Source organism: Pseudoalteromonas sp. MMG013 (assembly GCF_018100885.1).
Taxonomy (GTDB): Bacteria; Pseudomonadota; Gammaproteobacteria; order Enterobacterales; family Alteromonadaceae; genus Pseudoalteromonas; species Pseudoalteromonas aurantia.
Genome location: NZ_JAGJEE010000019.1, coordinates 1 through 57,671 on the forward strand (window position 1 = coordinate 1; position 57,671 = coordinate 57,671).

The window sequence follows — 57,671 nt, forward strand, 5'->3', positions numbered from 1 at the left end:
TAACAGGGGTTCGAATCCCCTTGGGGACGCCATATCTTCTTTCTTCATAAAATCCATAAACCTCATTAGATTTAATCATTTAAATTACTTTTCGGTAATTTTATTTATTTCTGCTAGCTTTAATCATGCGTCTGCTTTTTGCTTGTTTAAATATTAATCTAAGTGTTGCTGTTTTTGATCCGCAACAAAGTTTTCTTAGTTTTTGTCACATTCAGGCTAAAGTAATGATTTATTATTGTTTTTTAATCGTTTGAGTGAAGACTATGGCAACAGGAAGATCCGACTATACCAATCGAGAATATGATTACCCAAATACCTATAACTTACTCTCTACTACCAATGTAAATGGTCAAATCAAATACGCCAATAAACAATTTTGTGAAGTAGCAGGGTTTGAACTAAAAGATTTGGAAGGGAAACCACATAATATTGTACGACATCCCACTATGCCCAAAGTTGCGTTTAAGAACTTATGGGATTTTATTGGCTCAGGAAAGCCTTGGATGGGGATGGTAAAAAATCGTTGTAAAAACGGCGACCATTATTGGGTGAATGCTTATGTAACACCAATTGCAGATAAAAACGGGAAAATAGTAGAGTATCAGTCAGTTAGGACCAAACCTGACAGAAATGTAGTGAATAGAGCTGAAAAAGTCTATGCACAACTAAATAATGGCACACCACCTGAATCAATTGCTAGGCAATCATGGTCACTATCTAGTCAAATGATAGCAATTATTATCGCGTTTTATGTACTCACATTATTTTTAACATCGTTAGCTTCTCCTTGGTCTTATATATTGGAGACGGTTCTTGTGATAGGTATTATTGCGTTAACGTATTCTCGTTTAGCGCCAATTAGAGTGTTGAGTGAAAAAGCAAAAAAAGTATATGACAACCCGCTTATGCAAAAAATTTATCTAGATCGCGTTAATGATATTAGTGCCATTGAACTGGCGCTGTTAGCCAGAGAATCCGAGTTAAGGGCTGTGTTAGGTCGAGTAAAAGATTCAAGTAGTACAGTAACAGAGCATGCTGATGAAACGGTGGCTGAATGTAATCGCAGTGCCGACTTATTAAACTCTCAGCAAGCTCAAACTGGGTCGTTAGCAACAGCCATTAATGAGATGACGGCCACCATTGCCGAAATTGCCAGTAATACAACCAATGCGGCGTCTCAATCAGAGTCCGCATTAGAATCGGTTAAGGCTGGAAGCATGGCTGTTAACGAAAATATGGAGAACAACTATGCACTTTCGGAAGAACTATCAAAAACCCAAAAAGATATAGAAGATTTAAACGCGCAAACCGTTAACATTGGCGGGGTTGTTGACGTTATCCGTGGGATATCAGAACAAACTAACTTACTCGCGTTAAATGCAGCGATTGAAGCGGCAAGAGCAGGTGAGCAGGGAAGAGGATTTGCGGTTGTGGCAGATGAAGTAAGGGCCCTTGCACAAAGAACGCAAGAATCCACGAAAGAAATTGACAGTATCATAGCGGATCTTCGCCAACGCGCTGAGCGTGCCGTGGGTGCAATTCAAAATGGTGTAGATAAGTCAGGGGAATGTGTTAGCAAAGCTGAAGGGACTAAACACAGCTTGGAGAGTATTAATGCACTCGTAAATGATATTTCAAGTTTGAACTACCAAATAGCGACGTCTACTGAAGAAATGTCGGGCGTGTCGAATGAACTCAATAACAATGCTGTGACCATTTCACAGTTAGCGAATGACTCGCTTGAAAGCTCCGATAGAACACTAAAAACCATGTCAGATACGCAAACTTCTTTGGTTGACCAAGAAAGTTTAGTGGATCAGTTTATGGCAAAATTTATTCGATAGAGTTTTTGCATACCAGTAGGGCCTGCATGATTTCAGGCTCTTCTTAATTTACTGTATATTTTTATCGTTGCTGGCCGACGCGAGTTGGGTAAAGATTAGTGCTGTTTTTCAGTCAGATAAAGTTTCACATTTGTACTGATGTATTTATAGTGGGGACTTTTCCTTGTCTGAAGTATTGTCTCTTTTGTTCAATAATTCATTTTTTACTTCCTTTAGCATAACGGTTATCAGCCTAAGGTAACTTAATAGCGGTGCTCTGTACTTTTATAAATCAAATATACCGGTAATTTTTAATCTGGTTAATGAATCATTTAGCCCGTTAAAAGAACAATATTTTTGTTAATTTGGTAAAATAAAAGCGCTGAATTTTAGCACCTGACTTAGGGCTGCAGAGCTTAATTTCAATCTATAGATCATAAAAAACTCTTTTTGGCTAGCGAACATTCAATATCATTGCTTTTTGACAACGATAAAGTAACTCGAAGCACCTTTATATATTTGGTCACTTTCAACTAGTTGGAAGCTTTCCGTGGTAATGAGTTCATCGATGTGAGCACTTTTGTATCTACGTATTGCAATTGGAATTACCCCTATTTTGGATAATATTGTGACCAGATACATTTGCAGGGAAACGAGTAATGATTTCTTGTCAGCTAGGCAAGGGGTTGAAGAAATAAAGAGACCATCATGTTTGAGCAGTTCATGTATTCTTTTGATAACTTTGAGTGGGTTGTCCACGGTATGTAGCATATTAAACGCGAGGACGACATCAAAGGATCCTTCTTGATATCTCTCATCAAAGAGTGTTGTTTGCTGAAAATTTACATTGTTAATATTTTTAGAGGTAGCTTTGCTTTTTGCAATATCAATCATTTCTGAAGATATATCGATAGCATGAATTTCTTCTACTCGATTTGCAAGTTCACAAGACTTGGTGCCGGTTCCACAGCCAAAGTCCAAAACGATATCTGTATTTTTCAGGTGATTTTCAGCTTTTCGTCCTGTTTTATTATGAATATATTCAAACCGCTCCTCAGATTTATCATAATTTGCGGAAGTCTTATTCCAAAATTCTTCTGCTTTACTCATATTGAATACCTACTTGAATTTATTGACGTCTAACAGAGAGCATTATGATAAAGCGCTTTGATAGCTAAGTTTGTATTGTCAGTATTGTATCAATGCTAATATGAATAGATACGGTCAAAAATGCATTTTAGGTATTCATATGGGAATAGATTGGAAAACCATAGATTTTGATTGGAATCGTGCTAGAGCCTTTCTTGCCACAGCTGAATTAGGATCTTTATCTGCAGCAGCCAAGGCGCTGGGCTGCTCTCAACCGACATTGAGCAGGCAGGTAAGCGCATTAGAGAAAGAACTCCAAGTTGTTTTATTCGAGCGCGTAGGAAAAGGACTCGCTTTGACACCGAGTGGTCTTGAACTACTCACATGTGTCAGAGATATGGGAAATGCAGCCTCTTTTTTATCACTTGTTGCCTCAGGCAAAGCTGAATCATTGGAAGGCATCGTTTGCGTCAGTGCTTCAGATATTATGGCAGTTTATGAGTTACCTCGCATAATTGCTAGATTGAGAAAAGAGGAACCTAAAATTACCATTGAAGTTATTGCATCGAACTCCAGTAGTGATTTAAAAAGAAGAGAAGCTGATATTGCATTAAGGTCTTATCGACCAACGCAGCCCGATTTAATTGCAAAGAAAGTCAGAGACGATAATTTTTACCTTTATGCGACAACTCGTTATCTTGAATCGATAGGGAGTCCAAAGACGATAAGTGATTTTAATCGTGCGGATTATGTGGGAACACCTGATCCAAAAAACATTATTTCTATGTTAAATCACCGGGGTATGTCTGTTTCGTTAGCTAATTTTACGACTATGACAAGTAACCACGCGGTGTATTGGGAATTGGTTAAACAAGGGGCTGGTATTGGGTTTATTCAAGAACAGTTAGGAGAAACAGAAGCGGCGGTTGAGAAAGTTTTGCCTGCACTAGGTGCATTCTCAACCGAGTTATGGCTTGTAACTCACCGAGAGCTCAGAACTAATAGGCGAATTCGACGCGTTTTTGATTTTATAAACAAAGAATTAGCAACTACATAAATCAATTTCTTTAATTAAATGCTTTGTTAGTTGCTCTGATTGAATTAATGGGACTTAATATGCGTATCCACTGACTTACTCACTTATCACTGCTATGGCTGTTACTTGCTACCCCTATATCGGTTTTAATTTGTAAACGCTTAACGATCACCTTATATGTCAAAGACAGATCATTGAATGCGTATAGCACACGCAAATTAAATGGGTTACGAACGAAGAAAAATCAGGGTTAACCGTCAATATATTAAGGTTAACACCTTGACCTTGAGCCATTTCAGATTATTTTAATCGCGTTTGTCGTGTGAATTATCGTTTGAATTGGTTATAGGCAGTGGCCGTTTATTTACGCATATAACGCGTAAGCCAATAGTCGATACTCGCATAACTTCCAGCACCATTAAAAAACAATACCAATAGCATAATAAAGTACGTGGCAGCAAACTCAATGCCATTTTTTAACACAGTCAGGTGTCCCGCTTCTGATAACCACGCATAATTTCCGTGTTCTTGTAAAATTTCAATAGCCCTATTTTTACGAATACCGGCTTCAGTAATGAGATCACTTCGCCATTCCCAGGGCACGGTTAATTCTGCTTCTGGTAAAACATGCCAACCAAACTGCCAGTGAGCGCTAATTGCAGCTACGACCATTATAACCATGAGCGGGATTGAGATTAAGCGTACAGCGAAACCAAACAATAATATAATACCGCCGCCAAACTCTGTTAGCGCAGCCAGCCAGGCCATTAATTCTGGCGCGGGAATACTTAAGCTATCGAACCAATAGATTACATTATCAATGTTATTTAACTTGTTGTATCCTGCGAGTATAAAGATAGGCGCTAAATAAACACGCAGTAATAGCGGACCAATAAAGTCGACTCTACCTAATTGTTTGATGACATGTTGATAAGTCATATAGATTTGATTCATGACCACTCCTTAAGCTATCTCTAACTGGTTGAACGGAAATTTTTTACTCGAGAAGCGAGATTGTAAATCGTCAAAGCCACCGATATGCGTGTTACCAATAAAAATTTGCGGCACCGTTCTACGGTCACTTTTTTTAACCATTGCGGCGAAGGCTACGGGGTCATTCGTTACGTCAATGGCGTTATATTCAAACCCTTGCTGCGTTAATAGTTGCTTAGCTGCTTTGCAATAAGGACAGTAATCTTTATGGTAGATAGTTACTTTATTCATACGAAGTTTTCTTACTCTGTTTAACGTAAATTAAGTATACTGTTTGGTAATTCAATCCTTTGTATTCCTAAAGCCTGAAACTATGTCAGAAAGTCCTAATATTTATTTGAGCGATCCTGATCCGCTGAGTGTTTTGCTTACACGCTTAGATTTAAAAGCAGAGGTGTACGTCAATGGTGATTTTTGCGGCGCTTGGGCGATTGATACAGGTGGCAGTAAGCGTATTCCATTTCATTTAGTTGGTTCAGGTAGCGCTTGGCTGCATTTTGATGGAAAAGACGCTCAGCAGTTAAACGCACATGATTTAGTGGTATTTCCTAATGATGCCCACCACATTATATCAAATTCAAAAGCAAAGCCTGCCCTCGAACTCGTTAATACACCAATGAGCAATGATGGCGATATTACTAATATGGTGTGTGGATTTTTTGAATTTCGAAACCCACTGTTGTTTCCAATATTAGCTGCTTTACCTCAAGTAGTTGTTATAAAAACTGGAGAAAAGCAGGATGAGAATAGAATTGCGTTTTTAATAAAGCAGATGTTAAATGAGTTAAAATATGAACGGCCCGGTTTCTATACAGCGATTGATCAAATGGCTTTTTTGATTTTTATCGAAGTGGTGCGCCAGCAAGTCGAAGTTGGGGATTTAAGCAAAGGTGTATTGAGCGCCTTATTTGATCCAAGGTTAGGTAAAGCGTTAAATGCGATCCATCAGCGGCCTGAGTCAGCTTGGACATTGGAGGGGTTAGCACAAGAAGCATTTATGAGTCGTTCGACCTTTGCGGATGTGTTCAGTAAAACAGTAGGCTTAACACCCATGAAATATTTAACACAGTGGCGGATGAGCCAGGCGAGACACCTTTTAAAAACGACACAATTATCAGTTGCGCACATTGCTCAGAAAAGTGGTTATGATTCTGAAGCGGCCTTTCGAAAAGCTTACCGGAATACGTTAGGAGAACCTCCAGGCGTTGTTCGAGCACATTAACTTTAGTAACAATGTTAACCGTGGCGCGCATTGCCGATAAAACCAAAGAGCAAAACGCCGTCGGATAGACGGCGCGCTATTGAAGTTGGTTATAGTTTGTTTGCTGGCACTTTTTCAACAGTTGGCCATTGTTGGTTCGCTTGTGATATGTGCTTGGGAACATCTTTTTTCCATGCTTTGTAAACACTCAGGTTTTTGTTTACAAATAACTTACCGTCAACGATTTCAAACGCTTTGCCATCGATTTCAAACTTTTTACCAAAAGTCATACCATAAGCACAAAACCCGCCATACTGTGGTGCGTATTTTGATGGGTTGGCTTTAAAAATATCACGGTTTTTTGCACTACTAAAACGATAAATTGCATCATTGTGAACGGCAGTAAACTTAGCAGAGCCTTCGACTGGCTTATTATCGGTAAAGTAGGCAACAGCATCATGTCCGGCAAGGATGACACCATTGGCATCTGTATCGGTATCAGAACCTGCACTCGCAAAAGCGCTGACACTCAGAGCCAGAATAGCAATAAGGTTTTTGAAAGGGGTTTTAAAAAATGTTGAGAATGACATGGTGTCTTCCTTTTGGGTTATTGTTAAGTACAGGGCTAGTTTAGAGAAAATGGTGTTTAGGGGATATGTTCAAAAGTCAGGTTGTTGTGTCTAAAAGTCCGTAGATCCATTAAGAAATGAGTGAGACCCAGCATGTATAGTTATGTGGATATAACCGATGTTAAATACGTGATATGCAGTGGAGCAATGAAGTCGTAAATAGGCTGTCAGTCAGAGTGGGCATTAGCTCGCAAGTTACCATTGGCATAGTTTGTGAGCTTCTTTGTTGTATTACTGGCGTACCATCAATTTTAACTCTATGCGTATCAATAATTAGTGCGAGTGAGTTGAAAGCGTAATAATGAACTGCTCATTATGCTCTGTCAGGTGAAAGCCGATATTAAAGCGTTGCGCTAGCTTTGTGACTAAAGTTAACCCAATACCAAAATGTTCATTGGCTTGAACGACATTTTCTTTGGGTATTGCGTTTAAAAATTGTATCTTCGTTTGGTCAATTAATATTGACCAGTGTCGTTGTTCTAGTTCCGCAGATGCGTGGTGAACGACATTATTGAATAAATTAAATACGAGTAATTCAAGCACTTCTTCTGGCATGGCGATTGGGCAAGGGTGTTTCACTTCTATGTTTGTTTTTACTTGATGGACAGCCATCAAATCTTGCATGCTGTTGATTGTCTTTCGTATGATGGCAGCTGCATCAATGTGACAATCATAGGTGTGCTGTGACGTGAGCCATAAAAGGGCGTTGCTTAGTCTTTGCATTCGTTGAACTGATTTTCCTAATCGTTTAAAAGCGGGTACTGAGACTATTTCATTCTGAGTATGTGCTAATAACTCTATAGAGTTTTGCATAACTTGCAGGGGGGTGCGTAATTCGTGTGCCATACCTTGATTGAAGCTTTCTTGCTGTGCTAGAAGTGCCGCTTTTTGATGTAATGCACGATGCAATTCTTCGGCTATCTCCCTCACATCTACTTCTTGAATATTGTTAAACGTTTTGCGCTCCAATGGATAAGTGCTGGATTTTTTTAAAAACATCTCACGCAGTTGATGAAATGGTTTCAATGCATGCTTAGCTGTCAGGTGCGCTACCCAGTAGGTGAGTAATGCACTGGGAATTAAAAGCACGCATAATATTAGGAAAATATCATCTAAGGCACGTTGTATTATGGCCGCTTCTGTTGTGTCGTATAGTAAAGTACCTTGCTCGGTTACCAAATAGTGATAGTGGTGGTTACCGACATTAAACTCTCCGCGTTCTTGGTTACTATCTAATTCAAGGTAACGTAGCTTTTGCAGCAAATCAGGCTCTAGAGTTTTATGGGTTTGTATTAAGGTCATGTTGTTAGGTGTTGGGCCGCCATTTTTTATTTGCTCGTGTGCTTGCTTTAGCCTGTCATTTAATAATATATCTTCAAAGGCATACGAGATCAGCAAGATGGCGCCAGTAAAAAGCATCACGATTGAAAAGCTAAGCAGTGATAAAACTCTGACGAGTCTACTTGATAAACTTGGCGCTTCAGTCAGTTTTAGATTAAGTATCATAATAGATAAAGCCTACTTTTCTTGGTCGTCGAGTTGAAACTTATAACCGACACCGCGAATGGTGGTAATAAACTCTTGGCCAAATGTGGTCTTCAGTTGTTTTCTTAACTTGTATACATGTGCCCTGAGCGGATCACTGTCTGGTGTATCCTCATTCCATAAAAATCTATGAATATGCTCGGTTTTCACGGTATTGGGTGCCTTTTGCAATAAGAGTTTTAGTAACTCAAAACCAACCCGATGCAATTGCGTGGAGGTATTGTTAAACGACATAGTCATATCATCGCAGTTCAAGGTAACATCATTTAAGTTAATTTCATTCTTTGAGCTACTATTATTAGATACCTTTGCTAAACATACGGTAATTCTTGCTGACAGCTCGGCAAGGGAAAATGGTTTCGCTAAATAATCCCAAGCACCGCTATCAAATCCAGCTAAGATATCTTTTTCAGTATTTCTAGCTGACATAATGACCACAGGAATTGACGTGAGTTGCGTGGTTAGCAGTGTACGACATACATCTAACCCATCGACAAATGGCAGATTTAGATCGAGCAAAATCAAATCGTAACTATTGGTGGCAATAAAGGTTAATGCTTGTTTGCCGTTATAAGCAAAATCAAGTACGTGTTGGTGTTCAAGGAACTCAGCTATGCCACGTGAAATATCAATGTCGTCTTCTACACACAGTATGTTAGCCATCGTTTTCCCTTTTAAATGCGTTATTCTCAATAAACAGGAGTGTGTTAGTAGGCGAGTAGGTTTCACCTAACTCACCTTGTTTAGCGGCTAATTATTAATTAGTTGGTATACCTGTGGGATCAACCACTTTTCAAGACCAACCCAACCATCTTCAACTTGCATCATAGCAACGACTTCTAGCTCAGATTGCGGATCGCCCCAAAATATGGTGCCACCCATCCCGCCCCAGAAAAAAGTGCCTTGTTTTCGGGTATCTCCAGTCACTTCTTTAATGCCAATACCATAGCCAAAGCCTGTGCCGTTATATACGCGTGGCATAAAGTGAGTATCTAAGCCTTTGGTGTGCGAGCTCAGCATTTTGTCGATTAATTCTTCTGACAATAATTGTGCGTTATTGTGCTTACCTCGATTAAGTAACATACTAACAAACTGACTATAGTCTGTCGCAGTAGAAATTAGGCCTCCACCGCCTGATAACAGGGTTGGTTTCTCTAGAAATTTACTGTCACTGCCTTTTTCAACAAACAAGATTTTTTCTTTGTTAAAGATATAAGCTTGTTCAAATGTCCCAGCGTCATATTCATACATATCAACTAATCGCTCAGCTTGTTCTGTTGGCACGCTGAAATGTGTGTCTTTCATATTGAGCGGTGTGAATATATTACGAGATAAGTAAGTGTCTAATGGCATGGCAGCGACTTTCTCAATGATGGCACCTTGAATGTCACTGGCTATGCTATATTCAAATTTTTCACCCGGAGCGAACTTTAAATCGATACCAGATAAGTCATTAACAAGGTCCTCTAAGGTATTATTTCGACTGAGTGGGTTCGCAAGTAAATATCTTATATCGACCCAGTTTTTAATGCCCCCGCCATAGCCAAACCCCGCGGTGTGTGAGAGCAACTGATGAATGGTCACCACCTGTTTTACACCATCAACTTCAAATGGTTGGAATTTAGGCAAATATGTTCGAATGTCGTCTTCTAGCGATATTTTTCCGCTATCAACAAGTTGTAATAACGCAAATGCAGTAATCGGTTTACTCATTGAATAAATTCTAAATAATGCATCTTTGGTAATAGGCTTGTCGTTATCCACATTTACTTTTCCATGTGCGGAGTAGTGAATAATTTCACCTCGATGTTTTATTTTTAATACTAAACCCGGCAAATCATATTTATTGAGTAATGCGTCTATATTTTGATTGAGAGCTTGGGTCTTGGTTGCAACAATCAACGCTTGTTCTACAGGTTCACTGTAGGCAGCGACGACAGCAGGTTGAATTAACAGATTCATACCAATCGAGCATAAAGCGAATATAACTTTTCGTTTTATATTGTTCATTTTGATCCCTTAGTTATTAGGTCTACGTTGTTTCGATGAAAGTAATATAAGCGAGTCAATGTAAAACCAATGTAAACTCAGAGGAATGTTGGATGAATATTGCTGTTTAATGATGCCTTCACCTTAGCGCTCAGTGTGCTTATCTCTATTTAAACGCCGTTTTTATTTATGACAAATTGCGTGTCGCACAGTAAGGTGGCCAAATTCAATGTATCACTACAATACGATGATAGTGAATCAACCGAATACTAAGTGCGTATTAACAGCAATAGGTAAGTTGTGAGGTATTACACAATCAATTGATTTGTCACGTTGGTTGAGTTAGTTGTTGGGCCCACTTTCCCTGTGTGTACTTGAAATGGCAAGGCTGTAATTAGATGAATACGAGTTACCCGTGCTCCACGATGGGGAGTGTGACAGTGAACTCGCTGCCTTTCCCTATTTCACTGCTGACACTTAAATCACCCCCATGGACCAAAGCAATGCGCTTGCATAAAAACAGCCCTAACCCAACACCCTGGCTGTTTCGGTTATCGACCCCTGTCGCTTGTGAAAAAGGGTCAAATATTTTCGGAAGAAACTCAGCTTCTATGCCGGAACCAAAGTCTCGAACGCGAATAAATAACTCCGTGCTTTCTTTCGAACAGGTTAGGATCACTGGACTCGAACTGTGCGAATGCGTGAGGGCATTCTCGATGAGATTACGAATCAAGAATTTAAAGCGCCCGAAATCAATATCTATGGCTATTTCTGGAATTGTACCTTCAACCCTTAATGCGGGATTGTTATCGAAACTATCGAGTATGCCAGTGAGGACATTTGGGAGAAAGTAAGTTTCAAGATTCACTAGTTTGTGAGAGTCTTTCAGGCGTTCACTTTCTAATAACTGTTCGACAATCTCATCCATCTTGTTAATTTCACTATTTAACTTCGATACGGTTTCGTTATGAGTGAGTAGGGCTAGTAGCACTTTCATTCTGGCCATAGGAGATCTCAACTCATGACTGACGGAAAGCAGTAGCTCATTTTTGGAGGAAAATAACTGTTCTAAACTTTCCGCCATGGCGTTTAGGCCTTGGGTTAAATTACTTAGGTCATTTTTTGGGTGCTTTTCAATTCGAAACTTAAAGTTGCCTTGGCTTATTTGTATTGCGCTATTGATAGCGGTGTTTATGGGCTTTAACTGACTATTAAGCACTTTATAGCTGATCAGTAGCACACATAATGCTGCGAACCAGGGCCACAGCGTTAACCCGTTGGAATAGACAATCAAATTTGCTATTTGAGACGTAACGACAATCGTGGTGTTATTCGATATGGTATACACGAAATATTTAGCGCCGACTTTGGTAAAATAGATCTTTCCAAGTGGTGTAGCGTTTTCTTGTAATACGGTTATGGTTGGCAGCTTGCCCCCCGTGTTCCAGTGTTGTGTGCCGCGCGTTATATGTATTTCAACACGGTTTTTTTTAGCTTCTACTTTGAGCTTTTTAATATCAATGGGTCCTGTGACAAGTTTGGCCATTATTTCGTATAGCGCCTCATGCCGATCATAGACTATTTTCTTAGCTTCTTTTTCTGACAGAGAAAAGCTCCCTATCAGAATGAATACCACCAATAGAATTGTTGTCACTGTGAATAGCAAAAAAAATCGGCCATACAAGTTTAAATGAGGTAGCTTCATAGCGGTGTGCCAATAAATGTGTAGCCAATACCTCTTATCGTCTTCACAAACCTAGGCGTTGATGGAGAGTCGTGTAACTTTTGTCTTAATCTACTTAATAATATATCGACTGAGCGTCCAAATAGGTCGATTTCAACCCCTTTTAAAGCGCCTATAATTTGCTCTCTATTGAACACTTTGCCAGGATGGGTGGCTAGCGTGTAGAGTAAATGATACTCCATACCCGACAGTTTTACTTCGCTGCCGTCGACTTTGACGAGTTGTTGTTTAGGGACGATTTCTAATCCAATAAATGTTATTAGTTCAGTGGGCTCAAACTGCTTGGTATTATTATCTACACTTCTGCGCAGTAACGCGTGTACTCGAACCAATAACTCTAATGGTTCGAATGGTTTAGGCAAATAATCGTCGACACCAATTTCGAAACCTTGGATCTTATCTTCTAACCGACCTCGCGCTGTGAGCATAATTATAGGCAAGCTATGGGTTGCTCTAATCTTTTTACACAAAGTGAAACCATCAATTTTGGGCATCATCACGTCTAATAACAATAACGCGGGAGATTCAGTTTCTAACAAGTCTAATCCATGCGATGGATCATTGGCATAAATTAACTCAATTTGGTGCTGATGGAAAAAAATAGATAAGCTTTCAGTTAAGCACGCGTCGTCATCAATCATTAGTAACTTTTTCATAGCAAATAACTTGGTAATTTGTTGAGTACCATACTCCCTGATTGGCTGCCTAAAAACAATTCTACAGATGTCATTGTTACACTATGTTACCCAATGCTGATATAGAAACGGGTAAGATTTCTCTAAGTTAATTTTACGGAGTGAATCTATGTCATCAATCTATTACCCCAATCACAAGGTTGCGGCAAAAACGATTGCGGGGTTGATGCTGTTGCAAATGGCGTTGGGGTTACTGCTAAATTTTTACTTTTTAACGCCCATTCTTACTTTCGATGATTCGGCCTCTATAGAGGAGATCACAGTCATTTTGGGATGTGCCACGCTCGTTGCTTTGCTGATCAGCGCAATGAATTTAGTGTTCGGGCTGCTCTTACCAAAAAGTCGTATCAAGGAATATGAAGGAACATTTATCTCCCTTATCGTATTAGCTGCGGTAGGAATAGCCTTATGCGCATATGAATATGCAAAACTAGCCGAGTATGTCTCCTTTTTATCCTCTTTTTCTGTCCACGAGTCTAATACGAGTTTCATGAAAAAAATGTTAGCCGTGGGGAGAAACGAAGCCCATTTTTTTTCTATTTTTATGTCAAGTTGTAGTCTAGCTGCGTTCTATATTTTACTGATCCGTGCTGAGCTAATCGCGAAATGGATTGCTTACCTCGCGCTCGCATCGTGTGTATTACAACTGATTGCGGTTGGACATACTTTTTTTCAAGCACCGATCCCAAGCTTAGCTCAGCTACCGCTGGCACTGTCACAATTATTGGTCCCCATTTATCTGTTAGCCGCTGGATTTTTAACATCACTCGGCGCACGTACAGATAACCTTCAATCAAATAGCTAGGAGAAAACTTATGTTTTTATCAGTAATGACGTTACACATTTTGTCAGGCGCGATGGCTTTACTTGCCGGTTACGCCGTCATTCTTTTCCCTAAAGGAGAAAGCAGTCACAAGTACTTGGGAAGAGCATATGTCGGCGCAATACTAACACTTGGTATAACAGGTACTTACATTGCTATATTACGAGATGTTCCGATATCTATCATGAATGGCTTGGTGCTATGTTACTTTGTATTGTCGGCGTTAAATACAATCTGGCAGCCTGTAAATCGCATCAATGTATTCGATAAAGCACTTTTTGTTTTCGCCTTATTGTTAACGGTGGGTTTTATTTGGTATTCATATCAAACAACCCAAGTTGACGATGGAAAATTGGGGGGCTTTGGTATTGAAGCATACTTGGCTTTTGGTAGCGTCGTGGCATTTTGCACTGTGGCTGATTATCATTATATCAAGTTGGGAGGATTAAGAGGCCGCCGCAAGCTGGTTAGGCACTTATGGCGTATGTTCTTTCCTCTTTTTATGTCAACTGCCGCTTTCTTCCTTGGACAAGCTAGGCATTTACCTGAAGCGTTGCAAAGCATAGAGTTTATTTTACTCCCTGTTGTATTCGTTATATTGTCAGCGATTTACTGGGTAATAAAAGTAATGGCTAGGAAGCGCAGCCAAGCCATTTCATGGTCTCAGTTTGATAAGGAGTAAATGAATTTGCCTTTAGAAGCAGCTTTAGAGGCCGCTTTTTCTCAAGGCTACTTGCCACTTATTCATCTTTAAGCGCATATAAACATACAGGGAAGTAAGAACGATGTATACGTTTGCTGGTGGGGCTGGCATCACGAAAATGTAAAATTAATCTTTGGCGTACAGCGACGTTGAGCAGGCGGGTCCATGGCAAGTTTAGTGCGGATAAAGCGTGGGTTAATATCCTGATTTACTCGGGGTACGTGAACCATAGTCGCTAAAAATGGGTTTGATTTCCTTCAAATATTTACGGCCTACGGGGACATGAACTTGATTGAATACCAAATCGTAATCAGCAGAAGTTCTTCGGTGAAGATGAAAGCCAGTGTTCAAGCTGATAAGGTAAGATTTATGACAACGGGCCAGCTTTGTTATGGCAATTGAATTTTCGATGGCCTGAATATTGGTATCAACTAACATTTCTTGTATACCATCCGCGTTTTGATAAAAAACGGTCGAATAGTTACCAGCGGCTTTTATGTATAAAGTGTGCTCTAGCACAGATACGACTTTGGCAATGTGAGGGCATAGAGAGTTATTCGATTCAGTGATACTTAGCTGCTTTTCTTTGTCTGCTAATTGCTGCTCTGTTGCTGCTAATTTGTATTGTAGGTTTTTCCTGTGTGTTTGTTCATCCGAAATATGACTCAATGATTGTCTATACCAATACATTAACGCTGTGGTTAATAAGGTCATATCAAGCACTGAGCCTATTTTTATCAGTGTCCATTTTACTTGATAGTCTATTAAAGAGGTCATAGATAAACCTGAGATAATACTGCAGAGAAAAAGTACACACAGTGCAGAGATATAAAATAGACTGTGCTTATGCTCGCTCTTATAAGATAAAACAGCAGCGGTGAGTGACGTGGTGAGAATAATAAAACAAACGAGCAGTGCACAGCCATAGATAATTTGGTAAAGCGTTGGTTCGGCGCTATTAAATGACAAGCAGTAAGAAAGCCAGATAATTGAAAGTATTAACTGACAGCGTTTAAGTATGCAGCCAAGCTGGGGTTGTTGCTTGTTAAGTTTCAGGTAGTCATAACTAAAAAGGGCAAACGAAATAAAGAAAAGCAAGCCCAATGAATTGGCTGTAAAAAATGGCTGATGCGTAAAGTCCGGCATCAAATACGTTAGCCACCCTTCACCGGCAGCAATCCATAAAGAGATAGAGGCTAATAAAGTGGCATACTTTAGAAAAATTGCATGACGAAATAGTAAGTAGCTAATCAAGCTTAACGTAAAGATCAGCGCCGCAAAGCCAAAATAAAGGCCATCTTGAATTGACGTCAATTTAATATAGTCGGTAAATTCCTGAGTATTTAAAATTTGGATGTCACCTCTTAAATAACGACCAGAGACTAAAATAAACAGTGGTTCAGTAGATGCGTTCTTGGGTATGGCAATGCTGAGTATTTTTGCATCTTTAGTGGATGACTTCATAGGCTCAGTATACGGTGTTGCATTGATCTGATAACTTAAACTGGCTTGCGTAAAAATATTGTTTTTGGATAGAACAATCTTCAATTCTTCACTCGCACCAGTGAGTTCTGTGCGGCGGGGCATAATTTTAATGACTCCATGCTGGTGGGAGCCGAGGTTAAATGTGCCGGCATTAGATTTATGCCAGGGGATATCTGCATTTAATAGATAGTCAGTGTTTTTATGGTGACTGAAATACGTGAAAATAGTGAATCGACTTTTCGAGTCTTTTACTCCTTCCTCAGACAAGTTGGTTGAACTGAGTAAAGAAAAAGCCAATACAACGACAGCTGCTATCAAAATCAGTAAAACAGCATACTTGGGTGAGGTGAACTTTATACTGTTTATCAATTTATAAATAGACCATTAATTATTATTATTTAACTTAATCAATTGGTTAAGTGTATCTTGTTGCATGTTGTATACGGTTGGTAAATAACCTTGAATGACACCTCAAATACAACCGCTGTATAAGTTAATCTAAACATAATTAGCATAAAAATTAAATGGAAAATGGTGTATGAAATGCAGGAATTGTTGTCAGATGCTGATGGTTATCAGTGTGTTGTTATTTACCATTGGGTGCAATAATAGTGGCAAGTACAAAACAATCGAAACGGGTGTGCAAACGAGTCTAGCGGCAACACTCGATGCAGTGCTAGAGGCCAACCTCAATGCGGATGGGCCCGGTTTGATTGTTTCTGTATGGCAAAATGATAAAAACCTTTATACAGGAATGAAGGGTGTTGCACGTCCAATGCAGCCAATTACCGAAAATACGCAGTTTCGTTTAGCGTCCGTGAGTAAAACGTTTACCGCGGTGGCAATTCTGAAGCTTTACGAGCAAGGCCTTTTGGGGCTACACGATTCAATTGTTGATTATTTGCCTGAGCTAGATTCATCTTGGCAAGAGATCAGCATTCATCATTTACTTACTCATCAGTCAGGCATACCCGATATATTTAATGACTTAAATGCCCATGAAGTTATTAATAATGACATTACCAATCCAAAAATATTACAGTACTTCATAGAAAACCATCAACTTGAATTTGGGTCTGGACGTAAAGAAGAGTACAGCAATACGGGGTATGTTCTGTTAGCTGAAATAATTACAAAGGTAGCAAATATGCCATTTCCGAAATTTATGGACCTTGAAATATTTACCCCACTTAATATGAAAGACACATATATACTTGATGAAGACGTGGATATAACCGAACGCACAGCGATGAATCATGCACAGCATCATCAAATTTATGGACGTAATGTGTTTGCTGTAGGCTCATCTTCGCAGGTGAGCTCAATGCATGATATGGAGCGCTTTATGTATGCCCTTATGGCAGGGAAAATACTACAAGCTGACACAATGCGTTTAATGTTGAAAGCGCACATCAGTAAGGCCGATTCCTCGTTGAATGGCACCGGTTACGGGATCTTTTATTTCAGTGTCGATGGTAAAACAGCATATGGTCATAGCGGAAAACATGATGGATTCAGAACGATATATGCAATAAACAGAGATAAAAATGCTTTTATTATCATGCTGGGTAATGGTGGCGATTATATGCCTGACTTTACCTATATAGTGGACTTGGCGGGTGAGTTTTTAGAGTAAAACGGTTAAGTGTCTAGCAAAAGGCACGGACGTTTGTCTTTGAAAAACTTGTTACCAAATAGATACGCTTAACAAGGGGCTTTCATACTCAGTACTTTCCATCGCTTAATGTGCATAGGTGAAACCGTGGTATCTTGAGTCAAAAACCCTTCTTGTAACTCTACTTTTGCTACTTGTATCAGGTGATAAAGCGATATAGATAAACAGTACACTTGAAGAAACAGTACTCTTGAAGAAACAGTACAAAAAACTGCGTAGCATATTCATCAAATATTTAAATGAATGAAACGTCGAGCAGAGAAAATGGTTAGTAGGTCGAACGTATTCCTTAGCTGATATAGCATAGATTCCGTAATATTTATTGCCTAGCGCTATCAAGGTTTCTATTACCGCAATACCATTATGTAACAGCTTGGGCTGATATGATTAAAATTCGCCCAGCATACAAGAGGCTATTGAAAATTGGCAACCAAGTGAATCTATGTGGCTATTGAAGCAGGTAATGCGCGTTTGATCTACTGCTAAGACTTGTTATTTTATCGCATAACGAGGAAGGTGAAAGGGGCATTGAATGTGATTTATAAAACGCATGCTAACCTTAACATCGGTAATGATCGTGTGTACATTTGTGAGCGTGAGTTCATCACCCCGATGTAAATTTCATTGACAGAAATACCACTAAAGTGGCAATAGGTGCTTCACATTAATAATCATTGCTCTAATATATAACCAAACTCATAATGAAGTACGGCCATATATTTTCTGCTATTATGAAAAATCAATTATCCATTCGCTCTTATAGCACAAAGCCTGCACGGCATTCACATCACTTTAATCAATTAGTTTTACCTATACGTGGTGTGATAAATATATGCGTTGGTGATTTCAACGGTAAAGTTGCACCGAGTGAATGTGTTGTCGTGAAAGCGAATGAAGTACACATGTTCACTGCGCAGACTGAAGCTAGATTTGTCGTGGTAGACATGGAAAATCTACCACCGAATATTCTATCTTCTCATTGTATTGTTTTTATGATTAATACATCTCTTAGAAGCTACTTAACTTTTATTGAAAATCAGCTCGAAAACAAAGTGAATGTCCAATTAGAGCAGGCGATGTTTGACATGTTTGGTTTATTGCTAGCAGAGCAACCTTTATTGCCAAAAGTTGATACACGCCTAGGTATGGCTATATCCGTTATAGAGCAAAATATTGACAAACAACTGTCAATTAAATGCTTGGCTGAATCCGCTTGTTTGAGTGAAACACAGTTTAAGAAGCTATTTAAACAACAAATGGGGATGACAGTGATGACCTTTATAACAAAAAGGCGGATGGAAAAAGCAGAAGCTTTACTGACGCATACGGATTATCCGTTACAAATTATTGGTGAAAAAGTAGGTTACAAAGCACTTTCAGCCTTTAGCCGAAAGTTTTCACAATACTTTGGCTTATCTCCAACTCGGTTCAAAAAGTAAACTTAGTCTGAATGGTCAACAATAGCGTCTTAATTGTTAAAAACACACTGTATTACTCGCGTACTATTTCTGTATTGAAGTTATCTAAACAGGTTTCACTATGGAAAATCATCACGGCAATGTTAAAGGGGTTATTGCAATTGTTATGGCCAGTTTTTTATGGGGAACAACTGGCACTGTCGCAAGTTATTCTCATGATGTAAACGCTTTAGCCATTGGTGCATTCTCTATGGGAGTAGGGGGAGTGTTACTTGTCATTATGGCATGGAAAAAATTAGTTATTGATTATAAGCGCATGTTTAAACGGCCTAAAGTATTATTTTTAGGGGTTAGTTCTGTGGTTACTTATCCGTTATCATTTTATTCCTCAATGCAGTTATCTGGTGTTGTTATTGGCACGGTCATATCTATTGCTATGGCGCCGTTTTTTACCGCAATCCTTGAACGTCTAATAAGTCATAAAAAGATATCACTGCAATGGGGCGTGAGCTTTGTCATTGGTGCGATAGGGATTGCTTTTTTGACGTTTGGCAAAGAGCAAAGTAGTGGTACTGCTTACAACATGTATCAACAGAGCATGGGGGTTTTTTTGGGGGGTATTGCCGGATTGTGTTATGCCGGTTATTCATGGGCTGCGAAGCGCTTAATTGAAAGTGGCGTTCATTCTCAATCATCCATGTCTGGGCTGTTCGGGTGTGCTGCTTTATTGTTGCTCCCGTCGTTATGGTTTACAGGAGGTAACTTATTTTCAAGCCCAACGAATGTGTTGGTATCTTTGTATACTGCCGTGATCCCAATGTTTTTAGGGTACTTGTTATTTGGATTTGGCTTGGGTTTTGTAGATGCAAGTAAAGCGACACTCATAACCCTTATTGAACCTTTAGTTGCAACTGTTTTCGCTGTTTTGATCATTGGCGAAAAGCTTAAGGTCATTGGGTGGGGAGGTATTTCTTTAGTATCATTGTGTTTAGTGATCCAAACCATTCAGCCGCAAAGTAAGTTATTTTATATGCTTAGCCCACTAAGGTTAAAAAAGAGCATGTGACCTTGGTTTCATCTAAAATTCAGCGACCGTTTTAGAGTTAATGCGGTCAAACATTATTTCGTCTTATTTTTAATTCTTCAATAGGACAAAAACCAAAAATAGGTTTACGGGCAATCTTTTGACATGTGCAGCGCTTATGAGTGAATTACATCGTTTAAAGCACCCATAAGCCCCAACCAGATTGAAGGCCATCAACATAACCTAGTAACTTACTATTTTTATCTGACAGTAAGTGGGATAGGTAACAAAGCTTGCAAGCGACTCTAAAGTCTGTGCTAACGGCTTTATACATGCTTTCTACGTCATCTACTTTTAATGCGATATGACACTTTTTGAATCGTTCAGTCGCCCAAGCGAGAACCATCATTCCATAATATTAAGTTTTTAGACGCTTCAGTGTCGTTATCAAGTTTTTTGCTGGAATAGACAGCATGTTGCAACATAGCAATATTATACCCAACGAGAACTTTTGGTGGCTTTTTGAATAGTGAGTCGCAATGCTTGACTCACAAATTGATAAGTTTTGAAGGCTATTAGTGCCGATAAAACTTACACACCATCTTGAAAAGGTGAGAGTTACCCATTTTATTAAAGACGTTGTATCTTTAATTTAAACAAAAAGAGGTAGCTCTCATGTTGACCCTGTAACTGCCTATGTGCAATTGATTTTTACAGGGCCCCAAGCAAGGTTATAATTTCTTCCCACAAACTGCGAGACTTGATGGCGTTATCTTTGAGCTCTTTTAAAGTTTCTTTAGAATAAAAAACCCCATTTTTGACGACAGCTTCAGGGGATTCAAGTACCGATAAATCCTGTAAAGGGTTTGTTTTGGATAAGATTAAATCTGCATTGTAGTTCTCCATGATACGACCAATATGACTATCTAGTTTGAGTGCTTTAGCGGGGTTAGTGGTCGCAGCAGCTAATACGTCAAAAGTACTTAAGCCTGATTTAAGCATCAATTGCATCTCATTGTGGGTTGCCAAACCATGTGGTGACAGTAATACACCAGAGTCAGAACCAACGAGTAACGTGATCCCTGCATCATGGAAAACTTGGGTAATATGTTGCAAAAACTGTAACGTTTTTTGATTGTGCTCAGCCATTTTTTTTGATGCATTTAGCCAACGCTTTACCTGATTGTGTGATGTTTCCATCGCGATGATATCAGAGGTGTATTCTGTCGGGATCGAATTTAAAAACTGCGCTTTTCCATTACTGAGTTGAGTGAGTTGATAATATATATTCAGGGTGGGAGTGACAGGCACGTTAGTCGCTTTTATGTCTTCAGCAATTGTTGATAAGCGGTTGGGGGCAAACTTGTGATTGAGCGGGCCTTGATAAATATCTTCAACATGTTCAAAAGACTGAAGTCCAATGAGCTTAGAGACAGGCATGTTACCAGAGGCATGAGGGCCATGTTTGGCGATAGGAATATTGTGTATCATGCTTGCTTTAATAAGTGCAGTTAACGCTTTTTCGCTTAAGTTCCCATAGGCTTTGATCAAGTCATAACCTTGTGATTGATACAACTTAACGGCTGCTGTTGCCTGATCAGCAGTATGCACTGTATGGTGTAAATACGCGCTGTCATAGGCTGAGATGATCGGACTACTCACGGTTGCACTGCTGCCAATTAATTCCCCTGCGGCGACCTGATCTCTCCATTTTAATTGATTTGGTACACCATTCATTATACGTACATGAGTGACCCCATGACTGAGTGCTAGCGTCAATGCTGCTTGTTCATACATGTGAACATGCATATCAATAAGACCGGGTGTTATGTACCCACCATCACCTTCGATAACCTTGATGTCTGTTGATATATGTCGCATTGGAGACGGGGCAATTTTTTGGATTTTACCTTCACTAATCAAGATTGACTTATCGAGTCGAACCTTTCTGTTGGCAACATCAATGATATTGATATTGTTTAGAATGAATGGATTTTGTTGCGGTTTGAGCGCAGTGTGTGAGCTGCAATTTATAAGGGTAAATACAGAGATTAAAGTGATAAATAGTTTCATGGTTAACGCCTTCTAAAGATTAAAAGTAAGCTAACAATGATTGTCTTTTCGAGCGTCTAATATCTTGCTTTTAGCCAGCTACAATCCTGATCTTAGACCTTGTTTTGAGACTTGTATTCACTTGGTGTCATGCTTGTGTAGTCTTTAAAGACTTTATTAAACGAGGCTTTAGAGCTAAAACCTGCATCGGTGAATAGTCGGGTGAGTGTGAGGTTGGAGCCTGCATCAAGCGCTTGACAAATATGTTTAATGCGATACTCATTGATGTATTCATTAAATGGTTTGTTGGCGACGGTATTAATTGCACGAGAGATATCTCTTGTTTGTAACCCCGAGAGTTCGCTCACATCAGTTAACGTTAAACGGGGCTTTAGAAACCACTGGTTGATTATGATTAGTTTATCTAATTCAGCAAAGGTTGAAAGGTAATTTTCTGGTGCTGGTTCCTTGCTTATTTTTTCGTTTTTGGCTTGTGCCAATGTAGGTGGTGACTTTTGCTCTATGAGCTTAATTGCTATGATCATGACCGCCAGCAACCAAACACTGTTGTTAATGCCTTGACCGATAATATTCAGTTCATAAGAGATATAAGGCTGGCTATTTAGTCTAATTAAATCAATTAAATTAAACAGTGCCATCACGACAATAACCCAAACTAACCAGTTAAAAGAAAACTCCTCTGAATCAGAGCGTTCTTCATCTAACGTACGTTTATATGTAGTGAGCAGTGTAGCCGTAAAATAGGCGTAGATTAACCGCCAAATAGTCCCTATGGCTATCACAATAGAAACGTGTGAACTAAACAGCAACAGGGGAGCGGCTGGCAATATATGCACCCAATCTCTTTTTGTGAGTTTTTCATTGGTGAGATGTTTAGAGGCTAAATAACCTGCGGGCCCAAAAAGAAGAATGAATATAGGACTGATGATGTAGATATCACGAGTAATTCCTGTTTCTTCTAGAAGATTAACAAGGGTTGCAAAGGCAATGAGTCCAAGGAGTAGAGCAATGCCATCAAAAGTGCCTTTTCGCCATAACAATAGGCTAGCCAAGATAGAAACGCCGACAGTTGCTGCTTGAATTAAATTAACAAAGTTGAGTGAATCCATACAGTCTTTTAAAGTAAAAATTAGGATATTCTACTTAGAGTTTCTCACGTATATTAAAGCACGTAAACGGCTGCTAAGAGGAATATCACTTGGGCGCTGTCACTCACTAACATATGACGAAAATGAATGTTTGGTATAAACCTGCATTGGTTACGTTGTTATTCTAACTTGTATTTAGACTCACACACGTCTTCAATGAGACAACAGCCACATTTAGGTTTACGGACGGTACATACGTAACGGCCATATAAAATAAGCCAGAGGTGTACATCCACTTTGAATTTCGCGGGTACAACTTCCTAAAGCTATTTTCGACTTCAACCAAGTTTTTATCTATGGCAAATATGGCGATTGTGGTAATGCAGTCAATATGAGTGTCTACAGTAATTTCTGTTCAAAAGGTAATCAAAATAGATTTTAAAACGCTGATTGCTATTCCGGCGTTACCAACGATAATATGTTTAATATTTTTACGCACCTCTCCCATTTTTAGCCATCTAAAAGCTTATTTATCGCATAATTTTTGCCTTGCTGTTTTCCATACATACCCTTTGCTATTGCTGCTGTTTCTGATTACTTGTTGATATTAACTTGATACTTAAACAAATTAATAGGGATAATGTTGCCACAATTAAAAAGCTGCTAGTTAATGGAACAATACTACCGTCATACCTATTGCCAATAGCAATACCGATACTGGTGGAAATTAATGTTTGTATTGACGATATGGTTGATGATGCTGTTCCTGCAATATGGCCCAACGGTTTCATAGCTAGCGCATTGAAATTACCAAATAAGATGCCAAAGCAGAAAAATACGATACCAAGGTACGCCAGTGCTGAGTAAAAGCTTGGGTTGCTTTCTATAGATTGCGAATAAGTAAAAAATATACCTGAAGTGATGATTAGTACTGTGAGCGATGAAATACAAAGCTGCTCCATGCTAAATTTCGATAATAGCTTGGCGTTTAATAGCGAAGATAAACCAACAGCCAGAGAAAGTAAGCCAAAGACGAACGCAAATGAATCACCTAGTTGGTACTCTACTTGAAGTAAAGGCTGTGACGTTGCCAAATAGCCAATAAAACTGCCAAAAACTAATGCTGATGCCATCATATAGGCAAATGTCGTTGGTGTGGTAACGGTTTCAACAATACCTTTATAAATTGTTCTTACAGAAAATTGAATTCGCGACTCAAGCTTTAGGGTTTCAGGTATACGGATATACAATAAAAATACGCCTAACAAAGATACAACCATCACGAATACGAAAATTGCTTGCCAGTTTGCGATAAATAGAATCAGTTGGCCGATAGAAGGAGCTAAGGCTGGCACAACAATAAAAATGGCCGAGATTAACGACATAATTTTCGCCATCTCTTGGCCTGCAAATTTATCTCGAATTAGTGCCATTGAAACAACACGACAAGATGCTGCGCCAAATCCTTGTATTAAGCGGCCAAGAAGCATGGTGTTAAAGTCTGTAGCCAGTAGTGATGTAATGCTACCTAGAAGAAATATGAACATACCCAAATAAATTGTCTTTTTTCTACCATATGCATCAGATAGTGGTCCATAAAACATTAAGCCAAAGGCCATACCAATAAAAATGGTTGATAATAATAACTGGGTTTCATGGGTTGCATCAGGTTCAAGCCCTAATCCCACACCAATTAGGGAAAGTGCTGGTAATATAGCGTCAATAGAAAGAGCAACTAATGACATAAGCATGGCCATTATGGCAACAAATTCGACTTTGTTAGTTGGTGTGTGTGTAAATATCATTAGGTACCTCGAATTCAAAATTTACGTTAGAAAATACATATTTGCCTCCTAGACGGTAGCTAGGAGGCAAATATGTATGCGATTAAATGTTAAACGTATTCAGGAGCATCCAACGTTTCACCAGTCATCGAGCCTGTAACGGCAGCAACGTAGGCTTTTGCGGTGTCATCAGCTGATAGGCCACCTTCTGTATCCATGCCCATCATTGCCATAGTTTCTTTAACAAAAATTGGCGATACCGCATTGATACGGACATTATCCAATTCTAAAGCGGCGGCTTTTACATAACTTTCTAAAGCACCATTGGCCATAGCAATAACGGCACTGCCTTGCATAGGCTCGCGAGATAAAATGCCAGAAGTGAAGGTTACTGAACCATTAGCATTTAAGTAATTTTGCCCTAAACGTAGTAAGTTAACTTGTCCCATGACTTTGTTGGTTAACGCCAGCTCATAGTCTGCATCATTAAGCTCAGCCAATGGACCAAAATTTGCCAGACCAGTAGCTGACACAATTGCGTCAACTTTTCCCACGTTATCGAGCATTGTTTGAATAGAAGCTTTATTGCCAAGGTCGACATTAACATCACCACCAGAATAGTTGGCTGTGATCACTTGGTGTTCGTTAGATAATGCTTTTGATACTGCTTGACCAATTGTGCCACTTGCACCGATAAGTAAAATTTTCATTTTTTCTCCAAGATCTAATGTATTTATTAAGCTTGAGGTCACTATATTTAAGTATTGTAATTAGATAAATAACCAAAAAAAGAAATCATTATTCCAATAAAAAGAAAAATAGACTTATTGAAAGCAATAACTACTTTTATCAAAGTGGTTGAAAAAAGAGCTTTACGGCAATCGCAAGGAACTTAAATATTGTGACTTTTGCAATTAGTCGATAAGTTGCGGACTTGGAAAAATACTTCTCATGCCAGCTCTTATATCGAACAACAAGAGCGATGTATCGTACGGATGAAGGAGAGCAATATTAATGATGAACAAAAACGCTTAAAGTATTTGTCTAATTCATCTTAAGTTATAAGAATAACAAGAAATAGGAATGAGCCTTTGTATATAAAGCTGATGAAAGAAGAGTATTTTTTAATTCATTTTATTTGATCAGAACACGTCTCCATCAAATATTTTTTGTGCGACAAATTCAAAAAATGCATGCACTTTTGCACTTCGGCGCATATCAGTATGTGCCAACAGCCAGAGGTCAACATTGAATTTATTATCTGATTCATGAAGCCTTATTAGTTCAGAGTTATTATCGCCCATATAGCAAGGTAATACTGCAATCCCTAGACCTGCATTAACAAGGTCGACCATGCCAAGTAAAGAGCTAGAAACGGTCATCGGGGATTCCTTAGATTTTAGTAAACTAGCAACCACATTCATTGGGGTTTGGCCCAAGCTGTCAATTAGCAGTATCCAACGATGTTGGTCAGGTGAAAGCTTTTTCATTTTTTCTGCATAGTCTTTATGGGTATATACTGCGTAATCAACTTTAGTGATTACGCGGCCAACCCAATGTTCGGGAGGCTTTAAAGTAGGGCGAATTGCTATGTCTGCGTCTCGTTGCATTAGATCCAAATGGCGAGTTCCTGATAATATCTGCAATTCAACGTCAGGGTATTTTTGCTGAAACTCTGCGATAAGTGGTGCAAATAACTGTAGGAGAGAGTCAGTTGTTGTGATTACAAGTTGCCCCTCAAGGCGAGCATCTTGCCCAACAAGTTCACGATGAATACGTATCACCCCTTCATTTAATTGAATTGCTTCTTTGAAGAAGTATTCTCCGGCTGTCGTCATTGCATACCCATGACTTAAGCGTTCAAAGAGTATAACGCCTAGCTTTTGTTCAACACTCTCTATGCGGCGAAAAACAGTTGAGTGATTTACACCCAGTTTACGGGCAGCACCTGATAGGCTGCCAGTCTCGCATACTGCTAGTACGTATGGAATATCATCCCAATTCATTTTCTGTGCATTCATGCAAGGTTTCTTTGCAATTATGTGGCTATCTTTTGCAAAGGTTATCAAACTATACTTCCTTCATCAAATGATTTGCAGTGCTTAGTCGCCAAGTTTACCGAGCATTCAATATTAATTTTCGTGTTACAAAGGTAGAAATTATGAACAAAATACAAAGTGGTTCATTATTAATAGAAAAAACATCGCTCAATATATTTGCGATGTTGACATTACTTTTTTCTTCTACTGTTTTCGCACAATGGGGAAAGGTAGAGTTAACGATTAGAGATGCAGGAAAAGGTTTGTATAGTGCAGTGGACCTTAAGGGGGAATATTCAAGTGGCTTTTGGATAGCCGATGAAGGCGTGGTTGTTTTTGACCCGACAAGCGCAGCATTCTCTGACGTCATGTTCAAAGAAATTCGTATACGAACAGATAAGCCTATTAAGTATGTGATCTATAGCCATAATCACTGGGATCATATCTCAGGGGCTGCTATTTTTGCTAAACATGGCGCACAAATTGTTGCTCATGCTGATGGTATAGAACATCTAATGCCAAATAAGAATGTAACCCCGCCAACATTGACGTGGAGTGGTAAAAAATCAACCTTAACATTAGGAGATCAAAGTATTGAGTTACTATACTTTGGCGCCAATCATGGTCACGGAATGACAGTAACAAGGATCCCTTCGCTTAATGCTGTATTTGTTTCCGATTTAGTTGTTGCCAAACGTGTAGGTTATCTCACTTTACCTGATTTTAAACCAACAGCTTGGATCAACTCTTTGGAGGAAATTAACAAACTAGATTTTGATATTTTATTAACTAGCCATGACTTTGGAGGTGGCAGCGTATTAGGGCGAGACTCGGTAATGGAGCAGCAAAAATACCTTAAGGACCTTATCGCAGCAGTAAATGCTTCTTTTGAGGAAGGAGCGTCTATGGACACTTTAGGTAAGCATGTTAAAAAGCATATGCAGGAATATAAAGACTGGGCAAAGTTTGATGAATGGGTAGAGCTAAACGCTTACCGTATAGTAATGGAAATGGGAATTGGTTACTAAACGCAATACACTAATAACTAGAGTGCAAGCCCAGTTAAAGGTAGCCTAGGGGTAGGGGTTGTGTTCTGGTTATTTCCTAAATTTCTCAGTAGAAATTATAGAGGTTTTGCAATGGAGTTGCTGGTTTTAGGCTCAAAGCAGCGTTTGATTAATCAGTTTTATCTTTAAGCTCAGATAAATCTTCAATGAGACAAGAACCACATTTAGGTTTACGGACGGTACATATGTAACGGCCATATAAAATAAGCCAGAGGTGTACATCCACTTTGAATTTCGCGGGTACAACTTCCTAAAGCTATTTTCGACTTCAATCAAGTTTTTATCTATGGCAAATATGGCGATTGTGGTAATGCAGTCGATATGAGTGTCTACAGTAATTTCTGCCCAAAAAACAATCAAAATAGATTTTAAAACGCTGATTGCTATTGATGGGCGGTAATGAGTGATTCAACGTAGAAAATAAGCTAACTATCTTAAAGTGGAGGAATTGAATCTAAAACTTGTATAGTTTGATTTTAAAGCTGTTGAAACTTTAAGCTAAGGGAAGAAGGGAAATAACGCTCATGATTACACGCTCGATTAACACACGTTTCATAAAGGCACTTGTATATAGATTACTACCTGTATCACAATGATAGTGTCGCCAGTATGGGCAGATGAAACTGTAAGCTTTTTGGATAAGCTCAAAGTACATTACGAAAGTACACGAACGATTACTAAGTTCTCATTGAACTATCATTTCCTTAATAAACAATACCGTTCACTTGATTATTGGGATCATCAAGCACCAAATCGTATATTATCTGTGCGCATGGTTGAAGTTGACCTTGATAAGAAGCACTTTTACGACAACGATATACTTTACACCGCTGGTGGGCAAATACTCGATAGGGCGCAGTTCCAAAACGATACGCATAGTTACTATTACGAAAAAAATGGTAACTATTTGGGCAAACGCTATTTCAATGAAGGCTTGGATAATTTTGATAATTTCATTCACTACAACAATTTAAATGTCGACTTTTTAGCAATAAGGCCTTTACTTGATGAAAGCGATGTAAAAAGTAATATTACTATTTACCAAAATAAATCTGACAACACCATCACGCTTACCCATAAAAATAATCTTGGCCACACGGTCGATTACTATTTTAGTGATAGTAAATTGAATTTGTTAAAGATACATAATAAAACCAGGCAGGCCATCTTTACTTATGGTGACTATCAAACAACGAGAGGGCTAACTTTTGCTCGCTTGGTTAAAAAGTATTATAACGGTGCTAAAGAGCCTGCTTATATAAGTTTTAATGACAAATTTGCAATTATTGATAGGGTAGATGCCAGTAAACTAAAGCTGCCTGAAGGTTACGGCCCAGAAATTCAACCCAGTGATGGTATTTTAGTTGCAACTGAAATAGCGCAAAATCTTTATGTAGTTACCGACTCTGGTGGTTGGCGCAACAGCGTATTAAAAGTAAATGGCGATAAGATTATGGCGTTTGGTGCTGCTGGTTACCCCGAACAAGCAACAAAGACTATTCAGCTGATTGCTGAAAAGTTTCCAGAAAAGGCAATTAGTGCTATTTACGTAACTCATGCACAAGAAGCAGATATTGGTGGTTTAGCAGTATACGCCGAACATGGAATAGAGATATTTGCTGATGAATATAGTATTTCTGCCATTAAAGCCTTTCCAAATTTTGCCAACAGCATTGATACATTTAAATTCCGCATCATTGAAAACGAGCAAAAAATTGATGGCGCACATTTTTATGTGTTAGAAAGTTTGCACGCTAAACGACAAAGTTTCGTTCATTTCGAACAAGAGGGTATTATTTTCCAAGCGGATTTTTTGAATATTGCGTTTGATAATACGATTCCTAACGTAATACCTAGTTACACTCGTACTTTTATCGATTTTATTCGCAGTAAAAAGCTTAAATTCCACCGTATTGTAGGCAATTACCAAAACAATAATATTACTGTTGATGTGGTTAATAAAACGTATGATGCCTCAATGTAAGACTTGGAATTTACAAAGAATGCGGTTTTAAGCTTTTATTTTCGCTTAAAGCCGTCAAGTTATTACTCTGTTTTATCTTTCAACCCACATAAATCTTCAATGAAGTAAGAACCACATTTAGGTTTTCGGGCGGTATAGACATAACGGGCATGTAAAATAAGCCAGTGATGTACATTCACTTTGAATTCGACGGGTACAACTTTCTTAAGTTTTTTTCTACTTCCACCATGTTTTTGACCGTAGCAAATTTAGTGCGATTAGATACGCGGTCAATATAGGTGTCCACCGCTATGGTAGGCCAGTCAAAATTATATGGAAAGTAGATGATGTTCTATTTATATATGACAGCTAGGAGCTCTTATCGAACGCTCAAGTTATCTATATTTTTATCCTCAATATTTCGACCGAGAAACTTATTGAAGATCTATTTTTTGTAAAACGCCTTTATCAATTAGCTGAGTAAGTATTATATGGCACTTTTCTTTGAGGTGCTCTCTTAGGAGTCTCAGCGCAGGGGTTATGGTTTGTCGGCTTGGGCAAATAAGCCATAGCTCAGAAGGCTTTGGCGTGAAATCAGTTAACACAGGTACAATTTTTTCGTTTAGCAAATCATTCGACATATCTAAGCTAGATTTCATTGCTACTCCTTTGCCACTAACACACCAGCGTCTTACCAGTTCAGCGTCATTAGAGCTACGATTACTTTGCATTTTTACTTTGATAGGTTTTCCATGTTCGGCAAACTCCCATACATCGTGAATAATGTCATGTAGTTGATATAGAAGACCATTATGGGATATCAAGTCATTAGGGTGCTTTAATTTGGTATGATTTTTTAGGTATTGTTCGGTTGCGCAAACCACACGAGGTACGTTACATATTTTAAAACCGTAAAGATTTGCATCCTTGGGCGTACCATAACGTATCGCAATATCAACCGGGTCTCGATAAAAGTCGATGTTGCTATCAGTAATATGAAGTTTTAGGGTAATTCCTGTGTGAATGGCCATAAACTCATCAAGCCAAGGCAATATAAGGTTTCGGCCTAAATCTGAAGGCACTGAGATTTTTAGCTCACCTTCTATTATATCTAGATCATCTTTAACATTTTGTTGGGCTAAATCGAGTATTTGTAATGCTTGAGCACAATTAGGAATGTACCTTTCACCGACAACAGATAGCCTTAATTGCCGAGTGGTACGAATAAACAACTCAACGCCAAGTGATCGCTCTACTCTTTTTATTGCTGCACTGGCAGTGGCTGTGCGCATGTCTAAACTTTCGGCCGCGGCGGTGATATTGCGAAATTCTGCAACTTTCAGTACAACTTTTAAATCTTCTAATAACATTATTGTCAAAAATAATTTGATAAAGATTCAATTATTATGCTGTTTTTAGATGCATAATCAAGCGGTATGATGACTTCAGTTTACAGAGCTGCGGAGATTTATCATGAAAGCAATTGGCTATACTCAATCATTACCTATCAACAACCCTCATTCATTGGTTGATATTGAATTACCTAAACCTTCTGCATCAGGGCACGACTTGTTAGTTCAAGTAAAGTCGATTGCAGTTAATCCTGTTGATTATAAAATTCGCCAAAATGTAGCGCCTGATAATGGCGAATACAAAGTTATTGGCTGGGATGCTGTCGGTGAAGTCATCGCAACAGGCGAACTGGTTAGTCGTTTCAATCCCGGTGATAAGGTTTATTATGCTGGCGATTTAAATCGTTCAGGAAGTAACGCTGAATATCAATTAGTTGACGAACGAATCGTTGGCAATAAACCTAGAAGCTTATCTGATAGTGAAGCAGCCGCATTGCCACTGACGACGATCACTGCTTGGGAGTTATTATTTGAACGTTTGGCAATAAAACAACAGCACCCAAACGATAAAGATCAGTCAAGTGACATTATTTTGATTGTTGGTGCTGCGGGAGGCGTTGGCTCAATGTTAGTGCAGTTTGCTAGTGTATTAACAGGAGCAACGGTTATCGCTACAGCCTCTCGTAAGAGTTCAGCACAGTGGGTAAAAAAACTTGGGGCAGACTATGTTGTTGATCATTCAAAGCCGCTCAAAGAACAAATTGAAAAATTAAACATTGGACAAGTAACGCATGTTGCAAGCTTAACCCATACAGATTCATACCTAGATAGCTATGTCGATTTACTTGTTCCTATGGGAAAAATTGCCTTAATTGATGATCCAGAATCGTTAGATATAACTAAACTTAAGCCTAAAAGTCTGTCACTACATTGGGAATTTATGTTCACTCGTTCAATGTTTCAATCAAAAGATATCAATGAGCAGCATCGTTTACTTAATAAAGTAACTGACTTAATTGACCAAGGTTATATCCAAACAACGGTTGGAAAAAATTTAGGAACGATAAATACTGAAAACTTAAGAGCTGCACACAAAGCACTCGAGTTTGGTAAATCAATTGGAAAAATAGTCCTAGAAGGTTTTTAACCGTAAGTATTACAACTCACAATTAACGTACAAATAAAGAAAAGGAAATTAATCATGGTAAATTTAACAATCGTAGCAAACATTAAAGCAAATTCAGACAAAGTTGACTTGGTAAAGGCTGAGCTTTTAAAACTAATTGAAATCACTCGTGCAGAAGAAGGCTGTATCAATTACGACTTGCATCAAGACAATGAAAACCCTGCACATTTCATGTTTTATGAAAACTGGGAGTCACGCGAACTTTGGCAAACACATATGGCTAACCAACATTTGGCAGATTATATGGCTGCGACAGAAGGGGCTGTAGCCGAGTTTACGCTAAATGAAATGACAGTTATTGCTTAGTCTTTAAATATTGTCAAAACGATATGTCTAGTCGTGTGAAGGGGGGAGGTAGTATTGCTGGCTATCACTTCAAACGCCTAGACTTTACTTATCAAAGTAACTAAATCTTATTTGGCATTATTATCTTTTAGTAACGACTAATGACCATACATTATGGCTATACAGCTTTCCTACTTTTATATTAATTGAATCAAACCTTTAAAGGAAACTCACTATGAAGCATTTAGCTTTTACATTCATTTTATTCTCGATGTTCTTCTCAGCCTCAACGTTGGCGGATAGTAAAATGTTAAAAGTTGTTAAAGCTAGCAATATTGATTGGGGCTATTTAAATCCATTACGAGGAGATTTAAGCCCCGGTGCAGCAAACCTTTGGGGAGACCGAACTAAAGATTCAGCAACAGGTATGTTAGTTCGGTTTAATAAAGGGTTTCAATCGCCCCCTCATATTCACAATATAACCTACCGCGGTATTGTGATTGACGGTCAATTACACAACGATGATCCAAAGGCTGAAAAAATGTGGATGCCAACAGGATCTTATTGGACTCAGCCTGCTGGAGAAAACCATATTACTGCTGCAAATGGTGAAACCAATCTTATCTACTTAGAAATTGATTCTGGCCCATACCTTGTAAAGCCATCAAGTGAAAAATTTGATAATGGTGAGCGCGCTATAAACCTTCATAGAAACAATATTGTCTGGATGGAACATAAGGATTTAAACTTCATTGAAGCTCAAGATGTAAAGGCTTACTTTGTTTGGGGAGAACCTTCTAAATTATCAGGTTCAATGGTTAAGATACCCGTAGGGTTCAAAGGTGCGATACAAACTGAAGCGAGCGAATTTAAATCGGTTATTATTGTAGGGCAAGTCAATTACAACAGCAAAGAGCACAAGGCAGTAATGCTAGAGCCTGGTAGCTATATTCAGTCCTCTGGACAAAAAATTCACTTTATTGAGAATAAAAGCAATGAAGAAATAATCATCTATCTACGAACAAATGGCGAATATAGAGTATATTAACGTAAACTGAGTTTTCTTGTGAATACACGTAGGAAAATGAGCAGCTGCTTACGGCACTTAAGAGGTGCCCTATGTTGTCGTCACTACATGAAGAGTGAATGAGCATACAGCTGTCTTTGCTACTCTGTCTTGTCTTTAAACTCACACAGATCTTCAATGAGGCAAGAACCACATTTAGGTTTACGAGCGGTACAGACATAACGGCCATGTAAAATAAGCCAGTGATGTACATCGACTTTAAACTCAGCAGGTACAACTTTCTCAAGCTTTTTTTCGACTTCAACCACGTTTTTACCCATGGCAAATTTAGTGCGGTTTGATACGCGGTCGATATGCGTGTCTACAGCAATCGTCGGCCAACCAAAAGCGGTATTCAGCACAACATTCGCCGTTTTTCTGCCAACGCCTGGGAGTGCTTCGAGGGCTTCACGGTTTTCAGGCACAATAGAGTTGTGTTTTTCAACAAGAATATGGCACATTTTATAAACGTTATTGGCTTTTGAATTAAATAAACCAATAGTTTTTATATAGTCTCTCAGCCCTTCAAGGCCAAGGTCAATGATGGCTTGTGGTGTATTAGCAACCGGAAAGAGTTTTCTAGTGGCTTTATTAACACCCACATCAGTGGCTTGTGCTGAAAGTGTGACGGCCACTAATAGCTCAAAAGGGGAAGAATATTCAAGTTCAGTTTCAGGATGAGGGTTGTCATCTCTTAACCGAGTGAGAATTTCATAACGTTTTACTTTATTCATGACGGTAGATACTTATTGTTACGTTAAATTGGTTACTCGGGCTCGCGGCGCTTTTTCTGGTTGTGCCACAGGGCTTGCCTTTGCTTTTATTTGTGCATCAATCACGTTTTTCCCTGCAATGAGTAATCCTAATCCCAAAAAGGCCCCTGGGGGTAAGATTGCAACGAGAAATTGATTATCAAAAGTGAATAGCTCGATGCGTAGAGCCGTTGCCCAAGCGCCTAACAGTAGGTCGGCCCCATCAAACAAAGTACCTTGACCAATTATTTCACGCATTGCCCCTAGCACGATGAGTACCGCCGCAAAGCCCAGCCCCATCATCACGCCATCCCATGCAGAGAGCAGCGGGCTGTTTTTTGATGCAAATGCTTCAGCACGACCAATAATGGCGCAATTGGTCACGATCAAAGGGATAAAAATCCCGAGGGATTGATACAAGCCAAAGGTATACGCATTCATTAATAATTGCACTATGGTGACAAACGCCGCGATTATCATCACGAAAACCGGGATCCGAATGTCTTTAGGCACCCAATTTCTAACGACAGACACGGTAATGTTAGAGCCAACCAATACCAACAACGTTGCTAATCCCAGGCCAAGTGCATTCGTTACTGTACTGGTGACTGCCAGAAGAGGGCATAGCCCGAGCAATTGCACAAGTGCAGGGTTATTACCCCACATGCCTTCTTTCATTAGTGACTTAAATTGACTCATTGTGTATCTCCACAGGCATTCTCAGCATTAAATAGCGCTTCAAAATTTTGTTTGGCGTACCAAGCGGCTTGCTTTACTGAACTTACAACAGCACGTGGGGTGATTGTAGCCCCCGTAAATTGATCAAATTGACCCGCGTCTTTTTTCACAGCAAAGCGTGGATCTGTTTGCGATTCAATTACCATACCATTGAAAGTCGTGATCCAATCAGATTTAGCCAGTTCCACTTTATCACCAAGCCCTGGCGTTTCCTCGTGGCGTGTGACACGGACCCCCGAAATTCTGCCGTCAGCATGTATGGCGCTGAGTACATCTATGTTACCGCTGTAACCGTGCGGTGTTGTATGACGCACAAGCACAGCGGATGGCGCATCATTCTTGTAAGCTCTATATAGCGTGTACGGCCCATTAGGGCCAAGTTCAGGTGCATTACTGAGCACACAATCTTTATAAAGCACATTATCATATTCATTATGTGGCAATACTTGTCCTAACAGCCCCATTAAATGTTGCTGCTCTTGTTCATTGATGCGCTCAGCAGTGAGTGTTTGTACCAATGCCACACTCCCTGTCGTTATTAAAGCAAAGGCAGTAAGAATTGCGCCATTTTTATACATAGATTGAACAATCATTTACTCACTCCATGTCCGTATGTGCGTGGCTGGGTATAGTGGTCAATCAAAGGCACGGCCATGTTGAGCAGTAATACAGCAAATGCGACGGCGTCCGGATATCCCCCAAACTGCCGAATTACATACACTAGTACACCAATGCTAGCGCCGAAAATAAGCCTGCCTTTGTCGGTGGTACAGGCGGAGACAGGGTCTGTTGCGATAAAAAACGCTCCCAACATCGTAGCACCACTGAGTAAGTGAAATAATGACCCAGCTTGAGATCCTGAATCGGCAATGTATCCAATTGCGCTACATAAAGCTAATGCTCCTATAAAAGCGGTAGGAATGTGCCAATTTATAACTTTGGCCTTCAATAAGTACAGACCACCGATTAAGTAAGCGACGTTCACCCATTGCCATCCAAGGCCTGCATAGGTTGAAAATTGCGATTGATTCATTGCTTCTGACACAGTGAAATTTTGGCTCACTGCGGTTTTTACCGTGTCTAGAGGCGTTGCCATTGTTGTACCATCGATTGATGTACGCAGTGTATCGAGCGTCAAGCCTGTGCTATTTGTTTGAGTGAAAATGATGGCTAATTGATCTAAAAAGCTAATAGGGGAAGCTAATAAGTGATCCACAGGCATCCAGCTTGTCATTTGCACAGGAAAAGAGATCAGTAATAAAACATACGCCCCCATTGCTGGATTAAATAAATTAAAACCCAAACCACCATATAACTGTTTGACCATACCAATCGCAAACACAATACCAATGACAATAACCCACCAAGGAGCGAGCGAAGGAATACTGACTGCCAGTAAAACCGCGGTTAACCAAGCACTTCCATCACTTAGTGAGGGTAAAATTGGTCGATTGCGTAACTTTAAAATAGCCGCTTCTACAAGAGAGGCCGTAATGATGGCAATAATAAGTTGTATGAGCACGCCAAAACCAAAAAAGTAGGCTTGTGTGAGTATGCCCGGAATACATGCGCACATTACCGTAATCATTAACTTACTCACAGATTTTTGGCTGTGATTATGCGGCGATGAAGCCATAGTCAGTTTCATGACGGGTCATTTCCTTCTTGTTCTTTGGCTTTTTTCTTTGCTTTTGCACGTGCTATTGCAGCGGCAATGGCGGCTTTACGTGGATCAACTTCGGCTACTGGTTGTTCAGCATCTATTGAGTCAATCGGGGGTTCTATTGTCCCCCGTATTGGTTGCGAGTCTGTATTGTTAACCTCAGCTTCATTCGCTTGCGCAAGCTTTGCGGCTTTTTTGGCCTTAGCACGGGCAATCGCTGCGGCAACGGCCGCCTTACGCGGGTCTTCCTCTGTAGCGGTTTCTTTTTCAGTGGCTACGGAGTGAGCTGGGGGATTAACAGGGGCCTCACCCGCATCATTACTTTCGCTGGCTTTTGCAGCTTTTTTGGCCTTAGCACGGGCAATCGCTGCGGCAACGGCCGCTTTACGCGGGTCTTCCTCTGTAGCGGCTTCTTTTTCAGTGGCTACGGCGTGAGCTGGGGGATTAACAGGTTCCTCACCCGCATCATTACTTTCGCTGGCTTTTGCGGCTTTTGCGGCTTTTTTGGCCTTAGCTCGGGCAATCGCTGCGGCAACGGCCGCCTTACGCGGGTCTTCCTCTGTAGCGGTTTCTTTTTCGGTGGCTACGGAGTGAGCAGGGGGGTTAACAGGGGCCTCACCCGCATCATTACTTTCGCTGGCTTTTGCGGCTTTTTTGGCCTTAGCACGGGCAATCGCTGCGGCAACGGCCGCTTTACGTGGGTCTTCCTCTGTAGCGGTTTCTTTTTCAGAGGCTACGGCGTGAACAGGGGGGTTAACAGGTGCGTCACCCGCATCATTACTTTCGCTGACTTTTGCGGCTTTTTTGGCCTTAGCACGAGCAATCGCTGCGGCAACGGCCGCTTTACGTGGGTCAGCGTTAACCGCTTCGGACTTGCTATCTACCGCATCAGCTGTTTCATGAGGCGCAGCGTTAATATCCGTGTCACTGTCTAGCGTTTGAGCGGCTTTTTTCTCTTTAGCACGAGCGATAGCTGCAGCAACCGCGGCTTTTCTTGGTTCCGTTTTACTTGAATTGAGTTCAGCCTTAGGCGCACCATTACCTTCAGCAAGCTTTGCGGTTTTTTTGGCTTTAGCACGCGCTACGGCGGCAGCAACGGCAGACTTGTTGTCATTGCTATTTGCTTCCGCGGTTTGCTTTTGCGCTTTATAGTTACGGGCTTGCTCTTTACGTTTGGCACGCTCTAATGCCACTTCACTGTTATCAGGCTCGAGACTGCCATCCGCCATTTTCTTCGCTTTCGCACGCTCAATTGCGGCCTGTACGGCTGATTGCTCACCTTGCTTTTTAGCAACACGGGATAACGCATCGGCCACTTTCGCTTTTTCTGCTGCAGGCTTAGCCGCTCGGGAAGGTGAGCGTGTATGTCTATTCTTACGCTCAGCTTGCTCCTGCTCTAATCGTGCCTTTCTCGCTTCAAATCGGACTTTAGCGCGCTCCGCGTTTACTTGTTCTATTTTTTGTTCTCGGATTTCTGCTTTTGCAACACGGTAGTACTGTACTAATGGGATTTCGCTAGGACAAACATAAGAGCAGGCACCACATTCGATACAATCAAATAAGTTGTAGTCTTCTAACTTGTCGTACTCTTTGCCTTTGGCAAACCACTGTAATTGTTGGGGCAATAAAGTCTGCGGACAAACATCTGCGCATGCACTGCAGCGTATACAGGCTTTTTCTTCTCCTGGTTCTGCAAGCTCTGTATTATCTGGTGCCAGAATACAGTTAGTTGTTTTGACAACAGGGATCCTCACCGAGGGAAGAGTAAAGCCCATCATTGGACCGCCCATAACAACACGTTGTGCGTCTACAGGTTCGAAGCCTTGGCTATCAAGTAAGTGTTTAATTTCAGTACCAATGAGCGCCCACACATTCTGTGGTCGCTGTATGGTGTTACCAGTGACTGTAACAACACGTTCTATGAGTGGTTTACCGGCAAATACTGCTTCACTTACAGCAAACAGTGTTCCAACATTTTGCACTAGTACACCGATATCAGCGGGGATCCCGCCACTGGGCACTTCCTTTGAAGTGAGTACACGTATTAATTGTTTTTCCCCACCAGAGGGGTAAAGAGTGGGAATCGCTTTCACGAGAATTTTTTTATTGTGCTGGCAGGCTTGTTGCATCGCGCTGATAGCATGCGGTTTATTATCTTCTATACCGATGAGGATGAGCTCTGGAGTCAAAAGTTGCTGCATCACTTCAATACCTTTGACAATTTGGTCTGCGTGTTCACGCATTAACATATCGTCAGCGGTGATATAGGGTTCACACTCAACACCATTGATGACAAGAAACTCAACAGGTCGTTGGCTATCGGCTTTGATATAAGTTGGAAAACCCGCGCCTCCCATACCGGCTATACCAGCGTTATGAATAATATCAATCAATGCTTGGTGCGATAGGGTATCAATATGTGTATTTTCAGTTAGGGGTATCCATGTATCTTTGCCATCAGGCGTTAAAATAATACTGAGCTCTGGTAAGGCTGACGGGTGCGCTGATGGCATGGCTGCAATATTGGTTATCTCACCAGAGGTAGGTGCATGAATAGGCAAAGACCAGTTACCACTGGGCTGAGTTAAAGCTTGGCCTTTTAATACGGTTTGACCTTTACTTACAATTAACTGACCATTTGCACCAATATGCTGTTTGAGCGGTAGTATAAGCTTTTCGGGTAACGGTAAACGTGCAATCGGCGCGTGATTTGACAATGATTTTTGTTGTGGAGGATGGACGCCTCCTGGGAATTGCCACAATGTGCCATTTTCTATTTGTTCAAGTAATGTATCCACTTAAACCTCTTAATCTATTTGCGTCACGGCAATGGCGTTGATTTGCCATTTCCATGTTTGCTTAGTTTGTTCGACGGGAAGCATATCAATACAGTCAACTGGACAAGGTTCAACACATAAGTCACACCCAGTACATTCATCATCAATAACGGTGTGCATTTGGCGAGTGGCACCAACAATGGCATCCACAGGACATGCTTGAATACATTTGGTGCATCCAATACATTCATCTTCTCGGATATAAGCAACGGTTTTTATGGGTTCAGCTTCTTCACCGCCAGCAAGGGGTTTCGCATCGACACCCATTAAGTCAGCAAGTTTCTTGACCGTTGCATCACCCCCTGGGGGGCATTTATTGATTTCGTCACCATTTGCAATGGCTTCTGCATACGGGCGACAACCAGGGTAGCCACATTGTCCACATTGTGTTTGCGGTAATATAGCGTCGACTTGCTCTACAATAGGGCTACTTTCAACACGGTATTTTACGGCAGCGTAGCCTAAGATGAGTCCAAAAACGAGCGCTAATGAGCCAAGCGCAATTAAAGCGTACATCAAGGTCATGGTTATAATTTCACTAATCCAGAAAAGCCCATAAAGGCAAGAGACATTAGGCCAGCAGTGACCATAGCAATAGAAGCCCCCTTAAAGGGTGAGGGCACATCAGCAACGGCTAATCGTTCCCTAAGAGCGGCAAATAAAATTAATACCAGAGAAAACCCAACTGCCGCACCAAAGCCATAGACGGCAGATTCAATAAAGGAGTGATCGTTTTTTATGTTTAATAACGCCACGCCAAGCACGGCACAGTTGGTGGTTATCAAGGGTAAAAATATGCCCAGTAATCGATATAGGGTAGGGCTGGTTTTACGTACCACCATTTCTGTAAATTGCACAACAACAGCAATAACCAAAATGAAGCTCATGGTTCTTAAAAACTCAAGATCGAGTGGTAGCAAAATATATTGATTAACTAAATAGCTGGTTACTGACGCTAATGTCAGTACAAATGTGGTCGCTAAAGACATACCGACGGCGGTGTCGAGCTTCCCAGATACCCCCATAAATGGACATAAGCCAAGAAATTGCACTAACACAAAGTTATTTACCAGCACGGTGCCGATAAGCAACATAATATATTCAGTCATTACAGCCCCTTTTGCTAAAAACTGAGGTATTTTTTGTTTGGTCGCGATTTTAGCAATTTTAACCGAGAAGATCATAATTAATGTAAACACATTTAACGGATATCTTGATGAACTGCGCGCATTTGTTGACAGTTAAGTCTATTCATTTCAAAGTAAACAAGGCCAGAGTTGGCCTTGTTGGTTATACGGACTAACGTGGTATTTAGATTTCTTTCGGTTTTTCTATGTAATACCCTTGAACGCCATCTAAGCAAAGCGTTTCGACAATATGCTTTTCTTCTTGGCTTTCAACACCCTCTGCAAATACACTAACCCCAATTCGGTGGGCAAGGTCAACCATTAACCTCATGAAATATTGATTGTTTTTGTCTTCTTCTAAACCACGCGTGTAACTGGCATCCATTTTTATAAAGTCGGGTTTTAGATCTCGGAAAAATTTGAATGAGGTTAAACCAACACCAAAACGTTCTACAGTGATACGTGCGCCAACTCTGTGCACCATATCAATAAAGCGCTTACTGGCCTTAATGTTTTGTTGTAATCCAAATTCACTGACTTCAAACACTAATTTTGATGCTATGTTGGCGTCTTTTAATAAACGTCTTTCAAGCCATATAACAAACTGATCACTGTGTGCACTTGAAGCGGTTACATTTATACCAAAGAATTTTTCGGTAAAATTACGTGATTTAATAAGCTCGAGGGAGCTGTCAATAATTAATTTATCAATTTCAATGGCCATATCCAGCTTCTCAGCCATCGCTAAAAAAGACGCTGTTGGCAGCATTTGCCCTTCTTCAGTTTTGAATCTAGCTTGTATCTCAGCATAGGCTTTGACATTTTTGCCAATTGGCATGATGTTTTGCATCATTAAGCTTACGCGTTTTGAGTCAATCACATCGTGAATAACTTTACGCCAGTTTTGGTTACCGAATCCAGCCCCTACATTATTAACCAGATCTGATTCTCGCTGAATATGCCATGCATTGGCTTGTTTACTTTGCGCCATGCTCATCGCGTTATCTACAACGGATAGGAGTTCACCAAGCGGTTTGCCGGTTTCGTATGGCACTATTCCAGTATTCGCTACAGAGCTTAACTCTTGATTTTGTTGGAACTGTGTAAATCTTGCTTGTAAAGTCTCGCCAAAATGCTCCGCTTCTTTTGTGGGTACATTGGGTAATATAACCGCAAAGTCAGAACTATTTAGTCTGAATGTTTGGCTGCCGGTATAAGTGCCACTGACGTGTTTTATGATATCAGAAACCGACTTTATGTATTCATCGCCTTTTTGGTAGCCTCGTGTTTGGTTGATTACCTGCAATTCACTACAGCGGATCATCGCTAAAGTACCAAAACTTTTCTTACTGGTTGATTCAATTTGATGTTCGTAATATTCCACAAACATATTGCGATTACCTAACCCGGTAATAACATCTTTATAAGCTTCTTGTTTTATACTTTGCGCCGCGGTTTGAATGTCTTCTTGTTTGCTTTTCAAAAAGTGTGCTAAGCGATTGAACGAAGGAGCGAGTTCGGCACTGAGGGCTTGCATTTTTGAGGTGTTAAATTCATTTTCAATGCTTTCAGTGACTTGGTTTTGCGTTATATAAACATCAACGGCATTTGCCACTGTAATACTGACATTACGATTCAAACGCTTATATATTGCTTTCATGTAAATTATTGGAATAAACGCAACCAAAGCTGTCAGCACAAAAAGTAGTAATAATGCTTGTTGTAAAAGCTGCGCTTGGCTTTGCGCATTGATCACAAATTCAATTTTAATGTCTTTGGCAATATTCACTGAAAACTGCGGGCGAATTGCATTGATGCTGTTTTCAATAATGTTTGTTAGAAAAGGTAGGGGAGTTGGGGCATTAATATTCAACACCGTATCACCATTAAAATCACGAACAATGAAGGTCGAGAATACGTTACCACTGGCCAGCGCTTGGCGTATATGCTCAGGGGTCACGTTTTCTAGCGTTTTATTTTGAATATATTGCGTGACCATTACTTGGGCACTTCTTTGAGCTTTGCTTACTGCAGAATCAAAGCTTGAAGCAAAAAAGAAAGTGCCAATAAGTGAAAATGTTAACCACAGAGACAATTGTAAAAATATAAGTTTTTTAAAACCAGCCATTGTTTTATCTATCTGTTAAGGAAGAGAAATTTTTGTATTTTTAGTAACCAAAAGAGGTTTTCAAAAAACTTTTGTAGAGTAGTGCAATTAAGAGGAAAAGTCTAATAGATTCGTTATATTGGCTCCCCCTCCCCGACTCGAACGGGGGACCTGCGGATTAACAGTCCGTCGCTCTAACCAACTGAGCTAAGGGGGAACTATATAAGATATTGTGATATTGGCTCCCCCTCCCCGACTCGAACGGGGGACCTGCGGATTAACAGTCCGTCGCTCTAACCAACTGAGCTAAGGGGGAACAATGATCACATAACGATTTGGCTCCCCCTCCCCGACTCGAACGGGGGACCTGCGGATTAACAGTCCGTCGCTCTAACCAACTGAGCTAAGGGGGAATCGTTATATTAAGAAATTTGGCTCCCCCTCCCCGACTCGAACGGGGGACCTGCGGATTAACAGTCCGTCGCTCTAACCAACTGAGCTAAGGGGGAAGCGTGTATCTCTCAACGGGGCGAAATATTAATGACACACGTGCAAGGTGTCAACTAATAAAATGCGAGAAAATCAAAAAACTGTGTTGTTCGGTGGATTTATACTCGATTTGATGGTTTTTATGGCGAATTTGCGCCGGGGACTTTTAGTTTTTTATAAATTGAATACAAAGCAAGTCGCGACAAGGGGATACAAAAGTGACAAATTTTAAGCATTAAGTCTTTTTTTTAAACAAAAGCTCTGTTTTTACAAAATTAAATAAGATCTTATACTTACTATAGCGATCTATTTCTTAAGATCTCACATTTTGATAGACAAAACTTTGCATACTATAGGAATATGTCAGGTCATTTGTGCTAATTGATGAATCATTTTCAGTAGTTCTATCTAGCTAATTTTTTTTCTACTAACAAAACAGATGGTTATAATTTTTTTGTGTAGAGCGAAATGAAAGTAAGGTGTGCCCACATAGCATAAAAAAATTGTTTGGCAGGTTGAGATCAGCAAATGTATGTATAAAGATCAAACAAGGCTAAGTGCAGGTGAATGTTTGATCGTGCCGTAGGGCCTTATTTTATTGGTGTTTATAGAGTTACCCACAGAATCTGTGGATAACATTGTTTATTAATATTTAAGAAGTGTGTCAAAGCCATGAATATAGGGCCTTGTAGACATTTCAATAAGTTTTTATAAATTATTTTTATTGTTATTTATCAGTGTGTTAAATATATACCAAGGAAAAGAAAGATTATTTGCCATGAATGAACCTTTTGTGACCATACGAAGATTTTTCTGTGCAAAAAAAATACCGTTATTTGTCGAAATTGTAAGCAAATTGTCATCTGAAGGCTTTAGCGCTACTTTTAAAGCTTATTCCATGCAAAATAGCACTGAAAAGCTGATCCTTGCGTTTTTTTAGGCAATAAAGTAATTATTCGGCTTATTGTCTGGGTTTAGAAGAGGGGATGATCTAGAATACTTGGCTTAATAAGAGAGGCTTAAAACGTATGGCATCTGTGCAGCAGTCAGACAAAGTAAATGACATTCTTGAAGGGTCAATCCCACGAACTTTAAAGAGAATGACCATCCCCATGATATTCGGCATGATCACGCTGATGATGTTCAACCTAGTTGATACTTTTTTTATAAGTATGTTGGGGACCGAGCAATTAGCTGCAGTGAGTTTTACATTCCCCGTTACTTTTACTGTTATTAGCTTAGCAATCGGGCTCGGCATCGGCACGTCAGCCGTTATTGCAAAAGCCCTAGGAAGCGGCAATATAGAAGAAGCGAGGTTTGATGCAACGGTTGCACTGCTTATGTCAGCTGTATTTGTTTTTTTATTATCATTGATTGGTTTTTTGTTAATTGAACCAATATTTTCTCGCTTGGGTGCAAACCAAGATGTCATGCCTTACATTTATGACTATATTTCGATTTGGTTTTTAGGCAGCGTATTTTTAATAACGCCCATGATTGGTAACTCGGTGCTTAGGGCCAGTGGTGATACAAAAACACCAAGCTACATTATGGGGCTCGCAGGACTAATAAACGCAATATTAGACCCTCTTTTAATTTTTGGGGTAGGGCCTTTTCCTGAACTCGGTATTAAAGGCGCTGCGATTGCGAGTGTTATAGCATGGTCTGTCGCGGTAGCTATTATTTTATATTTGTTGGCTATTAAAAAACGTCTCCTCAGTGTTAATCCAGGTCAACAAGGAGTGTTAAGTGCGAGTAAAAAAATTCTTAAAATAGGTTTCCCCGCAGCTGGTGCAAATATGTTGACGCCCATAGCCATGGCAGTAATGACTGCTATCGTTGCCTCGTATGGCCCCCAAGCGGTTGCTGCGTTTGGCGTTGGTAGTCGTATAGAGTCTATAGCGAGCTTAGTTGTGTTAGCGTTGTCGATGACACTTCCGCCTTTTGTTAGCCAAAATTATGGCGCACAAAACTTCGATAGAGTTAAACAAGCATATAAAAGCAGTTTAAAATTTGTGATGTATTTTCAGTTTGCAATTTATGCCGTGCTATTGGCGAGCTCTAGCTTAATTAGTCGCACTTTTGGTAATGACCCTGAAGTTATCCGGGTAATTGAGCTGTTTATTTATATTTTGCCTCTGAGCTATGGATTTCAGGGGGTTATTATATTGACGAACTCGTCTTTGAACGCGTTGCATAAACCGATGAATGCACTGGTGTTGAGTGTTGTTCGTTTGTTTGTTTTTTATGTACCATTGGCATTTGTTGGTTCGCACTTTTGGGGGCTACAAGGGTTATTTATTGGCGCTGCGTTTGGTAACTTATTGACTGCTATCGTGTCTTATCAGTGGTTCTGTCGCAGTCTGGAGCGTATGCATCGAGCATCTATAGAGAGGTCAACATCATGAGTGATGACGTGTTTGAATTGGTATCTGAGTTCACCCCAAATGGCGACCAACCAAGTGCAATAGCCCAATTATGTGAGGGGTTGGAATCTGGACTGGCGCACCAAACTTTGTTAGGAGCAACAGGGACGGGTAAAACTTTTACGATGGCCAACATTATTAGCAATTTGAATCGGCCAACTATTATCATGGCGCATAATAAAACTCTAGCGGCTCAGTTGTACGGCGAGATGAAAGAGTTTTTCCCCAAAAACTCCGTGGAATACTTTGTCTCGTATTACGACTATTATCAGCCGGAAGCGTATGTTGTCGCCAGCGATACTTTTATTGAAAAAGATGCCTCGATAAATGAACATATTGAACAAATGCGCTTATCAGCGACTAAAGCATTACTAGAGCGCAGCGATACAATCATTGTTGCTTCCGTGTCTGCGATATATGGCTTGGGAGATCCTGACTCATATATGAAAATGATGCTGTTGTTAAAAGTAGGTGAAAGTATCAACCAGCGCGATATGTTAAGGCGCTTGGCTGAATTACAATATACACGTAATGATATCGACTTTAGTCGAGGCACGTACCGAGTTCGTGGGGAGGTGATTGATATTTTCCCCGCTGAGTCAGATACATATGCGGTGCGGGTTGAGATGTTTGACGATGAAATTGAACGTTTAAGTATTTTCGATCCCCTTACTGGCGCTGTTGAGAAGCATCTCGTTAGAGCCACTATTTACCCAAAAACTCACTATGTTACACCAAGAGAGAAAATCCTTGGGGCGATAGACAACATCAAAGATGAATTGAAAATACGGCGAGAGCAATTAATATCTAACCATAAGTTAGTGGAAGAGCAACGTGTGGCTCAACGTACGCAATATGATATTGAAATGATGACCGAGCTTGGATATTGCTCTGGCATTGAAAACTATAGCCGTTATCTTTCAGGCAGAAACCCGGGTGAGGCACCTCCTACTTTACTCGATTACTTGCCAGACAATGCGTTAATGATCATTGATGAGTCTCACGTGACAGTATCTCAAATTGGCGCGATGTATAAGGGGGATAGAAGCCGCAAAGAAAATCTGGTTGAGTATGGATTTAGATTGCCTTCGGCAATGGACAATAGGCCATTAAAGTTTGATGAATTTGAATCAATTGCACCACAAACGATTTATGTGTCGGCGACCCCAGGTGACTTTGAATTAGAACGCTCTAATGGCGATGTCGCAGAGCAAGTTATCAGACCTACGGGGCTATTAGATCCGCTGCTTGAAGTACGTCCTGTTGGTACACAGGTAGATGACTTATTGTCGGAAATTTATATACGAGTCGCAAAGCAAGAGCGTGTATTGGTGACCACATTAACCAAACGTATGTCTGAAGATTTAACCGATTACTTAAGCGACCACGATGTAAAAGTGCGTTATTTACATTCAGATATAGACACGGTTGAACGAATGGAGATCATCCGAGACTTGCGTAAAGGGGTGTTTGATGTGTTGGTTGGTATCAATCTGCTAAGAGAAGGCCTAGATATGCCAGAGGTTTCTCTTGTAGCGATACTTGATGCTGATAAAGAAGGTTTCTTACGCTCGGCACGGGCCTTAATTCAAACAATAGGCCGTGCAGCTCGCCATCTAAATGGAAAAGCAATCCTCTATGGAGATAAAGTCACCAAGTCAATGCGAAAAGCCATTGATGAAACTGAGCGCCGCCGTGAAATACAGCAAGCCTATAACGAAAAGCATGGCATTGAGCCACAGGGGCTAGTGAAAAAGATCATTGATGTGATGGATGTGGGAGAGGAGATAACGGATCAGTCATCTGTAAACTCGGCAACGCACGATGGAAATCGTTCAGGTGGCACTTTGGATGCGAAGCAGCTCGCACATAATATTAGTGAACTGGAAACACAAATGATGCATCATGCGCGTGAACTTGAGTTTGAAAAAGCGGCCCGAGTTCGAGATAAAATTCATGAGTTGCAACAGCAATTAATGCGTGTTTAGTCATTGAGGTAGTACGTGTTATGACTATTAATTGGGTATATTCATACTTACTCCATGATTACAGTCTAACCTTTACTTGGACTTTGTAATTTGCAAAGATTAATAATCTACATGCAGTATATTACCTTCATATGAGACTTAGCTTTTTATTTCAGTACATGATAATCGGTGCGTTACTTTGCATGAGTAGCGCCGCTTTATGTGTGCAAGAATTAAAAAGCATGCAAAATTTACTGGCACATAACCCCACCGCTGCTTTAAAAGAAGTTTCAACTAAGCTCTACTCACTGAATAACTCGTCTTTACCAATTAATCAAGAGGTTTGGTTTTCATATAAAAATATAGAGATTTCAGCACAAATTAAGCTGGGTTTATTAGATGAAGCAAAAGCGAATGGGCTCGTTCTTTACGCAAAATATGATGCCGAAAACTATCCTATATTTCGTGCTAAAACGGCGTTTTTATTAGCGGTTGTGAATCAATCTACGAGTAACTCGCAACAAAGCCTAGCGTATTTAACGGAAGCGATGGCACTTATTGAGAATAAAAATGAGCCAGAATTAAAAGCCGATTTATTTGCTAATTTGGGTAGGATATATCGTTATCAAGCAGACTACCAACAAGCATTAAGTTATACGTCGCGTGCTTTAGATATGGCAAATGAATTACGCAATAAATTAAAGCAAGCCAGTTTCCATAATCAAATAGGGGTGATTTATGATTACATTGGAAATTTAGCATTATCTCTTGAGCATCATGAACAATCATTAAGGCTGCAACAGCAGTTGGGTAACCAACAGGGTATTTCAGACTCATTATATAATATTGGAGAAATTTACAGGGATTTAAATAAATTGCCGTTGGCATTGTCTCACTTTAGCCAAGCCTTAGTGGTTGATCAATCTTTAGGTAACCCCATTCATATCGCCAATAGTTATAGCAAACTTGCTCAAGTCAATATGGCGCTCAATAAATTGGATGTGGCAAAGTCACACGTCGAACAGGGTTTAGCATTGGTGCGTAAACTGAATGTACCAAGTGATATAAGTTGGCAGCTGAGTATATTAGCCAGCATTTACATGGCGATGGGGGAATTGCCTCAGGCGAAAGCCTCAGCTAATGAAGCACTTGAACTGGCTCTCTCTGCGCAGGCAAAAAGGACAGAGCGCTCAGTACGAATGATACTTATTGAAATCGCGATTGCACAAAAGCAAAGCAGTAATGCACTCACTCAAATAGCAGAAATGCTGGCACTACCCGGTATCAGTCGTATTTATCAGAGTCAGTTATATAAGTTACAAGCTGAGTTGTATGAAAAACAAAATGAACTGGTGCGTGCGATTAAAAGCCACAAAGATTACCAAGAGGTTCAGCAGCAGCTTTTTGAACATCTAGATAAACAGCAAACTGAGCGGATGAAGAAAAGTGTTGAGGTCATTCGCCAAGATCAGGAATTGTCAATTTTACAAAAAGAGCAAGCACTGCAAAAAGCAAGTCTGGCAAATTTAGAGCTACAGCGCGGGATTGTGATTTTACTGCTTTTGTTATTGTTTGGCGTACTCTGCCTTATTTTTACGCGACAAAAACAAAAACAGCGTTTGTTTGATGTTAAAGCTAAATTATTAGCTGATAATTTAGAGCAAAAAAACCGACTATTGGCCGATGTTTCTCATGAGCTAAGAACACCTTTAACGGCATTAAAACTCTCTATTGAAGTATTGCAGTTTAACTTAGAACCGAATATTGAGCGTGCGTATATCAAAGTGCATAGTAAAATTTCGCAATTGGATAACTTGATAGCGGATATATACCGTTCTGCACAGTATGACAATAATACGCTACGCCTAGATAAAGATGTATTTTCAATCAATGAGCTTATTGAAGATGTTCATCAAGATTTTATCCCTCGTTATAATGAAAAACCTCAAGGGCTGGCTGTGAACAGCCAAGATAATGTCACAATTGGGGTCGACGCAGAACGTATTAAACAGGTCATCATTAATTTGTTAAATAATAGTTTGGCGTATACGAATAAAGGTGGCGAAACTCGTTTGGCAATGTATGAAAATCATAGTGGGATCAGAATAACGGTTGAGGATTCAGCGCCAGGTTTAAGCGATGAAGACTTGGTCCGAGTATTTGAACGGCTGTACCGCTGTGAAGAGTCAAGGAGTCGAGATTTAGGGGGATCAGGTCTTGGGTTATCAATTTGCCAGCAAATAGTCCTTGCCCATGACGGTCGTATTTATGCTGAGCATAGTGAACTTGGTGGTGTTAAATTTGTTGTATTGTTACCCAAATAAGCTATTTTATTATTTGGTATTGAGGTGAGTAAGAAACGCCAGTAGGCGTTTCTTAATGTATATCGTTAAATTAGAATCGATAACTGATGCCGGCACCTAAAGTGTTTACATCTAAATCACCCATGTCAATGTATTGCCAAGCGACATTTACGGCGACGCCATTGTCCCAGTCATATTGCCAACCGGCCTCAGCAAATAGCCCTACGCCATCTTCATCAACGAGTTTGTTATTACCTCTGGCGATTTCATAGTTATAAAACTGAGCGCCTAATTTTCCGTAAATATAATTGTTCTCGGTTAGCTGATATTGACCTTTACCAGCGGCAACAAAGTTCGAGTAATCTACTTTGTTGGCATTGAGATTAAACAACAATTCATCATTACGGTCGCAGACAAATTTACTATTGGTAAGCTCTTTACACGTCCAATCATCGGCTTCAGAGCCTGTACTGATACCAGCCTCAAGCGCCCACGTTGAGTCTAATTGGTAATTATAATAAGCATATACTTGTCCTACTCCATCACCATCTTGGCTAGAGCTTTTATAGGATGCACCACCGCCAGAAACTTGTACCCCAACACGATGTTGTTCATCATTTTGAGCTGCTTGAGTGTTAAAAGCCAAAGCGGTTAATAGTGAGATTAAAGAGAGTGTTTTCATCGTTTCCGTTCCTGAATGTTTAACTTGGTACTTATGTTATAAAGTTCTTCTGTGAGAGTCTGTTGGAAGCGTGTTAGTTGATGTAGGGAGAGTGTGAAAATCTGTAAAAGAGTGATTAAATAACATGCTTTTAAGTGTGTCAGCCCCCCTAGCTGTGAGCCAGAGCGCAACAAAGGTAAGGGTTAACGCACTTTTTACTGAGTACCAGTGATAACAGTATCTATAAAGTGTATTACACCGTTGGAGATATAAACATTTTGGTTTGTGATATTAGTGACTGTTTCGATGAGTGTTTCAGTTAAGTTCATCGCGGCGGCGGCATCAGCTTCTCCTGACACGACATGATAGACCAGAAGGCTGCTGAGCTTGTCTGTATCTACCAGTAAGGCAGTAATAGTATCTAGCCCTAGGACTGTAAATGCTGTATCAGTGAGGGCAAATACGATGAATTTTTTCTCAGGGTTTGCGAAAGTGCTGTTAAGACTCGAGGATTAAAGAGTTGCATTCAGTGTATTATAGCTATCTGCATTTTTTTCGAGATCAACAATAGTTGATGTCTTGATTGACTCACAGGGGTAGCTACATTGCGATCATTATCGCTGTTACAGCTCATTAAAATCGATATAGTAAACGGCATAGATAAAGTGTGCATTAGTCCTGTAAATGTTCCATTTCTTCAAGGTAATAACTAAACGAACAATATTTGACTAATTTATAAACGTACTAAAATAGCTCAGCCTCTTGATGGGCGAGATTTCCTCGTAATTTCTCTACCATAATATTGAGATCATGATTGGCATTAGCAACGGTTTTACTGACCTTATCGCTTTGTGCTAACTGTTTATAGTTTTCAGAGATTTGCTGAAGTTGAAGTAAAGTGTGTTGTAATGATTCAGTGATGTTCGATTGTTGTTCTGCAGCGTGTGCGACTTGGTTATTAAGATGTGTCATTTGCTCCATTTCTTGAATAATTTCTCTCAAAGATTGTTGCGCGCGAGAGGTTTGCTCTGCATTTTTGGTGGTGATCGAAATTTCTTCTTGCATGGCACTGACTGCATTTTGTGCTGCGCTTTGCAGGTTGTTGATCACAGACGTAATACTTAATGTTGATTGTTGTGTTTTTGATGCCAAGCTTCTGACTTCATCAGCAACCACGGCAAAACCTCTACCCGCTTCCCCAGCTCTCGCTGCTTCAATAGCAGCGTTGAGGGCCAGTAAGTTAGTTTGTTCTGCAATACTACTGATCACGTCTAATACCGAACTAACACTGCCAGCTTGCTGTTCTAAGTCTTGGATCACAGCAGAGGTTTTTTCTACTTCTGAGACCAGTATTTTCATACTATTTGCAGAATTATCTACAATGTCAGCACACTGAGTTGCTTGATTAGTAACCGTGTTGGTGGAACCAAGCGCCATTTGGCTATGTTGTTGTAATTGTTCTGCAATTTCGGCTAAACCGGCAATGGTATTTTCCATATCAGTACTGCAGCGTGCTTGGTCATGTGAGCCTTTCGAAATTTGTTCGCTTACATTATCAATTTCGCTAAAAGCTTCTTCAACTTCACCTTTTACTACGGTGATGTTAGAGACCGCTTCAACAATATGTGTTTTTATATCGACGATGGCATTAGATAAATCTCCCAGTTCATCTTTGTACGGATACGCCATGGCTAAATCATATTTTCCTTCAGAGATTAAAATGGTGTTGGAGATCAAGCCACGCAGAGGCCGAATAATTGTTTTTTTAATCAGTTGCAACATTACTACGATGACGACGATAGAAATAATTAAGGCAATAATGGGGTACACGGTCATGACTAAAGTTTGCTGTTTATTGATTGATACAAGATGTGCATCAGAGGCGCTTTGTACATTGAGGCGTGTTGTTTGTAATAATTTGGCTAAATCTCGGTCTATACCTCGGACGAGTGTATCTGCTTGAACAAGGTTGTTAGTTGTTTGTAAATGGGCATGGCCTTGCTGATATTTAGAGAGGAGCTGAGCGTGTTGTTGTTGTATGCTCTTTAGTGTGGAGGCGTGTGAGCTCCCTGTGCCGCCAAGCTGGCGGATAGTGTTTGTTAAGCTGTTTTGAATCTCATTGTGATGCTCATTAAAGCGCTGCCAATATTTTTCTTCATTGCGAATAAGCACGTTCTTCCAAGCTTGGACCTGACTTTTGAATGTAGATTCAATGCTGGCAATGTGGTTTAAGCGGTGAATATCTTGGTGAAATAAGTCTTGATATTGATGAATTAAAAGTTCCAATCGAACAATACTAAAAATACTGCATGTTAAAACCAGTGCCATTGCACAGACAACAGGAAGGGTAATTTTGTATCTGATATTCATAACAACCTACTTCATCAATCAGTCACCATCAAGTGTTGATGACATCGTGAAGTTTGTCTAATTTAAAATCAGTTAATGCAAAAGTTGGTGTCGTAGCATTCATCGAAAAATACGAAAGTACAGGCTCAATCTTTAACCGTGGTGTCTTCATTGCGTGTATCAGTGTATCGATGGTGTCATGCGCAGGCTAAGGTGAGTGCAAAATAATCATCACTTTATTGTTGACTTATTACTCAGTTTTGATAAAAAGGTTGTTCATTAATATTTTCAGATAGATACAATGAATATACTAACCTCAGCAATGATTAATCGACCTTGGCAACTCCTGTGTGCCACGCTGTCGTGTATGCGCTGCGGTTAACGTTTCGACTAACCGCGATGATAGAAGCGGTTAGTAATCTTAGTTTTTCTCCCACCACTTTTATCGTCCTTATTTAAAGGAATGGCATTATGCCCGTTCAGGCATCATACATGTTTGTTATTTTTATTTGGTCAACAACCCCATTGGGGATAGTGTGGAGTAGTGAGTCTATGCCGCCCACGCTAAGTGTTTTTATTCGCATGAGCATCGCGCTGGTTTTGGCGGCATTTGTTGTCTCACTGAGCAATATTAGAGTGCCTTGGCATAAACGGGCTTGTACTTTATATACGTATTCAGCGCTGGGTATTTTTGGTGGCATGCTGATGAGCTATATGGCTGCGCAAACAGTGCCATCCGGAGTGATTTCTCTCATTTTTGGTATGGCGCCTATTATCTCTGGTTTATTGGCTCAACGGCTGTTAGGTGAAGCACGTTTTACAGCTATTAAATTTGTGTCGTTAGGGCTATCTTTGATTGGCTTATATTTAATTTGCGCGGCGCAAATTCAGACACTAAATTTACCGCCAAAAGGGCTGCTTTACGTATTCTGTGCGGTGTGTAGCTTTAGTTTAAGTGGCGTTATGATCAAAAGAGTAAAATTAGCAATTCACCCTATGGCAACCACGTTTGGCGCATTGGTATTTGTCACACCGCTGTTTGCGCTTTTCTGGTATTTGATTGATGGTGAATTTAACCCTGAGATATGGAGCGAGCGGTCGATGTGGGCAACGGTATATTTGGGTATATTTGGGTCTTTATTGGGGTTTTTGGCCTATTTCCATGTGTTACAAAAACTCTCAGCAAGCACCGTCGCATTATCCACCTTGATCACACCCGCTTTTGCTGTTGGTTTGGGGGCATGGCTTAATAATGAAACGATTACAGTGACCTTGATTGTGGGAGCCGTGACCGTGTTATTGAGTTTAGCCTTGTTTATTTTTGGCGATCAATGGTTAGTTGGTAAAGCAAAGTGTGCTGATTAATATCGTTATGTCATACGGTTATGAGAATAAGTCAGGCTTTATTCATGCAGGGTATGGTAAATGAAAGGGCAAACATGCCCTTCTCATACGTATTGTGCTGTATAGAATCAATCATTATGTGCAGAATTCAGGCGTGGATAATAATTTTTACTAGGATGGAGCCACTTTTTGACGACAATTGCTTTTCATTACCCAAGTCAGACTATATGTACCGATAGCTATACGACCACACATGATTGTATTGTGACTGCGCGAGCGCAAAAATTTTTTGATGTTGCACAAGGGCGCGTCTTTGCGACCGGCAATTGTGCGGAGATATACCACTTAAAAGAATGCTGGTACACCGGGGAATTCAAGCCGATCACCTGCGAGTTTTTAATGGTTGATCAAGAGAATAAGGTGTTTTTTGGTGAAGTTAGGCGTGGCTTTAAATATCTTGAACCTTTAGAGCAAAGTTGGGCGATTGGATCTGGCGCTAAGTGGGCTATTGCCGCAATGGATTTTGGCAGAAATGCCATAGATGCCTTGAGTTACGCGTGTACGAGAGATAAATCGACCGGTGGTCAGTTGCAATCGTTTCACGTCAATGATTGTATTGCGATTGAGCAAGGTCTAACATAAAGTATCTAATTATCAATGGTTTGATTCTATGGCAACATTATATATTACCGGAGCGGGCGTAAGTGCTCAAAGTGGTATTCCCACATTTAGGGGAGATGAAGGTTTTTGGACTATTGGCAGCAAAAACTATACCCCGCAAGAAATGGCCACACGCTCAATGTATATCGAACATCCGCTAGAGTTTCTGACTTGGTATTATCATCGCTTTGTGTGCTATCGAAATCACGGACCTAATGACGTTCATCGGTGGTTGGCTGATAAGCAATTAATAACACAAAATATCGATGGACTGGATGGTAAAGCGGGTAATGAAAACTATATTAGTATCCATGGTAGAATTGATGAAGTGACAGTATTCCACTCTCAAGGCGATAAGGTAAGTCGTACTCTTGCACCATGGGCGGAAATAGATGAAACGCACTTAAGTGACTCTTTATTATCTTTGTTTAGAATCGGTAAAAATGGCCCACAATTAAATGAGTCTTTGAAGCCGTATGTACTTTTGTTTGATGAATACTACACTGACCTTTATCAAATTAATGTCGCCCAAGAGCGCATGTTAAATGCGGATAGAATCGTTTTTATAGGGACATCGTTCAGCGTCAACATTACGCAAATGGCGTTAGATATTGCACGGGAAAAGTCGATACCGGTAGAAATTGTCGACCCTGATCCCGCGCATGTACGTTATCATAATGTTACGGTTCATCGTATGACTGCACAACGCTATATAGAATATATAAAATGATCCAGGTTACAACGCTTTGCAAATGGCTTTATGAAGCGCTTTAATGTCTATTGGCTTCGCGAGGTAGTCATCCATGCCAGCAGCTAAGCATTTTTTAGCTTCTCCACTCATGGCGTTCGCGGTTAACGCAATAATATGACTGTGTCGGTCATCACCAGAGCGTTGACGTATCGCTTGTGTAGCTTGATATCCATCCATGTTGGGCATTTGGCAATCCATAAGAATAACGTCGTAAGGTGTGTCGGATGCTTGATCAAGCCTCGCTAATGCTTGTTCTCCGTCAAATGCAAAATCGTACTGGAGTTGCCACTTTTTCAAAATCTGAGCGAGAACAATGCGATTTACAGCGTTATCTTCTACCACTAATATTTTGAAATCAGTCGGGATGTCTTGTTGATTTCGAGCTTGCTGAGACGTTAAGTCAGGCGCTTCACCAATTCCCAGAACCAGTGTAAAGCTAAAGACACTGCCGATGCCAAATTCGCTGGTGACACTGATGCTGCCAGACATGAGTTCACACAAGCGCTTGACAATTGATAGCCCTAAACCGGTACCACCATACTGACGCGTCGTGCTTTGATCTGCTTGTGAAAAAGGAGAGAACAGCGAACTTTGTACTGTGTCACTCATGCCAATGCCTGAATCGGAGACTTGACCATTGATAATGCATTTTCCATCATGCTCTACGCTACATAATGTGACTGTGATATGACCTTGTGCTGTGAATTTAATCGCATTACTAATTAAATTTTGCAGCACTTGCTTTACGCGAACAGGGTCACCAACCAGATACTGATGTTTTAAATTTGATAAGTTAAAATCAAGGCCGATGCCTTTTTCATTACACTGAGTTTGATAAGCTAATTTGAGCCCGTTAATTAAATGATGTAGTTCAAACTCGGTTTGTTCTAACGATAGCATACCCGCGTCAATTTTAGAGAAATCTAAAAAGTCATTTAACAAGCGGGTGAGAGATTGTGTACTGCGGTTTGCCACATCGACCATATTTTTTTGAGTATCATCTAATGTTGATTGCTCTAGCAGTTGTAGCATGCCAACAATCCCGTTCATTGGCGTACGGAGTTCATGACTGACATTGGCAAGAAATAAGCTGCGAGTTTGTAACATTCTTTCGGCAAGATCTTTTTGTTCTGTTAAGGCAATTCTGGTTTTTACCCGTTCATCAACATTCTGAATTGCACCATATAATCGAATGCATTGGCCATTCTCGAATACCGCTTTACCTTGTGTTTCTATCCAGACTTGACTCCCAGTGGCGGTATTTAATAAGAACTCTGCTTTCCATGGTGCACCGGTTTCAATCGCGGTATTGACTAAACTTGTTACCGTATCGCGGTCTTCTTCTTGATAGAATTGAATCGCAGTTTCTAAAGTCGGTTGAAAGTCATCCGATACTTCGTGGATTGCTCGAGTTGTATCAGTCCATATCACCGTATTATTGAGCAAATTGACTTGCCAACCACCAATGATGGCAAGTTCACCCATTACATGCTGAATTTCCTGGTTTTGCTTCATGAGCAAAAGCGATTGGTTACGTGTTATTTCATTACCAATCCACTGTGATAATAGCCATACAAAGTCATGATCATCTTGTGTAAATTGACCTTTATGAATATCGGGTGATGAAAAGTTTACTGTACCATAGCGATTGCCTTGCACTAATAAGGGGGCGCCAATATAGCTTTCGAGACCAAAATTTAGATAGCAAGGGTGAGTTGCAAT

At 40.1% G+C, this 57,671-nt stretch carries 47 protein-coding genes, 4 tRNA genes and 3 pseudogenes (1 of these 54 running past the window's edge); 19 read left to right on the forward strand and 35 right to left on the reverse strand.

Features of this window, described 5'->3' with window-relative positions; all coding sequences use genetic code 11:
* Positions 1-263: 263 nt before the first annotated feature.
* A complete protein-coding gene (locus tag J8L98_RS16175) occupies positions 264-1,844 on the forward strand; it encodes a PAS domain-containing methyl-accepting chemotaxis protein (protein WP_192508176.1) in 1,581 nt (526 codons plus the stop codon).
* 450 nt (positions 1,845-2,294) lie between these two features.
* Here J8L98_RS16175 and J8L98_RS16180 read toward each other — a convergent pair whose 3' ends face one another.
* Positions 2,295-2,933 carry a class I SAM-dependent methyltransferase gene (locus J8L98_RS16180; RefSeq protein ID WP_210997283.1) on the reverse strand — a complete coding sequence of 213 codons (639 nt, stop codon included), beginning with the start codon at positions 2,931-2,933 and terminating at the stop codon, positions 2,295-2,297.
* A gap of 139 nt (positions 2,934-3,072) precedes the next feature.
* Between J8L98_RS16180 and J8L98_RS16185 the strand changes: the two genes are divergently transcribed.
* Positions 3,073-3,969 (forward strand): LysR family transcriptional regulator, encoded by an 897-nt coding sequence (locus tag J8L98_RS16185; protein ID WP_247682587.1) that lies wholly within the window; start codon positions 3,073-3,075, stop codon positions 3,967-3,969.
* Between the two features lie 339 nt (positions 3,970-4,308).
* Here the strand turns inward: J8L98_RS16185 and J8L98_RS16190 are convergent, their stop codons facing one another.
* Together J8L98_RS16190 and grxC are read right to left on the reverse strand one after the other, a co-directional pair.
* Entirely contained in the window at positions 4,309-4,902 is a 594-nt protein-coding gene (locus J8L98_RS16190; RefSeq protein ID WP_247682588.1) for a DoxX family protein, read from the reverse strand.
* A 9-nt stretch (positions 4,903-4,911) separates the two neighbouring features.
* Positions 4,912-5,172 (reverse strand): glutaredoxin 3, encoded by a 261-nt coding sequence (gene grxC, locus J8L98_RS16195; protein WP_210997284.1) that lies wholly within the window; start codon positions 5,170-5,172, stop codon positions 4,912-4,914.
* 82 nt (positions 5,173-5,254) lie between these two features.
* Here grxC and J8L98_RS16200 point away from each other — a divergent pair, with 82 nt between their 5' ends.
* A complete protein-coding gene (locus J8L98_RS16200) occupies positions 5,255-6,163 on the forward strand; it encodes an AraC family transcriptional regulator (RefSeq protein ID WP_192508173.1) in 909 nt (302 codons plus the stop codon).
* An 89-nt stretch (positions 6,164-6,252) separates the two neighbouring features.
* Here J8L98_RS16200 and J8L98_RS16205 read toward each other — a convergent pair whose 3' ends face one another.
* The 6 genes from J8L98_RS16205 to J8L98_RS16230 all read right to left on the reverse strand — a co-directional run bounded on the left by J8L98_RS16205 (position 6,253) and on the right by J8L98_RS16230 (position 12,705).
* Positions 6,253-6,732 (reverse strand): YHS domain-containing (seleno)protein, encoded by a 480-nt coding sequence (locus tag J8L98_RS16205; RefSeq protein WP_210997285.1) that lies wholly within the window; start codon positions 6,730-6,732, stop codon positions 6,253-6,255.
* 312 nt (positions 6,733-7,044) lie between these two features.
* Positions 7,045-8,277 carry a HAMP domain-containing sensor histidine kinase gene (locus tag J8L98_RS16210; protein ID WP_210997286.1) on the reverse strand — a complete coding sequence of 411 codons (1,233 nt, stop codon included), beginning with the start codon at positions 8,275-8,277 and terminating at the stop codon, positions 7,045-7,047.
* Positions 8,278-8,289: 12 nt separating this feature from the next.
* Positions 8,290-8,979 (reverse strand): response regulator transcription factor, encoded by a 690-nt coding sequence (locus J8L98_RS16215; RefSeq protein WP_210997287.1) that lies wholly within the window; start codon positions 8,977-8,979, stop codon positions 8,290-8,292.
* 87 nt (positions 8,980-9,066) lie between these two features.
* Positions 9,067-10,326: a serine hydrolase domain-containing protein gene (locus tag J8L98_RS16220; protein ID WP_210997288.1), complete on the reverse strand. Its 1,260-nt coding sequence runs from the start codon at positions 10,324-10,326 to the stop codon at positions 9,067-9,069.
* 388 nt (positions 10,327-10,714) lie between these two features.
* Positions 10,715-12,010 (reverse strand): HAMP domain-containing sensor histidine kinase, encoded by a 1,296-nt coding sequence (locus J8L98_RS16225; RefSeq protein ID WP_210997289.1) that lies wholly within the window; start codon positions 12,008-12,010, stop codon positions 10,715-10,717.
* On the reverse strand, positions 12,007-12,705 hold the full coding sequence (locus J8L98_RS16230; RefSeq protein ID WP_210997290.1) for a response regulator transcription factor: 699 nt from the start codon (positions 12,703-12,705) through the stop codon (positions 12,007-12,009). The genes J8L98_RS16225 and J8L98_RS16230 overlap by 4 nt, the downstream gene beginning before the upstream one ends.
* A 148-nt stretch (positions 12,706-12,853) precedes the next feature.
* On the opposite strand from J8L98_RS16230, the gene J8L98_RS16235 reads away from it, so the two are divergent.
* A complete protein-coding gene (locus J8L98_RS16235; RefSeq protein WP_210997291.1) occupies positions 12,854-13,549 on the forward strand; it encodes a DUF4386 family protein in 696 nt (231 codons plus the stop codon).
* 10 nt (positions 13,550-13,559) lie between these two features.
* Positions 13,560-14,249, forward strand: coding sequence for a hypothetical protein (locus J8L98_RS16240; RefSeq protein WP_210997292.1), 690 nt, complete (start codon positions 13,560-13,562; stop codon positions 14,247-14,249).
* 216 nt (positions 14,250-14,465) lie between these two features.
* On the opposite strand, the gene J8L98_RS16245 is transcribed toward J8L98_RS16240, so the two are convergent.
* Positions 14,466-16,124: a 7TM diverse intracellular signaling domain-containing protein gene (locus J8L98_RS16245; protein ID WP_210997293.1), complete on the reverse strand. Its 1,659-nt coding sequence runs from the start codon at positions 16,122-16,124 to the stop codon at positions 14,466-14,468.
* A gap of 169 nt (positions 16,125-16,293) precedes the next feature.
* Here J8L98_RS16245 and J8L98_RS16250 point away from each other — a divergent pair, with 169 nt between their 5' ends.
* The 3 genes from J8L98_RS16250 (at position 16,294) to J8L98_RS16260 (ending at position 19,914) form a co-directional block, all read left to right on the forward strand.
* A complete protein-coding gene (locus J8L98_RS16250; protein WP_210997294.1) occupies positions 16,294-17,391 on the forward strand; it encodes a serine hydrolase domain-containing protein in 1,098 nt (365 codons plus the stop codon).
* 770 nt (positions 17,392-18,161) lie between these two features.
* Entirely contained in the window at positions 18,162-18,869 is a 708-nt protein-coding gene (locus tag J8L98_RS16255; protein ID WP_210997295.1) for an AraC family transcriptional regulator, read from the forward strand.
* A 100-nt stretch (positions 18,870-18,969) separates the two neighbouring features.
* The gene (locus J8L98_RS16260) at positions 18,970-19,914 is read left to right on the forward strand and encodes an EamA family transporter (RefSeq protein ID WP_210997296.1); all 945 of its coding nucleotides are present in this window, start codon (positions 18,970-18,972) and stop codon (positions 19,912-19,914) included.
* 154 nt (positions 19,915-20,068) lie between these two features.
* On the opposite strand, the gene J8L98_RS16265 is transcribed toward J8L98_RS16260, so the two are convergent.
* The 7 genes and pseudogenes from J8L98_RS16265 to J8L98_RS16290 all read right to left on the reverse strand — a co-directional run bounded on the left by J8L98_RS16265 (position 20,069) and on the right by J8L98_RS16290 (position 26,838).
* Positions 20,069-20,281: a hypothetical protein gene (locus tag J8L98_RS16265; RefSeq protein WP_210997297.1), complete on the reverse strand. Its 213-nt coding sequence runs from the start codon at positions 20,279-20,281 to the stop codon at positions 20,069-20,071.
* A gap of 302 nt (positions 20,282-20,583) precedes the next feature.
* Positions 20,584-21,945, reverse strand: coding sequence for an amidohydrolase family protein (locus tag J8L98_RS16270; RefSeq protein WP_210997298.1), 1,362 nt, complete (start codon positions 21,943-21,945; stop codon positions 20,584-20,586).
* Positions 21,946-22,037: 92 nt separating this feature from the next.
* Positions 22,038-23,054: a helix-turn-helix domain-containing protein gene (locus J8L98_RS16275; protein WP_210997299.1), complete on the reverse strand. Its 1,017-nt coding sequence runs from the start codon at positions 23,052-23,054 to the stop codon at positions 22,038-22,040.
* Between the two features lie 158 nt (positions 23,055-23,212).
* Positions 23,213-23,454: pseudogene (locus tag J8L98_RS24900) on the reverse strand (endonuclease III); the annotation flags it as partial.
* Between the two features lie 154 nt (positions 23,455-23,608).
* A complete protein-coding gene (locus J8L98_RS16280; RefSeq protein WP_210997300.1) occupies positions 23,609-24,838 on the reverse strand; it encodes a multidrug effflux MFS transporter in 1,230 nt (409 codons plus the stop codon).
* Positions 24,839-24,927: 89 nt separating this feature from the next.
* Positions 24,928-25,527: a short chain dehydrogenase gene (locus tag J8L98_RS16285; protein ID WP_210997301.1), complete on the reverse strand. Its 600-nt coding sequence runs from the start codon at positions 25,525-25,527 to the stop codon at positions 24,928-24,930.
* 432 nt (positions 25,528-25,959) lie between these two features.
* On the reverse strand, positions 25,960-26,838 hold the full coding sequence (locus J8L98_RS16290) for a LysR family transcriptional regulator (protein WP_210997302.1): 879 nt from the start codon (positions 26,836-26,838) through the stop codon (positions 25,960-25,962).
* A 140-nt stretch (positions 26,839-26,978) separates the two neighbouring features.
* On the opposite strand from J8L98_RS16290, the gene J8L98_RS16295 reads away from it, so the two are divergent.
* On the forward strand, positions 26,979-27,884 hold the full coding sequence (locus J8L98_RS16295; protein WP_210997303.1) for an MBL fold metallo-hydrolase: 906 nt from the start codon (positions 26,979-26,981) through the stop codon (positions 27,882-27,884).
* 148 nt (positions 27,885-28,032) lie between these two features.
* On the opposite strand, the pseudogene J8L98_RS16300 reads toward J8L98_RS16295, so the two are convergent.
* Positions 28,033-28,262, reverse strand: a pseudogene (locus tag J8L98_RS16300) (endonuclease III); the annotation flags it as partial.
* 259 nt (positions 28,263-28,521) lie between these two features.
* Here J8L98_RS16300 and J8L98_RS16305 point away from each other — a divergent pair.
* A complete protein-coding gene (locus J8L98_RS16305) occupies positions 28,522-29,907 on the forward strand; it encodes a hypothetical protein (protein WP_210997304.1) in 1,386 nt (461 codons plus the stop codon).
* Between the two features lie 62 nt (positions 29,908-29,969).
* On the opposite strand, the pseudogene J8L98_RS24905 reads toward J8L98_RS16305, so the two are convergent.
* Positions 29,970-30,214, reverse strand: a pseudogene (locus J8L98_RS24905) (endonuclease III); the annotation flags it as partial.
* A gap of 106 nt (positions 30,215-30,320) precedes the next feature.
* Entirely contained in the window at positions 30,321-31,256 is a 936-nt protein-coding gene (locus J8L98_RS16310) for a LysR family transcriptional regulator (protein ID WP_210997305.1), read from the reverse strand.
* Between the two features lie 103 nt (positions 31,257-31,359).
* On the opposite strand from J8L98_RS16310, the gene J8L98_RS16315 reads away from it, so the two are divergent.
* The 3 genes from J8L98_RS16315 (at position 31,360) to J8L98_RS16325 (ending at position 33,757) form a co-directional block, all read left to right on the forward strand.
* Positions 31,360-32,385, forward strand: coding sequence for a zinc-binding alcohol dehydrogenase family protein (locus tag J8L98_RS16315; RefSeq protein WP_210997306.1), 1,026 nt, complete (start codon positions 31,360-31,362; stop codon positions 32,383-32,385).
* Between the two features lie 54 nt (positions 32,386-32,439).
* Positions 32,440-32,730: a putative quinol monooxygenase gene (locus J8L98_RS16320; RefSeq protein ID WP_210997307.1), complete on the forward strand. Its 291-nt coding sequence runs from the start codon at positions 32,440-32,442 to the stop codon at positions 32,728-32,730.
* A gap of 250 nt (positions 32,731-32,980) precedes the next feature.
* Complete coding sequence (locus J8L98_RS16325) at positions 32,981-33,757, forward strand: DUF4437 domain-containing protein (protein WP_247682589.1); 777 nt, start codon at positions 32,981-32,983, stop codon at positions 33,755-33,757.
* Between the two features lie 119 nt (positions 33,758-33,876).
* Here J8L98_RS16325 and nth read toward each other — a convergent pair whose 3' ends face one another.
* The 12 genes from nth to J8L98_RS16385 all read right to left on the reverse strand — a co-directional run bounded on the left by nth (position 33,877) and on the right by J8L98_RS16385 (position 43,508).
* Positions 33,877-34,509 (reverse strand): endonuclease III, encoded by a 633-nt coding sequence (nth, locus tag J8L98_RS16330; RefSeq protein WP_210997309.1) that lies wholly within the window; start codon positions 34,507-34,509, stop codon positions 33,877-33,879.
* An 18-nt stretch (positions 34,510-34,527) separates the two neighbouring features.
* The gene (locus tag J8L98_RS16335; protein WP_210997310.1) at positions 34,528-35,226 is read right to left on the reverse strand and encodes an electron transport complex subunit E; all 699 of its coding nucleotides are present in this window, start codon (positions 35,224-35,226) and stop codon (positions 34,528-34,530) included.
* Positions 35,223-35,858, reverse strand: a complete 636-nt coding sequence (rsxG, locus tag J8L98_RS16340) for an electron transport complex subunit RsxG (RefSeq protein WP_192508152.1) — start codon at positions 35,856-35,858, stop codon at positions 35,223-35,225. Before rsxG ends, J8L98_RS16335 begins: the two co-directional genes overlap by 4 nt.
* Positions 35,855-36,913 carry an electron transport complex subunit RsxD gene (rsxD, locus tag J8L98_RS16345; protein WP_210997311.1) on the reverse strand — a complete coding sequence of 353 codons (1,059 nt, stop codon included), beginning with the start codon at positions 36,911-36,913 and terminating at the stop codon, positions 35,855-35,857. Before rsxD ends, rsxG begins: the two co-directional genes overlap by 4 nt.
* Entirely contained in the window at positions 36,910-39,726 is a 2,817-nt protein-coding gene (gene rsxC, locus J8L98_RS16350) for an electron transport complex subunit RsxC (protein ID WP_210997312.1), read from the reverse strand. Before rsxC ends, rsxD begins: the two co-directional genes overlap by 4 nt.
* Positions 39,727-39,735: 9 nt before the next feature.
* Positions 39,736-40,290, reverse strand: a complete 555-nt coding sequence (gene rsxB / locus J8L98_RS16355; RefSeq protein WP_192508149.1) for an electron transport complex subunit RsxB — start codon at positions 40,288-40,290, stop codon at positions 39,736-39,738.
* Positions 40,291-40,292: 2 nt separating this feature from the next.
* Positions 40,293-40,874: an electron transport complex subunit RsxA gene (gene rsxA / locus J8L98_RS16360; RefSeq protein WP_210997313.1), complete on the reverse strand. Its 582-nt coding sequence runs from the start codon at positions 40,872-40,874 to the stop codon at positions 40,293-40,295.
* Positions 40,875-41,076: 202 nt separating this feature from the next.
* Complete coding sequence (locus J8L98_RS16365; protein WP_210997314.1) at positions 41,077-43,020, reverse strand: GGDEF domain-containing protein; 1,944 nt, start codon at positions 43,018-43,020, stop codon at positions 41,077-41,079.
* 119 nt (positions 43,021-43,139) lie between these two features.
* Positions 43,140-43,216: transfer RNA gene (locus tag J8L98_RS16370), tRNA-Asn, on the reverse strand.
* 22 nt (positions 43,217-43,238) lie between these two features.
* Positions 43,239-43,315, reverse strand: a tRNA-Asn gene (locus tag J8L98_RS16375).
* Positions 43,316-43,335: 20 nt separating this feature from the next.
* Positions 43,336-43,412, reverse strand: a tRNA-Asn gene (locus tag J8L98_RS16380).
* 19 nt (positions 43,413-43,431) lie between these two features.
* Positions 43,432-43,508, reverse strand: a tRNA-Asn gene (locus tag J8L98_RS16385).
* A gap of 1,008 nt (positions 43,509-44,516) precedes the next feature.
* Here J8L98_RS16385 and J8L98_RS16390 point away from each other — a divergent pair.
* From J8L98_RS16390 to J8L98_RS16400, 3 genes are all read left to right on the forward strand, one after another.
* On the forward strand, positions 44,517-45,896 hold the full coding sequence (locus J8L98_RS16390; RefSeq protein WP_210997315.1) for an MATE family efflux transporter: 1,380 nt from the start codon (positions 44,517-44,519) through the stop codon (positions 45,894-45,896).
* Positions 45,893-47,902 (forward strand): excinuclease ABC subunit UvrB, encoded by a 2,010-nt coding sequence (gene uvrB, locus J8L98_RS16395; protein WP_210997316.1) that lies wholly within the window; start codon positions 45,893-45,895, stop codon positions 47,900-47,902. The genes J8L98_RS16390 and uvrB overlap by 4 nt, the downstream gene beginning before the upstream one ends.
* 221 nt (positions 47,903-48,123) lie before the next feature.
* Positions 48,124-50,205, forward strand: a complete 2,082-nt coding sequence (locus J8L98_RS16400; RefSeq protein WP_210997317.1) for a tetratricopeptide repeat protein — start codon at positions 48,124-48,126, stop codon at positions 50,203-50,205.
* 70 nt (positions 50,206-50,275) lie between these two features.
* Here J8L98_RS16400 and J8L98_RS16405 read toward each other — a convergent pair whose 3' ends face one another.
* Positions 50,276-50,866: a porin family protein gene (locus J8L98_RS16405; protein ID WP_210997318.1), complete on the reverse strand. Its 591-nt coding sequence runs from the start codon at positions 50,864-50,866 to the stop codon at positions 50,276-50,278.
* Positions 50,867-51,589: 723 nt separating this feature from the next.
* A complete protein-coding gene (locus J8L98_RS16415) occupies positions 51,590-53,215 on the reverse strand; it encodes a methyl-accepting chemotaxis protein (RefSeq protein ID WP_210997319.1) in 1,626 nt (541 codons plus the stop codon).
* Between the two features lie 450 nt (positions 53,216-53,665).
* Between J8L98_RS16415 and J8L98_RS16420 the strand changes: the two genes are divergently transcribed.
* From J8L98_RS16420 to J8L98_RS16430, 3 genes are all read left to right on the forward strand, one after another.
* Positions 53,666-54,559, forward strand: coding sequence for a DMT family transporter (locus J8L98_RS16420; RefSeq protein ID WP_192508140.1), 894 nt, complete (start codon positions 53,666-53,668; stop codon positions 54,557-54,559).
* 168 nt (positions 54,560-54,727) lie between these two features.
* The gene (locus tag J8L98_RS16425) at positions 54,728-55,180 is read left to right on the forward strand and encodes a proteasome subunit alpha (protein ID WP_210997320.1); all 453 of its coding nucleotides are present in this window, start codon (positions 54,728-54,730) and stop codon (positions 55,178-55,180) included.
* A 28-nt stretch (positions 55,181-55,208) separates the two neighbouring features.
* A complete protein-coding gene (locus tag J8L98_RS16430; protein ID WP_210997321.1) occupies positions 55,209-55,928 on the forward strand; it encodes a Sir2 family NAD-dependent protein deacetylase in 720 nt (239 codons plus the stop codon).
* A gap of 6 nt (positions 55,929-55,934) precedes the next feature.
* Here the strand turns inward: J8L98_RS16430 and J8L98_RS16435 are convergent, their stop codons facing one another.
* Positions 55,935-57,671: the 3' portion of an ATP-binding protein gene (locus J8L98_RS16435; RefSeq protein WP_210997322.1), read on the reverse strand. Its footprint extends 276 nt past the window's final position; only the last 1,737 of its 2,013 coding nucleotides appear in the window; its start codon lies beyond the right edge, outside the window — the gene reads right to left on this strand; it ends in the stop codon at positions 55,935-55,937.

What these genes read in the sequence shown, in the direction of transcription:
- J8L98_RS16365 (WP_210997314.1), bottom strand. Translation starts at nt 43,020, where the DNA reads ATGGCTGGTTTTAAAAAACTTATATTTTTACAATTGTCTCTGTGGTTA.
- J8L98_RS16325 (WP_247682589.1), top strand. Translation starts at nt 32,981, where the DNA reads ATGTTCTTCTCAGCCTCAACGTTGGCGGATAGTAAAATGTTAAAAGTT.
- J8L98_RS16405 (WP_210997318.1), bottom strand. Translation starts at nt 50,866, where the DNA reads ATGAAAACACTCTCTTTAATCTCACTATTAACCGCTTTGGCTTTTAAC.
- J8L98_RS16230 (WP_210997290.1), bottom strand. Translation starts at nt 12,705, where the DNA reads ATGAAAAAGTTACTAATGATTGATGACGACGCGTGCTTAACTGAAAGC.
- J8L98_RS16315 (WP_210997306.1), top strand. Translation starts at nt 31,360, where the DNA reads ATGAAAGCAATTGGCTATACTCAATCATTACCTATCAACAACCCTCAT.
- uvrB (WP_210997316.1), top strand. Translation starts at nt 45,893, where the DNA reads ATGAGTGATGACGTGTTTGAATTGGTATCTGAGTTCACCCCAAATGGC.
- J8L98_RS16415 (WP_210997319.1), bottom strand. Translation starts at nt 53,215, where the DNA reads ATGAATATCAGATACAAAATTACCCTTCCTGTTGTCTGTGCAATGGCA.
- J8L98_RS16275 (WP_210997299.1), bottom strand. Translation starts at nt 23,054, where the DNA reads ATGGATTCACTCAACTTTGTTAATTTAATTCAAGCAGCAACTGTCGGC.
- rsxA (WP_210997313.1), bottom strand. Translation starts at nt 40,874, where the DNA reads ATGACTGAATATATTATGTTGCTTATCGGCACCGTGCTGGTAAATAAC.
- J8L98_RS16290 (WP_210997302.1), bottom strand. Translation starts at nt 26,838, where the DNA reads ATGAATGCACAGAAAATGAATTGGGATGATATTCCATACGTACTAGCA.
- J8L98_RS16190 (WP_247682588.1), bottom strand. Translation starts at nt 4,902, where the DNA reads ATGAATCAAATCTATATGACTTATCAACATGTCATCAAACAATTAGGT.
- J8L98_RS16295 (WP_210997303.1), top strand. Translation starts at nt 26,979, where the DNA reads ATGAACAAAATACAAAGTGGTTCATTATTAATAGAAAAAACATCGCTC.
- J8L98_RS16175 (WP_192508176.1), top strand. Translation starts at nt 264, where the DNA reads ATGGCAACAGGAAGATCCGACTATACCAATCGAGAATATGATTACCCA.
- J8L98_RS16430 (WP_210997321.1), top strand. Translation starts at nt 55,209, where the DNA reads ATGGCAACATTATATATTACCGGAGCGGGCGTAAGTGCTCAAAGTGGT.
- J8L98_RS16185 (WP_247682587.1), top strand. Translation starts at nt 3,073, where the DNA reads ATGGGAATAGATTGGAAAACCATAGATTTTGATTGGAATCGTGCTAGA.
- J8L98_RS16240 (WP_210997292.1), top strand. Translation starts at nt 13,560, where the DNA reads ATGTTTTTATCAGTAATGACGTTACACATTTTGTCAGGCGCGATGGCT.
- J8L98_RS16235 (WP_210997291.1), top strand. Translation starts at nt 12,854, where the DNA reads ATGTCATCAATCTATTACCCCAATCACAAGGTTGCGGCAAAAACGATT.
- J8L98_RS16205 (WP_210997285.1), bottom strand. Translation starts at nt 6,732, where the DNA reads ATGTCATTCTCAACATTTTTTAAAACCCCTTTCAAAAACCTTATTGCT.
- J8L98_RS16265 (WP_210997297.1), bottom strand. Translation starts at nt 20,281, where the DNA reads ATGATGGTTCTCGCTTGGGCGACTGAACGATTCAAAAAGTGTCATATC.
- grxC (WP_210997284.1), bottom strand. Translation starts at nt 5,172, where the DNA reads ATGAATAAAGTAACTATCTACCATAAAGATTACTGTCCTTATTGCAAA.
- J8L98_RS16215 (WP_210997287.1), bottom strand. Translation starts at nt 8,979, where the DNA reads ATGGCTAACATACTGTGTGTAGAAGACGACATTGATATTTCACGTGGC.
- J8L98_RS16390 (WP_210997315.1), top strand. Translation starts at nt 44,517, where the DNA reads ATGGCATCTGTGCAGCAGTCAGACAAAGTAAATGACATTCTTGAAGGG.
- J8L98_RS16270 (WP_210997298.1), bottom strand. Translation starts at nt 21,945, where the DNA reads ATGAAACTATTTATCACTTTAATCTCTGTATTTACCCTTATAAATTGC.
- J8L98_RS16320 (WP_210997307.1), top strand. Translation starts at nt 32,440, where the DNA reads ATGGTAAATTTAACAATCGTAGCAAACATTAAAGCAAATTCAGACAAA.
- J8L98_RS16310 (WP_210997305.1), bottom strand. Translation starts at nt 31,256, where the DNA reads ATGTTATTAGAAGATTTAAAAGTTGTACTGAAAGTTGCAGAATTTCGC.
- J8L98_RS16200 (WP_192508173.1), top strand. Translation starts at nt 5,255, where the DNA reads ATGTCAGAAAGTCCTAATATTTATTTGAGCGATCCTGATCCGCTGAGT.
- J8L98_RS16255 (WP_210997295.1), top strand. Translation starts at nt 18,162, where the DNA reads ATGAAAAATCAATTATCCATTCGCTCTTATAGCACAAAGCCTGCACGG.
- J8L98_RS16250 (WP_210997294.1), top strand. Translation starts at nt 16,294, where the DNA reads ATGAAATGCAGGAATTGTTGTCAGATGCTGATGGTTATCAGTGTGTTG.
- J8L98_RS16225 (WP_210997289.1), bottom strand. Translation starts at nt 12,010, where the DNA reads ATGAAGCTACCTCATTTAAACTTGTATGGCCGATTTTTTTTGCTATTC.
- J8L98_RS16335 (WP_210997310.1), bottom strand. Translation starts at nt 35,226, where the DNA reads ATGAGTCAATTTAAGTCACTAATGAAAGAAGGCATGTGGGGTAATAAC.
- rsxD (WP_210997311.1), bottom strand. Translation starts at nt 36,913, where the DNA reads ATGAAACTGACTATGGCTTCATCGCCGCATAATCACAGCCAAAAATCT.
- J8L98_RS16285 (WP_210997301.1), bottom strand. Translation starts at nt 25,527, where the DNA reads ATGAAAATTTTACTTATCGGTGCAAGTGGCACAATTGGTCAAGCAGTA.
- J8L98_RS16210 (WP_210997286.1), bottom strand. Translation starts at nt 8,277, where the DNA reads ATGATACTTAATCTAAAACTGACTGAAGCGCCAAGTTTATCAAGTAGA.
- J8L98_RS16180 (WP_210997283.1), bottom strand. Translation starts at nt 2,933, where the DNA reads ATGAGTAAAGCAGAAGAATTTTGGAATAAGACTTCCGCAAATTATGAT.
- J8L98_RS16400 (WP_210997317.1), top strand. Translation starts at nt 48,124, where the DNA reads ATGCAAAATTTACTGGCACATAACCCCACCGCTGCTTTAAAAGAAGTT.
- rsxG (WP_192508152.1), bottom strand. Translation starts at nt 35,858, where the DNA reads ATGATTGTTCAATCTATGTATAAAAATGGCGCAATTCTTACTGCCTTT.
- J8L98_RS16280 (WP_210997300.1), bottom strand. Translation starts at nt 24,838, where the DNA reads ATGATATTTACACACACACCAACTAACAAAGTCGAATTTGTTGCCATA.
- J8L98_RS16260 (WP_210997296.1), top strand. Translation starts at nt 18,970, where the DNA reads ATGGAAAATCATCACGGCAATGTTAAAGGGGTTATTGCAATTGTTATG.
- nth (WP_210997309.1), bottom strand. Translation starts at nt 34,509, where the DNA reads ATGAATAAAGTAAAACGTTATGAAATTCTCACTCGGTTAAGAGATGAC.
- J8L98_RS16220 (WP_210997288.1), bottom strand. Translation starts at nt 10,326, where the DNA reads ATGAACAATATAAAACGAAAAGTTATATTCGCTTTATGCTCGATTGGT.
- J8L98_RS16420 (WP_192508140.1), top strand. Translation starts at nt 53,666, where the DNA reads ATGCCCGTTCAGGCATCATACATGTTTGTTATTTTTATTTGGTCAACA.
- rsxB (WP_192508149.1), bottom strand. Translation starts at nt 40,290, where the DNA reads ATGACCTTGATGTACGCTTTAATTGCGCTTGGCTCATTAGCGCTCGTT.